We start from the raw sequence: 57,671 nt of genomic DNA, 5'->3' as shown, positions 1-57,671 counted from the left end.
CGGTCAGTTGTTGTATCTCTTCTAGGCTACGTTTTTCGAGAGCGGTTCGCTCTTCGAAGAGCGTGCTTTCCAGTTTACACAACAACTCCACGCCCTCTTCTATGAGGGGGTGGAGTTTGCTGGTATCGGGTGGGTTCGACATTGGAGTGCGTCGCATTTCAACGAAGTATCAACTGAACAGGGCTTCAAAATCGATCATGCCCTTGGCGACGCGATCTGCATCGACTTTGTACTCTCCGCTGTCGATAGCGCTTTTCAGAGCGGCCACACGATCATTGTTGACCTCGGGGTCATTCGCGTGATTATTAATGGCATTCTGAATAGCCATGGCCGTTTCGCTGATATTGACCGTGTCGCTATTGCTCGGGCTGACCGATGGCTGAGCGCTGGCGCCGCTGCCGGTAGCTGCGGTGTTGTTCTGCTCATTGTTGACCCGGTTGTTGCGCGTTAAACCCGTTTGGGTCAAGCCGACGCCGGGAAGATCAATTGCCATCACACATACCTCTTATCTGTTACGGGTAAGGGTATCGGTCGTTGTGCACGAAACTTTAGCGTTTCGTACAATTTTTTTTGCCCCGAGGTGTTTGGGCTACGTCAGTATAATATTTTGTGTGTCGGCTGGCCAAGTTGAGCGTCGTTGGGGTGTGTTTTACCGCACTGTCACCACGCCCGGTGCGGTAACGGTGCCACGTACCTGTCGGCCGGAGCTCTGGTTTTCCACATCAACTTGTTCGTTAAGTCGTGCATCCTGCAGCGCTGTTCCTGTCGTGCGTATCAGGAGCGCTCCCTTGCGCACTTCGAGCGTTACGCGGTCGCCCCTGCGGACCGCCAGAGACGCTTCCAGCATGCGGGCGGTGATGATGTCGCCATTGTCGATGGGTATACGTGCACTTTTTCCTACAATGTCTTGAAGTCGAGTGTAATATCCTCCGCTGAGCCGGGTGATATTCTGCTCACTTAAAGCCAGGGCGTCGCCGCCGATTCGACTGTCTCGGCTGATGGGGCGTCTTGCGATGACCACAGATGCGAATTGCTGGACCCTCGCGGTGACAAACAGGCTCCAGGGACGAGGTGTAGCGCAGCTTACTTTGGCCGTTACCCGCTCGCCGGTACTGAACGGAAGCTCAATTTGCAGTGGTGTGTCGCAGGGTGTTAAAGAAAGGGTGCGGTTTATGGGGTTTACTGTTACGTTAACGCGACTGTCTGGTACTCTAGTCTCGAAATGCCGACGAATAGTCGACTCGACTTGTATCTCTATGTCAGAGTTAAGCCGTTCGTTGGCCTGGAGTGTACGGCCATGAGTAACCAGAAAGGTGGCGAGCAGTACACCCACCGAAATCGATTTGAAAAAGTTCACGCTTGGGTCCTGAAGCAGCAGGGCTTTGCGGTACGACAATACTACTCTGACCTCGGGGTTTGAAGCGATCATGTCAGGTATCTTGGATAGTGTAAACCTACGCACCCAGATGGTGGGGCAGAACCGGCTGGAACTATTGCTGTTCGGGCTGGAAACCTCTCAGCGCTATGGCATCAACGTGTTTAAGGTACGTGAAGTACTGCAGTGTCCGGAGTTGACGGAGGTGCCCAGACTGACCACCTCGGTTAAGGGGATGGCACATATTCGTGGCGAGACTATTCCTGTGCTCGATCTGTCTGAAGCTATCGGCCGGCGTGCTATCCCGGCAGAGGAACAGCGCAAATGCTTCCTGATCGTGGCGGAATATAACCGGCGTACGTTGGCATTCCTGGTGCGCAAGGTCGATCGTATTTTCAACACCCAGTGGGATCAAATCATGCCGCCGCCGGCAGAGATTGGGTCCGAAAACTATCTGACCGCTGTTTTTGAGCTTGACGGGAAACTGGTCGAAATCCTTGATGTCGAGCAGATTCTGGCCGATCTCTACCCCATGGCGACCGATGTCAGCGAGGAAGTGGCTGATAAAACGGTGCGTGCGCAGGCGCATGAGTATCACGTGCTTATCGTGGACGACTCCGCAGTGGCGCGTAATCAGATGCAGCGTTCGCTTGAAAGTCTCGGGGTTAAAGTTACATCTGCAAATAACGGAAAGCAGGCTTGGGATCTGTTGCGGGGTATGGCTGATAAAGGTGTCGACGTTGAGAAATCCTTCTTGATGGTGATATCCGACATCGAGATGCCCGAGATGGATGGCTACACCCTGACCGCAATGATTCGCGAGGATACCCGCATGCAGCGCATGCATGTGGTACTGCATACCTCGCTCAGCGGCGGCTTCAACGTATCAATGGTCAAAAAGGTTGGGGCTGACGGCTTCCTGGCCAAGTTCAATCCAAATGATCTGGCATCGGTGGTCGTTAACCGAATCAGCCAGGTGCGTGAGAGTCAGTGACGGATCGGTCGGTGAATCAGAGATTTCGGATTACAGCTGAAGACTTTCGTCAGTTCAGCGTGTTTCTGGAGCAGAGCTGCGGGATCCTGCTTGCCGAGCATAAGCAGTATCTGGTGCAGAGTCGGCTCGGGAAAATCATGAAGGAGCAGTCGTGCGACTCGCTCAGCGATCTTGTTGACCGATTGAAACGACCCGGAGGCAATGCGCTTAAGGATGCTGTTATCGATGCGATGACAACCAACGAAACCCTGTGGTTTCGCGATATCCATCCCTATGAAATCCTGGCCAAGCGACTGCTCCCTGAATACGCGTCCGAGCGCCGTGGGCAGAAGCTCAGAATATGGTCGTCTGCCTGCTCAAGTGGGCAGGAGCCCTACTCCATCAGCATGGTGATCGACGAGTTCAAGCGGACGACACCGGGCGCCCTGTCCGCTGGGGAGGAGATTTTGGCAACCGATATTTCGACCACCATTTTGCAGCAGGCGCAGAAGGGTGAGTACGAAATGCTGGCGCTGGGGCGAGGTCTGTCGCAGGACCGTCTGAAAAAATACTTTGTCGCCTCTGGTGATGGAAGTTGGCAGATACGTCCGGAAATCAAGGCCCGGGTACGCTTTCAAAACCTCAATTTGCTTGGCCAATATGCATCGCTCGGACAGTTCGACATCATTTTTTGCCGGAATGTGCTGATCTACTTCTCGTCGGATGTGAAAATTGAGATTCTCCGCAAGATGCGCCGGCAATTAAAGCCTGGTGGATACCTATTGCTCGGTGCGTCAGAATCGCTTTCTGGCCTGTCTGACATCTACAAGATGATTCATTGCCGCCCCGGTATTATCTACCAGGCTATCTAGTTTCTCCTAAATTGCCGCTGACCTGGCCGTAGGCGGCAATTCCCCTTCCCGTTGCCGCTTTAGGCGGAACAGGTTTGCCGTTTTGGCTTCCTATTATCTCGATACGTTCCTTTGATCCCGCATAACTCAGGTGTTCTGAGTTGATGGCACAAAGTTTGCTCTGTTTTGGGAGTATATAGGAGGGTGTAAATGGCCATCAGTTTTGATTCAGCTTTAGGAATTCACGAAGACGCTTTGCTTTTGCGGGCTCGTCGCGCTGAAGTGTTGGCCAACAACATAGCGAATGCTGATACACCTGGATTCAAAGCGCGGGATATCGACTTCGATACGATACTTCGTGGGGAGCAGGAGCTGTTTTCCGAAGATATGGCAGTAACTCAGAAAGGACACGATTCTGAGTTTATAGAGCCGGATTTTGCTGCCGATCTGATGTTTCGTACACCGCTGCAGCCTTCTGTAGACGGCAATACGGTAGAAGTTCAGCAAGAGATGGCGCGTTATACGGATAATGCCATTCATTATCAAAGCTCATTCACGATGCTAAGCAGCAAGTTCAAAGGGCTAATGGGCGCAATCAAGGGCGAATAATAATGTCATTGTCTAACGTTTTCGGTATCTCCGGTTCGGCTATGAATGCCCAGAGTATTCGACTGAATACGACCGCCAGTAACTTGGCAAACGCCGACAGTATCAGTTCTAGCGAAGGTGACACTTACCGCGCACGCAAGCCGGTGTTTACCGTTCAGGCTCCGACGGCACAGGACTACGCCGGATTGGATGCAGGGCTTGTGCCCGGCCAGGGTGTTGCGGTAAGCGAGATTGTCGAAAGTCAGGAACCGCTGCGGATGGCGTATGAGCCCAATCATCCGATGGCTGATGAAAACGGATATGTGTACTACCCAAATGTGAATGTGATCGAAGAGATGGCCGATATGATCTCCGCCTCTCGTTCTTTTCAGATCAATGCGGAGATCATGAATACCGCCAAGCAGATGTTGCAGCGTACGCTGACGCTGGGCGAGTAAAGGCTTAGCTGGAGCAGAGAATGTCTACCATCGACACAACTAGTGCCTCGTCAATATACCGAGCGATTAACGAGGCAAATCAGAGTGACTCGTCGTCCTCTACATCCTCTTCGTCAGAGACGAGTGAGATGTTTATGGAGCTGTTGATCGCACAGCTTCAGAACCAGGATCCGACGGACCCGACCGATACTGCAGAATACATGAATCAGATGGCGACGTTGACGCAGGTTGAGTCGACCATGGCCCTGTCTGATTCATTGGAGGAGCTCAGCAGTTCGCTGAGTACCAGTCAAAAGGCGTTGCAGGCCTCTTCGCTGGTGGGTCAGAACATTTTTGTTGAGGCGGAGACGGCTGAACTGGATGACAGTGGCACTATCGACGGGGCTTTTGTGCTCAGTACTAGTGCCAGTGATGTACGTTACACGGTATATGACAGTGAGGGTAACCGGGTAGATCAGATAAGTCTGGGTTCGCAACTGTCTGGTACGCAGAACTTTACGTGGAATGGGGCCGGTAATGAAGCAGGTACCTACACCGTCGTCGTGGAGGCCGATACTGGAGATGGATACGAGGAGATTACTGCGTATTTACCTCAAAACGTCAATAGCGTAACGCTCGGTACTAGTGGTTCCAGCTTGACCATAAACACAGATCTCGGCCAGTTCACAATGGACGATGTACTGCAGATCGGATAAACGGGAGATAAGCTCATGGCAGGATTTAACACAGCGGTAACAGGTCTATCCGCCGCATCGACAAGTCTCGATGTCATTGGCAACAACATTGCTAACGCTAGCACTACCGGTTTCAAATCGTCCCGTACCGAGTTTGCGGACTTATATACCACTGCAGTAGTGGGTGCTGGCTCCAGTAACGTTGCGGGCGCAGGTGTTACCGTTAGTGATATTGCGCAGGACTTCAGTGCGGGCACAATTGAATTCACTAACAACAACCTCGATCTGGCAATCGACGGTAGCGGTTTCTTTCAGCTCGCAGACGAAAACGGCAGTCTCTATTACACGCGTGCCGGTGAGTTTGAGCTGGATGATGAGGGTTATATCGTTTCAAAAGACGGCAAATATGTGCAGGGATACGGCGTGGCTGACCCTACTGCGGATACCGTCTCCCTCACGCCTGTTGGAAACCTTCAGGTAAATGAGACTGAAAGCCCGCCAAAATCCACCACAAGTATTGATCTATCGTTCAATATAGATTCGGCGCTGGACGCACCTGAGAACGAGTATGATCGTAGCGACTCGACCAGCTACAGCTTCAGCACCACAGTGGGTATCTACGATAGCTTAGGCAACCAGCAGACCATCAAATATAACCTGGTAGAGCAAGACTCCACCATCGAAACGCATTTGATTGATGCGGCAGCCATTACAGACTCTACCGATCTTAGTATTTCAGGCTACTCAATTGGCTCTGAAACTCTGGATGCCACCGTTCCTGAAGTATTTGATGCTGCTGATCCGACTAACTACGGAGTATTTGCTCTTAATGCGGAAACCGGTGACATCGAACTCAATAGCACTGAGCTTCAGGCGCTGCAGGAGCAGGATTCGCGTATTGCCCGTGTCGTGTATAACTCGACGACTGGTGATTACACCGTTGAGCTTAAAGCTCAATACACCGACTCAGGTGATCTCTACGTATCGAGTGGTGGCGACGATATTCAAGCTACCGTGTCTGAGCGTTCCAGTGCTGAAGTACAGGCGTGGAATATTGTGGCCACTACTGGTGGCAATGGCACCAGTTTCAGCATTGGCGGGGTGACTATCTCTTTTGAGGATGATGCGTCAGCTGACGAGATTGGTGAGGCGATAGAAGATGCTGCATCGGATATTCTGGAGCAGAACCCGGAGATCGAAAGCGTCGAATACGATGACGTCAATGATCAGTTGATCGTTACCTATAAGCCGGAAGAGGGGGATATTGATGCGGATCTGCTGCAGGTGGCAGTATCCGCAGGATCTGACTCGCCCTTCTCGGGTGCGGTTAACGGTGATGGTATATATGAGCCGGATACCAGCCAGAATGGGGACGACTCCTATGAAGGTGTCTACCGTATGTATGCCTACCTGAACGATGAAGAACTGCTCGATATCGGTAAGGTTCAGGAGCCTGGTAGCGGTGCTGCTGAAGGTGCTACCGAGGAGGGAGCGATCCTCGTTACCTTCGATACTACTTCCGGTAAGCTGGAAACGGTCAATGGCGAGAGCGTCAGCTCGTCAGGACAGGCACCAAGCCTGACGATTAAGGGGGCAGACCCGGCTGACCCTGATACTGAGATCACGCTTGATCTGAGTGATACCTCTCAGTATTCATCAGACTCTATAGTGAAGTCATCTCAACAGGATGGTTATCCCAAAGGGGACCTGGTGGGTGTGACCTTTGCTGAGACCGGTGAAATGATTGCGTCGTTCAGTAATGGCCAGAGCCTTACGCTAGGTGTTATCGCTGTTGCCACCTTTGATAATCAGGCAGGTTTGACGCCTTCGGGTAGTACGCAATGGATCGCGTCGCTGAACTCAGGCGATCCTATTCTGAACCCCCCGGGAACGGGTTTGAACGGTACGTTGAAGTCAGCCGCGTTGGAAGCCTCTAACGTGGACTTGTCAGCAGAGCTGGTTGAGTTGATACAGGCTCAGCGTGATTACCAGGCAAACTCCAAAACGCTTGAAACGATGAACACCGTGACGCAGACCATTCTGCAGATCTAAAGCAAAATCCTTGATAGAACGCGGCGCCTGTTGGGCGCCGCTCTGCTTTATGCGTTTTATTTATCCTATATCTGTTCTCTGGCACGTGGCTTGCTTGTACATGGTATTAACCGTGTAAAGCGGCAAGTGTTTTCCGAAGGGAGCTGTTATGGATAAGTTGTTGTATGTGTCGATGACCGGTGCGCGAGAAAACATGCTCGCCCAGCGTGTGCACGCCAACAACCTCGCGAATGCTACCACTACAGGTTTCAAGGCCGATCTTGAACAAGCCCGCGCCATGCGAGTGTTGGGTGATGGATATGAATCGCGGGTTTATGCCATGAGTGAGCGACCGGCAACCGATACTACGGCCGCAACACTCATTCAGACTGGCCGTGATCTTGATGTTGCTATCAATGGTGAGGGTTGGATTGCGGTGGTTGGGCCGGATGGTCAAGAGGCTTATTCACGCGGAGGAGAACTGCAGATCAATGCCGTCGGACAACTGGTGACAGGCACAGGCTTGCCGGTTATGGGTAATGGCGGTCTGCCAGTGGTGATTCCTCCGGCGGAAAAGATCCAGATTGCCACCGATGGGCGCATTGTCATCCTTCCGCTTGGAGCTGAGAGCTCGGAGCTTGCGCAGATCGATCAGATAAAGACAGTTCGCTCTGACGCGCCCCTGTTCAAAGGAGAGGACGGCCTGATGCATGCAGATAATGGTCAGGTGCTGGAGGCGGACCAGTCTGTGAATGTGCGCTCAGGTTATTTGGAGTCCAGTAACGTGAATGCGGTGGGTGAAATGACGGCGATTATAAGCCTTTCACGCCAGTTTGAGATGCAGGTCAAAATGATGAAGACAGCGGAAGAGAACTCTTCCGCTGCAACAGAAATCCTGAAGCTGAGCTAAGGGGTGGGGGAATTCTAAATGAATGGTGCTTTGCAGGTAGCTAAGACAGGGTTGAGCGCTCAGGATACACAGCTCCAACTGATCTCGAACAATTTGGCCAACGTTAGTACCGTCGGCTACAAGAAAGAGCGCGCAGTCTTTGAAGATCTGCTTTATCAGACGCGTCGCCAGCCTGGTGCTCAGACCGCCGATGATTCGCAGTTGCCGTCCGGGCTACAGGTCGGCAATGGTGTGCGAGTGGTGGGAACCCAGAAGCTGTTTACTGAGGGGCAGCTGGAGGTAACAGATCAAGCATTCGACGTTGGCATCAGCGGCAGTGGCTTTTTTCAGATTCAGCAGCCTAATGGCGATATTGCCTATACACGCAATGGAGAATTTCATCTCGATAGTGAGAGTCGTTTAGTAACAGCCGAGGGGTATCTGGTAGATCCGGGTATTACGCTGCCGGATGATACTCAGTCGTTTGTGGTCGCTAATGATGGCACAGTATCGGTTACGACCCCGAGTAATCCCGAAGGACGGGAGGTAGGGCAGCTGGAGCTGGCAAACTTTGTAAACCCTCAGGGGCTTGAGGCGATTGGGCAGAACCTGTTCCTGGAAACAGCGGCCAGTGGAGCACCACAGGTTGGCACCCCGGGTGAAGATGGCCTTGGTATCCTTCAGCAAGGGATGCTAGAGGGGTCCAATGTCAATGCCACCGAAGAGTTGGTAAACATGATTACGACTCAGCGAGCCTATGAGATTAATTCCAAGGTAATCTCGACCGCGGACGAGATGCTATCGTTTGTTACGCAACAGCTTTAATAGGTATCGGGGGTAAGGGTATGAGGTTACAGAAACTGGCGTGCGGACTTGCGTTAGCGATGGTGCTGACGGGGTGCGTGAACTCGCCTCCCAAACCTGATAACCCTTACTACGCGCCGGTTGAGATGACGCCGGTGCCCAATACCCAGCCATCCACCGGTTCAATATATAACGCTGCAACCGCCATGAATCTGTATGGAGACGGTCGTGCTTACCGGGTTGGCGACATCATTACCGTCGAGCTTGAAGAGAGTACCCAGTCTTCAAAGTCGAATTCTACCTCTGTGGACAAGTCCGGTAGTACGAGTGTTGGTAACGGCAGTATTTTTGGTCAGGATCTTTCAGTCTTGGGCAACCCGCTGTCAGCCTCGCTTAGTAGCAGCAACCAGTTTGATGGCGAGGGTACCTCGGATATGAGTAACAGCCTCAGCGGTAACATCACGGTTACCGTGCATGAGGTACGCCCTAATGGCAATCTGTTGGTGCGGGGCGAGAAGTGGCTGACTCTAAATCAGGGGGATGAGTATATCCGTATCAGCGGTCTGATCCGTCCTCAAGATATTGACGAGGCCAATACTGTTGTGTCCACCAAAATGGCTGATGCTCGCATCACCTACAGCGGCACAGGTGCGGTGAGCGATGCCAACGTGATGGGCTGGTTGGCACGCTTCTTTATTAGCCCGCTGTTCCCATTCTGAGGGAGAGATGGATGAACCAGGTTTTAGCGTTACTCCTGCTCTGCTGTGTGATGGCTGCACCGGTACAGGCCGAGCGACTTAAAGATATAACATCGGTCTCTGGAGTGCGCAGCAACCAGCTGGTTGGTTATGGCCTTGTAGTCGGCCTTGACGGCACAGGGGATGGTACCGACTTTACGTCGCAAACATTTCGCAACATGCTGAATAATTTCGGAGTTGCGATTCCGGCTGATGTCTCTCCTGAATCCGATAACATTGCTGCGGTTGCGATCCATGCCGAACTGCCGCCCTTTGCCAAACCGGGGCAGACGATCGATGTAACCGTCTCAGCCATCGGTGATGCCAAGAGTCTGCGTGGTGGTAGCCTGTTGATGGCGCCATTGAAGGGGGCTGATGGGCAAGTGTATGCCATTGCTCAGGGCAACCTGGTCGTTTCAGGCTTCGGTGCTCAGGGCAATGATGGTTCGCGTCTTTCAGTGAATGTGCCGAGCGTTGGACGTATTCCAAATGGCGCAAGTGTTGAACGCGCGGTGCCCAACGCTTTTTCTCAGGGCGATTCTCTGGTGCTGAACCTGAACAATCCGGATTTTACTACAGCGCGACGTGTGGCTGAGCAGATCAATGGTCTTTTGGGGCCTGATGCGGCGCAGGCCATGGATGCAACCTCCATCCGGGTTCGGGCGCCGAGAGATTCCTCGCAGCGTGTGTCATTCCTGTCGGTGCTCGAAAATTTGAGCGTAAGTCCGGGCAAGGAGGTGGCAAAAGTAATCATCAACTCGCGGACCGGCACGATCATCATTGGCGAAAATGTACGTGTCTCTCCTGTGGCGATCACCCACGGCGGGCTCACCGTCGCCATATCCGAAACACCTGAGGTATCTCAGCCGGACACGCCTTTGGCTGGCGGGCAGACAGTGGTGACTCCGCGTACGGGTATTCAGGTCGACGAGGGGTCGGGCCATATGTTCGAGTTCAATACCGGTACCTCATTGCGTGATTTGGTGGAGGCCGTTAACCAGGTGGGGGTCGCTCCCGGTGACCTGATGGCGATTCTGGAAGCACTCAAACAGGCGGGTGCGCTCAGGGCGGAACTGGTGGTGATCTGATATGGAGAGTAAGTCCCTGGGGGCGGTGGATCCGAGTGTTTATACCGATCTCACTGAACTGAGCAAGCTTAAGGCGTTGGCCGGCAAGGATGAAAAGGCTGCATTGCGCGAAGTGGCTCAGCAGTTTGAGCAGGTGTTCATGAACATGATGCTCAAATCGATGCGACAGGCGAATGAGGCCTTTGCCGAGGATGATCCGCTTTACTCAAGTGAAGTGCAGTTTTATCAGGGGATGCTCGATCAGCAATTGACGCTGGATCTGTCAAAGGCCGGGGGACTGGGGCTGGCCGAGATTATCGTTAAGCAGTTGGGGCAGTCGATCACCAGCGGTACTGGCGAAACCGAGAGTACCGGCGTCAGTGACTTGATGTTTAACATGGCCACGCGACGTGTTGCCAGTCACTCGCTATCGGCCGTTGACGAGATCAGCGACCAGCTGGCCCGTGAGCGGGTTATGTCCACATCCACTCAGGTGAGTGAAAGTGAAGAGACTAGTGCTGATCGGTCCATCGATACACCCCAGGACGTTACGTTCAACTCGCCAGCTGAATTTGTTGAAGTGTTGATGCCGATGGCAGAGAAAGCAGCTCAAGCACTCGGTGTCGATCCGAAGGTTTTGGTCGCGCAGGCTGCACTGGAGACCGGTTGGGGGCGCTCAATCATTCGTGATCAACAGGGTAACAGCAGTAATAACCTGTTCAATATCAAAGCTGATAGCCGTTGGTCGGGCGAGAGTGTTGGGGTGCAGACGTTGGAGTACCGTGATGGCTTACCTCAGCCTGAGCGGGCAGAGTTTAGGGCCTACAAGTCTTTGGAGGCTGGAATGAACGACTACGTCGACTTCATCCAGTCGAATCCCCGCTATGAACAGGCTCGTGAGCTGGTAGAAGACCCGGTTGCCTATCTCCAGGCCCTGCAGCAGGCGGGTTATGCCACTGACCCGGAGTATGCCGCCAAGATCGAGCGGATTCTGGGTGGCACAAGTCTGGCGATGGCGGTGAGCGGCTCTCAAGAAGGGTGAGCCCTGGCCGATAACGAAAAGAGTATGGCGTTGACTGGATCACGACGCCCTCGGAGCATACATCATGTCTACCAGTAATCTACTCAATATCGGTAGTCAGGCGCTGACAGCGAATACTATTGCGCTGAATGTCGTCGGGCAGAATATCGCGAACGTCGATACCGATGGCTATACCCGTCAGGACGTGACCATGGTCAGTCGTGAAGGGGTAAACGGTGTTCTGATAACGGATATAAATCGTATAGCCGATGAGTTCCTGCAGAAGCAGATTTACTCGCAGACCTCCAGTTACTACGGGCTTTCCGCATATGAAGAGCTGGCCAGTCAGCTGGACAACCTGCTTGCATCGGACTCGACCAGTATTTCGTCGGCACTAGATGACTATTTTGCAGCGTTGCAGACAGCGTTGGACGATCCTTCCAGCCTGTCGAACCGCGAGCTGCTGCTGTCGGAAACGCAAGCATTGGTGAACACGTTTACCACTCTGGATACGCAACTGGCGAGCCAGAATGACGCGGTCAATACAGAACTCAGTGAAGGCGTGGCCGCGGTTAACTCGCTTTCATCGAATCTGGCGGCCGTGAATGACTCTATTCGTCTTGCCCAGGCGGCCGGCTCAGTCAGTAATGAGTTGTTGGATCAGCGTGATCAAATACTTGAGCAACTGGCTGGCTATATCAATTTTACGACCGATCTGCAGAGTGATGGTCAGGCCAACGTATTTGTAGGTCAGGGTGAACCGCTCGTGATAGGGCAGACAGCCTACAAGTTGTCAGCAGAAACCAATCCGGATGATGCAACTGAACTGAATATTTACCTCAATATAGGGGGCCAGAAAAGTGATCTCACCACGTTCGTAAGTGGTGGCGTTCTGGGTGGTGTCGTGGATTATCGCGAGACAGTGCTGAACCAGACGCGGGATGAGCTTGGGTTGCTCTCCTTGTCCTTCGCTGATTCCATGAATCAACTGCAATCATTGGGTCTGGATCTGGATGGCGAATTCGGTGGTCTGATGTTCACCGATATCAACTCCAGCAGTGCTGTCAGTAACCGCCTGACCTCGAACTCGGAAAACAGCACGAGAATACTGGATAACTCTGTTTACTTGATGGATATGTCTGCGGTTCAAGGCACTGAATACACGCTTGAATATGACTCGCGTACTCAGGTAACCCTGGAACGGGCGGACGGCGAGAGCTGGACCTATAAAGAAGCCAATAGTCAGGCATCGGCCAGTGACGTAGATGAAGATGGAGAGTTTTACTTCAATTCGGCCGACGGTGTGCTGGTAGTACGACAGGACGGCATGCGCATCGAGATCGAGATATCGACAACCCAGAGTCCAGTCGGTGACCGTTTTACCATTCAGCCGACGCGCTACGGCGTTGATAACATGGATCTGCTGATTACTGATGGCTCCAAACTAGCCTTTGCTGAGCCGATTTCGGTGTCGGCCAGTGCCAATAATCAAAGCGATGCAACCCTGGATATCAGTGTTGAGAGTGACGAGTTTCGTAGCGCAATTTCAGCCCTGACAGGTACGGCTGAAGACGCTGTACTACCCTTGACGGTTTCGTTCACCGATGACGGAAGCGGAAACCTCCTTTATACCATCGAAGATGCGTCCGGCGTGGCGATCAAGTCCGACGAACTCTATGTGGCAGGCGATCCCCTGCTTGGCAGTGCAGACGGGCTGGATCTTGTGATTGAGGCAGATGGCAGCCCCGAAGCGGGCGATAGCTTTACGCTCTCTTTCAATTCGAGCGGGGTATCGGATAACCGCAATGCACTGTCGATGGCAGAGTTGCAGTACTCCAAGCTGGTAGACGGTGCGTCATACCAGGATTACTACGCGGTGATGGTGCAAAGTGTCGGCAGCTTAACGGCGATCGCGCAAACCAATTCGGACGCTGCCAAGTCGCTGTTGGATGCGAACATCAACCAGCGTTCAAGTGTGTCAGGTGTCAGCCTTGACGAGGAAGCGGCCAACCTGGTCAAGTTCCAGCAGGCCTACAGCGCGGCATCCCAACTGATCAGTACTTGGCAGGAGATGTTCGATACGCTCCTTTCAAGCGTACGGACTTAATTGAGGAGTCTCCGATATGAGAGTCTCAACTGAACAGATATACAGATCGAACATCGATCAACTGAATAAACTGAATACGCAGATTGCTAAAACCCAGGAGCAGATATCGTCGGGTGAGCGGTTCAGCCAGCCCTCTGAAGATCCGCTGGCATCAGGTCAGGTGCTCAAGCTCGACAAAGAGCTGGCGCGTACCGAACAGTATCAGAATAACATCGATACTACCGAGCGTCGGCTGGATCTTGAAGAAACCACCCTGGATGCACTGAACAATGCCAACATCCGGTTGCAAGAGATTGCGACTCAGGCCGGTAACGGTACCCTCAGCAGCGATGACATCGCGCTGCTTGCTTCAGAGGTCAAAGAGCTGGTCGGCGAGATTGAGGGCTTGGTCAACACTCGTGATACGCAAGGCGAATACCTCTTCTCTGGCTATCAGGGTCTGACGCGCGCTTACGATTACAATGAAACCACTGGGCAGTATGAGTTTCAGGGTGATGGAGGTCAGCGCTATATCCAGGTTGGGCCAGACTATCAGGTTGCCTCAACTGACTCTGCGCTGGAGATTTTCGAGGGGGCCGAGGGCGCTTTTCAGCCACAGATGACCGATACCACCGACAGTCTCAATCCGGTCTCTATCGACAGTAGCTTTTTTACCCCCTACGTGGATGATTACACCGAATTTGAAGAGTTCATGGCCGACAACAGCGACTTCCAGGTTGATCTGACGGCGGCAAGTGTCGGGGTTGATGCTGCGCTGACAGTCAGCTATACCGATGCGGATGGGGTGTCACAGACGTTCGTTTACACCTTGTCCGAGGTGGATGGTGCGGTGACATTGACACCCGATGCGGCGCAGAGCAATGCTGATGAAGCTGCCGCATTGTTGAACGAAGATGGCACTGGCGTGGTGATTGGTGGACTGGAACTGCTGATGAACGACTCAGCGCTGACAGATCCGGACACCAGCGTATCACTGTCTGGAGCGCACGATAGCGACAATATTCTGAACTACGCGAACGACCTGTATCAGGCGATGAAGAACGCGGATGTCGACAGCTACGAAGGGAAACTCTCGCTGCAGCAGTCCTTAGCCTCGGCACTGACGGCGATCGAAAGCGTTCAGGAGCAGAATATATCGGCACGCGCCTCGATTGGTGCGCGAATCAATGCAATTGATGATCAGCGGACCGTCAATGATGAGTACTCGCTCTACACTGAAACAGCACGATCAAACCTGATCGATACCGACCTCACAGAGGCAGCCAGTCAGTTGGCACTTCAAAAGACGACACTTGAAGCCAGCTACTCCAGCTTTAATATCATTACCGGACTGAGTCTGTTCAACTACTTGAGCTAAGACATTAGTCCGGTGTTTTTGCGGTGTTGGGGGAGGGGGTGCCTCCCCATAGCCTACCTGCCTTTTGAGACCGTCGCATAGGCCTGCAAATTACGTGTGTTCTTGCGCTGCTGTCGGAGCTGAGAAGCGATAAAGTCCCGCACGCGGGAAGCTCCTTCTCCAATCTCCGTGTTCATCTTCAGCAGTGCGGCAATTTTGTTGTGAATTGTACTGGCTTCCGGCCCGAGTGAGGCGGTGTCCATCGATGATGTCAATTGCTTCCAGCGTGTCAGAAGCGCTACGAGATTGGTATCTGGATCGGGTTCATCGGTTGAATCTTCAGGAATCAGCGGTGCTGCACTGAGCAACTGCATGATATCCCCATGCAGTTGCTCAGCCTGATTAAACAGATCCAGCCATTGCGCGATGCGGCCCATCAGTTGGCTTGGTTTTTAGACAGGTTGTGATACTCAGCAGGGATCTTATCCCAGCTTTCCTTAATGGGAATGATCAGTTGAGCGGCTTCATCAAGTTTGTCCTGACTTTGCTCTCGACCGGCCTGTAACAACAGCCTGTTAATGTAGTCGTACAAACCGTCGAGCTGCTGGGACAGCTCATTACCTTCTTTATTGCGCAGAGATGCCTGTAACTCACCGATAATGGCAATCGCCTTTCCTATGGCGGTGGAGCTTGAGGTCTTGTCACCGCGCTCAACCGAACCTTTGGCCTCCATAACGCGCTTCAGAAAACCCTCAAACAGCAGCGATATAAGCTTGTGAGGGGAGGCGTTCAGCACGGCAGAGTTGATGTCGACGCTCTGGTACTGCGCAATCGCGCTTTTCTTGTTCATCGGATAAACCTCGTTTGAGGCCCTGTGTGGGCTTCACGCATATGTGTTAGTTGTCGCTGTTCATCGAGTCAGAGATGGCCTGGAGGGTGCTGATCAGGAAGTCGCCCTGAGAATTGATGGAGGCAACGAGTGTATCCATGGCATTGAACTGACTGTACAACCGCTCTTCGTAACTGTCGAGCCACTCGGCCAGGTCGTCAGCCTGCTTCTCTACGTCATCGATCTGACCGTTCAGACGATCCACGCGGCTGTCGAGCAGGCCGGTATTGTCCTGGGTATAGATGTTGATCTTCGTTTCCAGTGTGGTAGCAAGGCCGTTGTCGCCGCTGAAAAGTGCGGCTACACCATCGAGATTGTTGGCAAGAGCTGAATTCAGATCTGACTCATCAACAATCTCCAGTGAACCATCCGACTGTGTGCGTATACCGAGGGAAGAGAGCGCGTTAATTGCGCCGTCCCCATAGGCGTCGGTCAGTGCGCGGGTTATCTGGTTCTTGATTGTTCGGGTCATGGCGTCGCCGAACAGTGCCCCGGTGGTCTCGGTGTCGGCGTCGTAACTGGTCATGCTGCTCAGCGTCGATTGCATCGAGTTGTAGGCATTGACGAAGCTTGTGATCAGGTTCTTGATTGTATCGGTGTCACGCGTCAGAGACAGGGTTGCTGCGTTCTCTGTTTCGGATAACAGTGTGAAAGTGACGCCATCGATCACGCCCGATATCTCGTTGCTGGCAGAGGTCACGGCCTGACCGTCGATGGTCATGATGGCATCCTGGGCGGCGGATTGCTGCGTATAAGCGCCGTCATCGCCCCCGGCCAACTCGTCGTAGGTGTAATCGAAAAGTGACAGGTCGCCGGTTGTCGTTGTCGATGAAACGCTGGTTATGCGCGTGTCTTCGCCGGTTTCTTGGGCGGTAAGTACAAGCTGCTGACCGGCATCGGTGGTGATGACGGCAGCTGTGATGCCCTCGTTATCCGATGCGTCATTGATGGCCGCGGCGATATCCTCAAGCGATGCGTCTTCGCCCACGTCGATGGAAAAACTGTCACCATTGCCTTGAGTGAACGTGAGTGTACCGGAGGATCCACTGCTATACGCCTGTGAGTTAACCAGCTTATGAGCACTGGCGATCTGCTGAACCTCTATGGCATAAGAGCCTAACTGTGCGTCAGAATCGACGTCGGCGGTGAAGCTTTCTTCGCCGGAATTGCTGGCGGTAACCGCACTGAACGCTGACGCTTCCGTCAGTGCCGACAAGCTGTCCTCGAACTCGGCCATGGCACTTTTCAGCAGACTGACACTGGAGAGCTCAGCCTGAAGATCGGACTCTTTTGTCTGGAGGTTGGTTGTTTTGGCGTCGCCCTGAGCACTGACCAGTCCTTCGACGATCGTCTCTATATCGATGCCCGATCCGAGGCCGGTAGATGTGATTGTGCCGCTCATGTTGCGCCCCTTGAATATTAAATGTTCAGCAATCGAAGGTTAGTGTATATAACCAACCTTTCTCAAGCACTGGCATCGAAGAGGATGTTACGCATCTCGGTGATATGCTGAACCAGTTTCAGTGCATTCTCGGACGGAATCTGGCGGATCAGTTCATCAGTCTCGGTATCGGTTACCCGAATAACCAGCTCCTCTGAGCTGGAATCCACCTCAAAACTCAGTGCTCGATTCATTTTGGTCATCACTTCGTTCAAGGTCTGAACGGCGCTATTGACCTCCTCAACCGTCAGTCCGCTGGCCTTGATCTCGGTTTTGACACCTTGAGTGCCCTGCTGGCTGGTGGTGGGCTTAACGTTGCCGCTGTTATCGACTGAACTACTGGTATTGTGCAGCGTCGTTGATGTACTGGATGAGATTGTCGTATTCATACTGTCCTCACGTCAAAAAGGGGGCTCGAAGCCCCCTTTGTTCCATGCTGTTGGCGCGGCTATACCACCGGGGGCGTACCGCGCCAATCTGAGCGAGTCGCTCTTACTGCAGCAGAGAGAGTACGCTCTGAGGAGCAGAGTTCGCCTGCGCCAGGATTGAAGTTGCTGCCTGCTGCAGAACAGTCGCGCTGCTCAGGTTAGCGGTTTCAGAGGCGAAGTCGGCATCCTGAATACGCGAGCGTGCAGCGGTCACGTTCTCAGTAATGTTGGTCAGGTTGCTGATGGTGCTGTCGAAACGGTTCTGTACGGCACCGAGGTCTGCACGCTGGCTGTCAATGTACGCGATCGCTTCGTCGATGATATCCAATGCATCGCTGGCACCGTCTTGGGTGCTGATATCAACACCGGCAACGGATTTGAAGGTAGTGCCTGAAGCGATTGACATGGAGGTACTGTCAACAGTAACGCTGCTGATATCCTGGTCTAGCTTCGCATTGGTGAAGTCGATGGTGAAGTCTGATTTGTCAGCATCGATACCTGTAGGGGTTTGGGTTGCATTTGCAACAGTAAACGTATCGCCAGCGTTATTAGTGACGGTGAATGCACCATCCAGAGTACCGCTGCTATCGGAGCCAGTAGCGGACACTGAGAAAGTCGCACCATCGTCGCTGGTGATGATGATTTCGTCACCAGCATCATTCAACGCTGCGCTAAATCCGCTGAGGCCATCAATCGCTGTAGCAGCGTCGGCAATAGTGGAAGCGTTAGTTGAGTCCAATACGATAGACTGCGTGCCAAGATTAAGGGTGATAGATTCGGCGTCAGTACCTTCTGCAGAGCTGACTGCAGTGGAAGAGCCTGTAGCAGTGGCGCCAGTTACCGACTGAGTACTATCACCAGTTACGGTCAAAGCCCCTGCATCAGTACCCGAACCATCAGTTACGTCGATGGTTGTATCGAAGTCAGTAGCTGACTCGATAGTAATACCACCGTTACCGGAGTCCAGCGTTGCGTCAAAAGTTACGGTGTAATCTGAACCCAAGGCGGTTTGAATGTCGCTGGCAACTGTCGAGTTCAATGCAGAGTAGCCACTGAGGTCGATCTGAGTTCCGCCTACAGTTATCTGCAGTGCTTCACCGTTACCAGTATCAGGCTGTGTGAGTCCTGTGATGGTCGCAGTGAAGTTCCCCGCACCGCCGCCGGTACTGTCAGCTGTTAGGCCTGTAAAGCTACCCAGAGTTACCTGCTGAACACCACCTGATACTTCTACGTCGCTCAGGCCGTCAATGTTATTGATCTTGTCAGCCACATCGTCAGCAGTCATGTCTGCGTTCAGGGCGATGGTGTAGTCGGTTCCGCCCACGTTCAGAGTGGTTGAACCAGCAGCAGACTCAGTACCCGGGGTCGCAGTAGCTGTCACCGTACCGCTGCTGTCGAAGCTTTTGTAAGTGTAACCGATGGCGTCAGCAGAGATATTGCCCATGGTGACATCAATGGTTTCACCGGCTTCAGCACCCACCTGGAAGCTGGAAGAACCAAAAGAACCGTCCAGCAGGTTACGGCCACCGAAAGAGGTGGTGTTGGCGATACGGCTCAGTTCGTCCTGCAGGGCGGTCACTTCCGCCTGCAGTGCATCGCGGTCAGACGCGCTGTTGGAACCGTTGGCAGACTGCAGGGCCAGCTCACGCATACGCTGCAGGATCTGGGTGGATTCGTCCATCGCGCCTTCAGCGGTCTGGGCCAGGGAGATACCGTCGTTGGCGTTACGGGATGCCACGGTCAGACCGTTCACCTGGCTGGTCAAACGGTTGGAGATAGCGAGGCCAGCAGCGTCATCGGCAGCGCTGTTGATGCGCAGACCGGAGGAGAGGCGCTCGTATGCCTGAGTCAGCTTGCTCTCAGACTTGGACAGGTTGTTTTGAGCGTTCAGAGACGCGATGTTCGTATTGATAACAGCCATTTCGGTTCTCCTTAAACCCACCCCTTGGATTCGCCTGCGCTTGGCTCGGCTGGGTGGATAGAGTGGTATATGGGCTTCCGTAGAAAAACTGTTTCTGCGGGCTGAATAGGTTAACGGCGCGGCTCAGGGAAACTTTAAGAAAAAAGTGCGTTGTTTGTTAAAAAAATGAAGCGGACATTTCGGGGTGCCGTAACAAAAAAGCAACAAACCGTGTCAGGGCTGGATCAAGATAGGCACTGGGCATACCGGCTCACTCACAATCGAGTGGCAAATGCCAGCATAGCTCAACTGAGGTGTCGGCGTTATCACGCGCTTGAGTGGCCAGCTTGCTAACGGCTGGCCACTCAAAACTGCGTGCACGGTCCTTACTGCAGTAACGACAGTACGCTCTGCGGAGCGGAGTTTGCCTGCGCCAGTATTGACGTCGCGGCCTGCTGCAGAACGGTTGCACTGCTCAGGTTGGCGGTTTCCGAGGCGAAGTCCGCATCCTGTATGCGGGAGCGCGCCGAGGTCACGTTTTCGACGATGTTGGTCAGGTTGCTGATGGTGCTGTCGAAACGGTTTTGGACTGCACCGAGGCTTGCACGCTGGCTATCGATAAAGGAGATAGCGCTATCGATGATCGCAAGCGCATCACTTGCACCGGTTTGGGTACCGATATCGATACCTGCGACAGATTTGAAGGTAGTGCCGGAGGCGACGGACATGGCCGTGCCATCGACACTCAGGCTAGATACATTTTCATCCAGTTTTGCACTGCTGAAATCGATCGTGAAGTCGCCCGCAATGTTCTGATTCAACTCGGTAGTGCTATCAACAGTAGCGGATGAAGCACTGGTTGGATTAGTAATGGTCAGCGCTCCAGAAAATCCATCGCTGTCCAGATCAGCGGCGGCTACCGACACATCGAAAGCGGCAGATGTGTCGGTGCTGGAGATTGTGATGGTTCCACCACTTATAGATGCGCTTATACCGGCTATTCCAGAACTGTTGATGAAGGTTTCCAAGGCATTGGCGTCAGTAATGCTGGAGTCTATCGTAAGTTCGGTGCCATCGATTGTCAGGGTCATGGTGTCTGAACCGGTTGGAGCGGTATAGCCAGAGAGTTCAATTTCGTTGGATGCGGGTACATTCCATGAGTCGGCGGTGAAACTATCACCTAAGCTATTGTAGGGCGCAGAAGAACTGCCTCCTATGACCGATATCCAGCCACCTTCCCAGCTACCACCTGTATCCTGAGCTATACCAGAAGCATCAAATGCGGTTGCATCATCTGCAAAGATTCGGACCGCAGAAGTACCGTAGTATGCCTCTGCGACCGCATCTGCGACTGCGGTGTAGCCCGCTACATTGAAGTCGGCAAGGAATGCATCTCTCGATGCGGTATTGACTGCGTTCATCGTAAACGTTGCGGTTGTCGAGCCATTGTCAAGCGTCATCACAACTTCATCGTCCCCTGCCAAGGGAGTAGTTAGCCTTATAAAAAAAGATTCAGTTTCTGGTTGGAGGTCGGACGTAACTGTTTGCGTAGTTGAGGCAACAGTATCAGCCCCTAGGCTGACAGTTACTCCAGATAATCCATCGATATTGTTGATCTTGTCTGCCAGATCCGAAGCGCTCATATCGGCGTTAACGGCGATCGTGTAGTCAGTACCATCCACGTTGATTGTGGTGCTGCCGGCAGCGGCCTCGGTACCTGCAGCGACGGTAGCGGTCGCTGAGCTGTTGAAGCTCTTGTAGGTATAACCGATCGCATCGGCGGAAATATTGCCCATGGTAACGTCGATGGTCTCGCCTGCTTTCGCACCGACCTGAAAACTGGAGGAGCCGAAAGAGCCGTCTAGTAGATTACGGCCACCGAACGAGGTGGTGTTGGCAATACGGCTCAGCTCGTCCTGAAGGGCGGTCACTTCCGCCTGCAGCGCTTCACGATCCGATGAACTGTTGGAGCCGTTGGCCGATTGCAGAGCCAGCTCACGCATACGCTGCAGGATCTGGGTGGATTGGTCCATCGCGCCTTCAGCGGTCTGTGCCAGAGAGATACCGTCGTTGGCGTTACGGGATGCCACGGTCAGGCCGTTAACCTGGCTGGTCAAACGGTTGGAGATGGCGAGCCCCGCCGCGTCATCGGCCGCACTGTTGATACGCAGACCGGAAGAGAGTCGCTCGTAGGCCTGGGTCAACTTGCTCTCGGACTTGGCAAGGTTGTTTTGAGCATTCAGTGACGCGATGTTGGTGTTAATAACGGCCATAGAATATATCCATAAAATCTAGCGCCATGTATGCAGGAGGCGGCCAGGGAGCCTGTGCTGTGGTAAATCCGTTGGGCATGATGCCTTCCGGCTTAATGCGGGTAGCGGCAAGAGAGGTGAAAACTGTAATAAAAAAGTGTCGTTCTTTAGGAAATTGTTTAGGAGTCTCTGGTTGCCATTGAGTTAGGTAGAGCTTTTCTTGAAGGAGCCTCAATCGATGAATTGAAGACGTCAAACTCTTGACATATCTCCGCTATTCAGTACCTTTGTCAGAATAATGACGCATACTGGATATAACCCATGCCTCGGCCCATGCACACAAGCGGACTGCACATACTCATCATCGATGACGACGCCGAGCGCCGAACGGAGCTCCATCGCTGTTGTGAGTTCCTTGAACTGGAGTGTCATGATTTTGACTTCGTGACCTGGCTGCAGCAGGGCAAGAGCGTTGAACTCAGTGGAATCGTTGGTGTGTTGCTGGGCGAAAGCAGCTTGCCGATCTCGTTGAACAAGCTGATAGCGGAACTCGATGCTCATGGTCGTATGCTGCCCAAAGTGCTGGTGTGCGATTGGCACGAGCTCTCGCCTGAGCAGTTTTCCCCTTCCGGTATTCTTGGGCGGCTGGAACCGCCATTCACTTACAGCGCTATGCTGGATCTGTTGCATCGCTGTTATGTGTTCAATGCATCCAACGCAGATGATGCGGTGAGCGGGCTGGATGAGCTGGTTGGTCAGAGCGGGTCTATCCGTGAGGTGAAGCGGCTGATCATTCAGGTTGCGGCACGCGATATCAACGTAATGATCACCGGCGAGTCCGGCACGGGGAAAGAGGTGGTGGCTCGCTGCCTGCATGAACACTCCTCACGCTGTAATGGCCCCTTTGTGCCGGTGAACTGCGGCGCGATCCCAGGGGAGCTGCTGGAGAGCGAACTGTTCGGGCATGAGAAGGGTGCGTTCACCGGGGCGATCTCCAGCCGGGCCGGGCGTTTCGAACTGGCCCAGGGCGGCACACTGTTTCTAGACGAGATCGGCGATATGCCGCTGCCGATGCAGGTGAAGCTGCTGCGCGTGTTGCAGGAGCGGCAATTTGAACGGGTGGGGGGAAACCGCACCATCGATGCTGATGTGAGGGTGGTGGCGGCGACCCACAAGGATCTGGAGTCGATGATTGATGCGGGAGAGTTTCGCGAGGATCTCTACTATCGGCTCAATGTGTTCCCGATCGAAATGCCGCCGTTACGCGAGCGGTTGGATGACCTGCCGCTACTGGTTAATGCGCTGATCGCCCGGCTAAAGGAGCAGGGGATGGGGGGCTACCGTTTCCATCCGTCGGCGATGGAGTCGCTGTTGCGTCACCCCTGGGCCGGTAATGTGCGTGAGTTGGCCAACCTGTTGGAACGGCTGGCGATCATCCACCCCGGTGGAGTGGTCGGCGTATCCGAGTTGCCGCCTAAGTTCCGCCACGTGGATGAACCGGACCCCTCCCGTTACGAGGTGCTTGACCCGGCGGATGCGGGCGAACGAACACCCGGCTCGGCGGCAGACGCTATACCGACACCCGTTGCCAGCGCGAGCGACGATGTGGAGTTGCCCGAGCAGGGGATCGAGCTCAAGGCGTTCCTCGAAAAACTCGAACGCTCCTTGATCTATCAGGCTCTGGAGCGTTGCGGGAATGTGGTGGCAAGGGCTGCCGATGAGCTGGGGGTGCGGCGCACCACGCTCGTTGAAAAGATGCGCAAGTATGGGATCGAGCGGCGATGAACAGTGCTGAGCGTATCGCCGAACTGGAGCACGAAGTTGCGCAGCTACGTGAGGAGCAGCGCGCCGCCCAGCGTCTGCGCAGACTGATCGACCAGATGCCCAGCGGGGTGCTGGTAATCGGCAACAGAGGATTGGTAACCGAGTGTAACCCGGCCGCGCAGGCGTTGCTGGGCGTCGATCTGTTCAATCGCCGTTGGGTAGATGTGATCAATAGCTGCTTTGCCCCCCGTCCTGATGATGGCCACGAGGTTTCGCTGAAAAACGGCCGCCGCGTGAGCCTTGCCACCCGTGCCTTGGAGGGCGAGCCAGGGCAGCTGGTGTTTGTCTCGGACCAGACCGACACCCGTCTTCTGCAGCAGAAGCTCTCTCACTACCAGCGTCTTTCGGAGATGGGGCGGATGATGGCGTCGCTGGCGCATCAGGTGCGCACGCCTTTGAGTGCGGCGCTGCTCTACGCCAGCCACCTGACGGCGCCGACCATCAGTGATGAGCAAAGGATCCGCTTCGCCGGTAAGGTCAAGTCGCGCCTGACCCATCTTGAGCAGCAGGTCCGGGACATGCTGATCTTCGCGCGGGGCGAAACCAGTCTTGATAACCGGGTCAGTGCCGCCGAGCTAGTCGCCCGTATCGACGATCTGTTGGATACGCCGCTGGCGGCTGCTGATGCTGATTGCAGTTTCATCAACGAGGTGCCGGATCTTTGTGTCCAGTGCAATCTGGAGGCGCTACTTGGGGCGGTGTTGAACCTGGTGAACAACGCGCTGCAGGCCTGTGGTCAGGGCGCAGAGCTGCGGATCCGTTTGAGCCGACAGGCGCAGTGGTTGCGTCTGGATGTGGAGGACGATGGGCCGGGTATGACACCGGAACAGCTGAAACACGCGCTGGAACCCTTCTATACCACCAAATCCCACGGTACTGGGCTAGGGCTGGCGGTTGCTCAGGTGATTGCACGCGCGCACCACGGCGAGTTCCATCTGAATTCCACCCCGGGCGAGGGGACTTGTGCCACTTTCCTGCTACCCTCCATTACGCTCGATTAAGAGAGACGGATGACGAATATGAGCCCCTGTGTACTGATAGTGGAAGATGATCTGGAGCTGCGCGAGGCACTGGCGGACACGCTGGAGCTGGCCGATATCGCCTATCTGTTGGCGAGTAACGGAGATGAGGCGCTGGAGCTACTGAAGCGGCAGAGTGCGGATATGGTGGTGTCTGATGTCAACATGCCGGGTATGGATGGTCATGAGCTGCTTAAGCAGCTGCGCCAGACTCACCCCGGTATGCCGGTGGCGCTGATTACCGCCTTCGGTCAGGTGGAGCGTGCAGTGGATGCAATCCGCAATGGCGCTGTCGACTACCTGATGAAGCCCTTTGAACCCGAGCAGCTGATCGAGTTAGTGCGCAGCCACGCTGGAGGCGCACGGGTGGAGGGTCAGAGGGAGGCGCCGGTGGCGGAGTCCCCGGGAAGCCGGCAACTGCTACAGTTGGCGCAACGTGTGGCGCAGACTGATTCGACAGTGTTGATTACCGGCGAGTCGGGTACGGGCAAGGAGGTGCTGGCGCGCTACATCCACGATCATTCAGGCCGTGCGCGTCAACCTTTTGTCGCCATCAACTGTGCAGCAATACCGGAAAACATGCTGGAAGCGACGCTCTTCGGGCACGAAAAGGGCGCATTCACCGGGGCCTATACGAGCGCGCCCGGCAAGTTCGAGCAGGCCGACGGCGGGACACTGCTGCTGGATGAAATCAGTGAGATGGACCTCGGTTTGCAGGCCAAACTTCTACGAGTGCTACAGGAGCAGGAGGTCGAGCGTATCGGGGGGCGCAAGACGATTTCACTGGATGTGCGTGTGCTGGCCACCAGCAACCGCAAGCTGGAAGATTACGTGGCCGAAGGGCGTTTCCGCGAGGATCTCTACTACCGGCTGAATGTGTTTCCCCTTCAGTGGCAGCCGTTGCGAGAGCGGCGTGAGGATATTGTTCCGCTGGCCAAGCGGATTCTGCTGCGTCATTGCAACAAGATGAAGCGTCCGCGCGCGCAGCTGACCGCTTCGGCAGAGGCCGCATTGCGAGACCACGGCTGGCCCGGCAACGTGCGTGAGCTGGACAATGCGATTCAGCGCGCACTGATTCTGCAGCCCGCTAACTTGATCGATACACCAGACCTGCATCTTGCCGGAGGTTCCATACCTTTGGGCTCGGCCGAGCGTGCGAGGCCTGCAGTTACTGCTGAAGAGGTGCTGTCGGAAGAGGCTGGTGGGGTATTGGGGCAGGATTTGCGTCAAAGGGAGTATCAGCTAATTCTGGATGCGCTCAATGCCTGCAACGGCAGCCGAAAGGATGCTGCCGAGAAGCTGGGGATTAGCCCACGCACCCTGCGCTACAAACTGGCGCGGATGCGGGAAGAGGGGATCGAATTCTAGTCAGTCATGAATCGGCAGCGATTATGACTATACTGCGAGGTGCGGTGACGGGAATTTAGAAAGTATGTGAGTGTTTACAAACTCGAAAGCCAGCAGTTCTTTAGTCTAACAATCGATAGACCAATGTCTAATTCAGGGATGAAGTGCCGCTCAAGTATAACGTTAAGCAGGTTGAGTCTACTCACACGGCCGCATTCAAGAGCAACAATAACAGGCCGTTCCGCGAACCGTATAACAACAAATTTCCAAGGCTAGGGGCATCACAATGAGTGAAGAGAAAGTCTACCCGGCAGATCCGGCGTTCGTTGCCAACGCACATGCCGACAGCGAAAAATATGCTGCCATGTACGATCAGTCGATCAACGATCCGGATACCTTCTGGGGCGAGCAGGGTAAGCGACTGGACTGGTTTAAACCGTACGCCAAAGTCAAAAATACCTCCTTCGATCCGCATAACGTATCGATCAAATGGTTTGAGGACGGCACGCTGAATGCCTCCTACAACTGTCTGGACCGTCATCTCGAAACACGGGGCGACCAGGTGGCCATCATCTGGGAAGGCGACGATCCCAGCGAAGATGAAAAAATTACCTACCGCGACCTGCATGAGCGTGTCTGCCGTTTCGCCAATGTGCTCAAGGCACAGGGCATTGAAAAGGGTGACGTGGTCACACTGTATCTGCCGATGATTCCGGAAGCGGCCGTTGCCATGCTGGCGTGCGCACGCATCGGTGCCGTGCACTCCATCGTATTCGGCGGTTTCTCGCCGGAGGCGCTGGCTGCCCGTATCGAGGGTGCCAAATCCAAGTTGGTTATCACTTCCAACTACTCGCTGCGCGGTGGCAAGGTCGTTCCGCTGAAAGAGAACGTTGATAAAGCGTTGAAGCACCCGGGGGCTGCGGCCTGTGCCGAGAAGGTTGTGGTCGTCAAGCGTGTCGATAAAGACGTCGCCTGGGATGACAGTCGTGACCTGTGGTACGAAGAGGCTGTCGCAGCAGCATCGACTGACTGCCCGGCAGAAGAGATGGAAGCGGAAGCGCCGCTGTTCATCCTCTACACTTCCGGTTCTACCGGTGCTCCGAAAGGGCTCAAGCACACCACTGGCGGTTACATGGTCTATGCGTCCATGACCCACCAGTATGTCTTTGACTACCACGAAGGTGACATCTACTGGTGTACCGCTGACGTGGGTTGGGTGACCGGCCACAGCTACATTGTTTACGGACCGCTGGCCAACGGCGCGACCACGGTGATGTTCGAAGGCGTGCCGAGCTATCCGGATAACAGCCGTTTCGGTCGTGTTATCGAGAAGCACAAGGTCAATCAGTTCTACACAGCACCTACGGCTATTCGCGCGCTGATGCAGCAGGGTGAAGACGTATTGGGTGACTCCGATCTGTCGTCTCTGAAACTGCTTGGTTCAGTGGGTGAGCCGATCAACCCGGAAGCCTGGGAGTGGTACAACCGCGTAGTCGGCAAGGGTAAGTGCCCGATCGTCGATACCTGGTGGCAGACGGAAACCGGCGGCATCATGATCGTGCCATTGCCGGGCGCGACGGCTACCAAGCCGGGCTCTGCGACCCGTCCGTTCTTCGGTGTTCAGCCGGCTCTGGTGGATAACGAAGGCAATGAGCTCGAAGGTGCCACCGAGGGTAACCTGGTGATCAAGGACTCCTGGCCGGGTCAGAGCCGCTCCATCTGGGGCGATCATGACCGCTTCGTTCAGACCTACTTCACCAGCTTCAAGGGCTACTACACCACAGGTGACGGTGCCCGTCGCGATGCGGACGGTTACTACTGGATCACCGGTCGTGTGGATGACGTGATCAACGTCTCCGGTCACCGCATGGGTACGGCAGAGGTCGAATCCGCACTGGTTGCGCATCCGGCTGTTGCCGAGGCAGCAGTGGTGGGTTACCCGCACGAACTCAAGGGACAGGGTATCTACGTCTATGTCACCCTGCAGTCGGGCTTCGAGCAGAGTGATGAGTTGATGAAGGAACTGCGCAATTGGGTGCGTTCAGAGATCGGCCCGATCGCTTCGCCGGATCTGATCCAGTTCGCGCCGGGTATGCCGAAAACACGTTCGGGCAAGATTATGCGCCGTATTCTGCGCAAGATCGCCGAGGATGATTTCGGTGCGCTGGGCGATACCTCTACGCTGGCCGATCCGACAGTCGTTGACGATCTGATCGAACATCGCATGAACCGCAAGGGTTAAATACACGGTTCGATCCCCCGTTATTTAGGGGCGATCTTAAAAACGCCCCGGTGCTTCGGCATCGGGGCGTTTTTTCGTTATTTTTCCGTATACTGCAACTCTAGAGTGTCCAGTTTCATTATCAGCAGTGTGGGTTTCCTGATATGATTCCGGACCAGTTATATCTGGAATCAGTTTGAGATCCCGCAGGGGTCGCAGGCAGAGGGGGATTCGCATGCAGCTGGCCCAGAAAATCATAATCGCCGACGATCATCCGCTATTTCGAGCGGCTCTGAAGCAGGCGGTCACTCAGGCCGTGCCCGGTGTCACCATTCTAGAGGCTGACACGCTGGCAGCGGTACAAGAGACGGTGGAGGCTCACGTTGACGCCGATCTCGTACTTCTTGATATCCATATGCCCGGTGCTCAGGGCTTCTCGGGGTTGGTCTTTTTGCGCGGGCAACATCCGGGGATTCCGGTTGTGGTTGTATCCGGCAGCGAAGAACCTCAGGTGATGAAGCGCGCCATCGATTTTGGCGCGTCCGGTTTTATCCCGAAGTCCGCTCCGCTCGAGGTAATATCCGAAGCGATTGCAGCGGTGCTGCAGGGGGATGAGTGGTTACCGCAGGAGATTTCTGACAGTCTGGACGATCTGGTAACCGAAGAGGATCAGAAGTTTGCTGCCGCCCTGGCGTCACTGACGCCACAGCAGTTCAGGGTGCTGACCATGCTGACGGAAGGCTTGTTGAACAAGCAGATTGCCTATGAGCTGAGTGTGTCGGAGGCTACCATCAAGGCTCATGTCACGGCGATTCTTCGCAAACTCGGTGTTCACAGCCGTACGCAAGCGGTTATCGCAGCTCAGCGTCTGGGTGTCGAACTGCCCAAGCCCGCCGTCTGAATTCGACATAATGAAGTGAAAAAGGCGATATTCAGGAGCATCGCCTTTTTTGTCGTGATTACTCAGGTGCGTGCGGTGGCGATCAACTTATTGATCAGCGCGCGCAGTGCTGCGGGTTTTACGGGCTTGTTCAACAGGTGCGCACCGGCGTCGCGAATCTTCTGAGTCACCTCGTCAGTTCTGTCGGCGGTGATGACGATCGCCGGCACTGGTTTGCTCCAGCAGGAAGAGAGTTGTGCCAGTGCCATAAGGCCGGTCTCGGTTTCCCCCAGGTGGTAGTCGGCAAGGATGATATCCGGCACCCAGTCGCTGTTGTCGGTCACATCCAGCGCAGCAATGCCTGATAGTGCAGTACGCACCTCGCAGGACCAGCCCTGAAGCAGGGCGGACATCCCTTCCAGAATCTTCGGCTCGTTGTCGATGACCAGAACCCGTATGCCGTTGAGCCCTTTGCTGCGAATCCAGCCCCGATGTTCTGGTTTTGGCCGCTCAGCTCGGCTGGCATCGCCCAACGGAACAGTAATGCTGAACACGGTGCCCTGGCCCGGCCAGGAGCGCACGCTGATGTGGTGGCCCAGCATGCGGGCGATACGTTCGGTAATCGCCAGTCCCAAGCCAAGCCCCTTGACCTCGCTGTGTTTGGGGTTGTCGATACGACGGAACTCTTCAAACACCTCGCTGAGCTTGCTCTCGGGGATGCCGACGCCTGTATCCCACACTTCGAGTCGCAGCTGATCGCCAACGTGACGGGCACCCAGCAGTACCTTGCCTTTTGCCGTGTAGCGAATGGCATTGGACAGGAAATTTTGCAGCACGCGGCGCAGCAGCGCCTGATCAGAATGCACGACCTGTTTGCAGTTGACGTGGTGGAAGTTCAGTCCCTTCTCCTTGGCTACCGCTGTGAATTCTGTGGTCAGGTTCTGGAACAGGGCATCCAGTGCGAAATGACTAAAGTTAGGTTCCAGCGCACCGGCGTCCAGCTTGGAAATATCGAGCAGGGCGGTGATCAGCTCCTCGGCGGCTCTCAGCGCGTTGTCAAGGTTCTCCACCAGCTGGCTGGTTTCGGGTTGGTGGCTTTGCTGTGCCAGTGCCGAGGTGAACAGGCGCGCCGCATTGAGCGGTTGCAGCAGGTCGTGGCTGGCAGCGGCCAGGAAGCGGGTTTTGCCCAGGTTGGCCGCTTCCGCGTCGGATTTTGCCTGTCTGAGCTCATCCTCCATCAACGCGCGTATGGTGTTTTCCTTGCGTAGCTCTTTGTTTACAACCGATAGCGCATGGGTACGCTCACGGACGCGCTGTTCAAGATTTTCGTTGGTTTCCTGTAGTGCGATCTCGGCGTTACGGCGTTCGGTTATGTCCTGATAGAGCGTGAAGTAGCCTAAAACATCACCATATTCACCGATATGCGGTATGTATGTGACCTCTGCATAACGGGTTGAGCCGTCGCGCGTGGGCATGCGCGTTTCAAAGCGCTGGCGCTCACCCGCGAGCACTTTGCGTATATAGTGCTGACGCTGCTCGTGTTCATCCTTGGGCAGGATCTTGTGTGAGGGGGTGCCGGCAATGGTGTGCCGGTCGATCCCAAACGCGTCGGCATAGGCCTTGTTGACGAACAGAAAGTTGCGGTCGGGGTCCAGATAGGCGATCAGAACCGGCACATTATCGGTGTATATCCGTACGTTTTGCTCACTTTCGCGAAGTGCCTCCTCGGTGCGTTTGTGCTGGGTAATATCCATGTAGGTGTTGACGTAGCCGCCGTTGGGCATCGGGTTGCCGCGCACTTCGAGTACGGTGCCATCCGGGCGGTATCGTTCGAGTCCATGAGGTTGGCCTGAACTGAGCAGAGAGAGGCGTTCGGCTACCTGTTCGTCGATGCTGCCGCTGCTCATGCCGTATTCGCCGCGTACGGCGTTGTAGCGAAAGATCTCCTCGATAGGTCGACCAACGCAGACCAGTCCGTCCGGATAGTTGAACATGTCGATGTAGCGCTGGTTCCAGGCTACCAGTCGCATGCGCTGATCAACCACGCTTATCCCCAGGCTGATGTTCTCGATGGTGGACTGCAGCAGCGAACGGTTAAACCTGAGCGCCTGGGAGGCCTCGTCTACGATGGCGACAACATCGCCGATCTCCATCTCCTTGCCGCGCAACGTTGAGTCCATGACGATGCGGGCTGAGGACGAGCCGATTGCGCCGGCAAGCAGGCGCTCGGTGTACTGAATAAGCTCGGGTGTTGCCTTGCTGCCGGGCAGGGCTGGCTCCTCTCCGCGCTGCAGTGCGAAACCGGTAAATGCATGCTGTGTGCGGCTGATGCCAAGGAAGCGCTCTGTAAGCATCTGGAGATCGCCTACCGTGACCTGGCTGGTCAGGCGGCCGGGCTCTGAGAAGCCTTTGGCGTGTACGTTGGTGAACGCGCTTGCTTGAATACGGTCGACAAGGCGTTGACTGGTCAGCATCGAAATCAGCACGTACAACACGGTGTTAAGGCTAAGGCTCCAGAAGACGCCGTGGCTGAGTGGATCAAGGAAGGAGATACCGAACAGCGATGTTGGCGAGATCCACTCCGGTGTCATCCAGCTGCTTTCGAGTAGGTAGGTCGGTATCAGTTGGGCGGTCTGCATAGACGGCAGTACAAGGGTATACAGCCAGAGCAGGAAGCCTGCACACAGACCTGCCAGGACACCATGCCTATTCCCGCGTTTCCAGTAGATACCACCGAGGATTGCCGGCAGGAACTGGATGGCGGCCACGAATGCGAGCAGGCCGAATGATGCAAGAGAGCCCTGTTCACCGAGTATGCGGTAGTAAAAATAGCCCAGTAGAAGCAGCGTGATAATGGTCACGCGGCGCACCCGTAGCAGTAAGGCGCCCAGATCCGAGGACTCGGACAGTCGCAGCTGGGGAATGCGTAGCAACACCGGAATGACAATGTCGTTGCAAACCATGGTTGCCAGCGTGATGCTCGCGACGATCACCATGCTTGTCGCTGCCGATAGTCCACCGATAAAGGCAAATGTAGCCAAGTATTCCCGGCCTTCGGCCAGCGGCAGCATCAGCACGAAGGTATCGGCATCTACTCCGCTTTGGCCGAAGTAGTTCAAGCCGCCGGTGGCAATCGGCAGGACGAATAAAGAAAGCAGTAAGAGGTAGAGCGGAAAGACCCAGCGGGCGGTGCGCAGATTTTGGCTGCGGGTGTTTTCAACGATAGTGACATGGAACTGGCGGGGCAGGCAGATGGCGGCGCCGCAGGCCAGCAGCACTTCCGTCAAAAAACTGCCACCGAACAAAGAGCTGAAATTGGCGTTGTCGCGCAGCTCCAGTTTGATGTTCTCGACCAGGCCGTCAATGCCACCAAAGAGACCGAAGGTGACGAAGAGACCGATGGAGAAAAATGCCGCAAGTTTGATGATCGACTCGAACGCCACCGCGAGCACCAAGCCCTCATGGTGCTCTGTGGCATCGATGTGGCGTGTCCCGAACAGAATGCCGAAGACCGCCATCGCAAGGGCTACGAACAGAGCGGTATCGCTGCCTTTGCTCAGCGCTTCGGTGGCGCCCGGGGCCAGTGCGTTGTAACTGATCGCGACTGCTTTCAGCTGCAGTGCGATGTAGGGAATCGTGCCCAGTACGGCGATGATGGTGACCAGGACGGCAAGAGACTGGCTCTTGCCGTATCGTGAGGAGATGAAGTCCGATATCGACGTGATGTTCTGCTGTTTGCTGATCAGGATGATCTTTTCGATGATCCGCCAGGCAAACAGAAAGACCAGAGCAGGTCCCAGATAGGTGGCCATGAACTCCCAGCCGGTGGAGGCAGCCCTGCCGACAGCGCCGTAAAACGTCCATGAGGAGCAGTACACGGCTAGCGATAACGAGTATACCCAGGGGTTGCTGGCCCACTGTTTGCCCGCACTGCTTTTGTCGCCGTAATAGGCCAGCGCGAACAGTAGGCAAAGGTAGCCAAGGGAGATCAGAATGATGGTCCAGCCCGATAACATGTCGACACTTTCCGCTCATCAAAGAAAATTCATACTGCCAGTGTAACCTGCCCTGGCTGCTCGAGGGAGTCGAGGGACGCAATGCCCGAGAACTTCGCTAATAAATACCCTAAGACCTTGGTCTAGGTTGTTTTTTCCCCGGTCGCCGCACTATTGTGAGGCTGACGCCACTGGCGTGTGGGGTTGCAGCGCTTAGGGCCGGATTGTAGACAATATGAGTCAGACTAAAGTCGGGGATTTTATCTCGCGGCGCCTTTGTTAGATTCATCGTGTCTGCTTCCATGTCTTGAATAAAAACAATAGAAAGGATGGTGCCATGTCTAGCAACATCAGTAATGCGCAGGCTTATTGGAAAGAGAACCTGCGTATCATCATGACTTACCTTGTGATCTGGTTTGTCGTCTCCTACGGGTGCGGCATCCTGTTCGTTGACGCTCTGGATAAGATTCAGTTCTTCGGCTTCCCGCTGGGGTTCTGGTTCGCTCAACAGGGTTCAATCTACGTCTTCCTCGGGCTGATCTGGGCATACGTGTTCAGCATGAACAAGCTCGACGAGAAGTATGACGTTCACGAATAACAATAAGTACGAAGGACGCTCACTATGAGTCTTGATCTGCTCACATACCTTTTCATCGGGGGGTCGTTCGCACTCTATATCGGGATCGCGATATGGGCGCGTGCGGGTTCAACTAAAGAGTTCTACGTAGCAGGGGGCGGTGTACCGCCGATTGCTAACGGTATGGCGACTGCCGCTGACTGGATGTCGGCTGCATCGTTTATCTCTCTGGCCGGTATCGTTTCATTCATCGGCCGTGACGGTACCGCTTATCTGATGGGCTGGACTGGCGGCTATGTGCTGCTGGCGATGCTGTTGGCGCCTTACCTGCGCAAGTTCGGCAAGTTCACAGTGCCTGACTTCGTCGGTGACCGTTACTACTCCAACACTGCACGTACGATTGCCGTTATCTGCACCATCGTTATCTCCTTCACTTATGTGGCAGGCCAGATGCGCGGTGTTGGTATCGTGTTCTCCCGCTACCTGCACGTGGATATCAATACCGGTGTTATCATCGGTATGGCGATCGTGTTCTTCTACGCCGTACTCGGCGGTATGAAAGGTATCACCTACACCCAGGTGGCTCAGTACTGCGTACTGATCCTGGCATTCATGGTTCCGGCGATCTTCCTGTCCATGCAGGTAACCGGCCACTTCCTGCCACAGACGGGTCTGGGCGCGACTCTGGAAAACGGCAAGTCAGTTCTGACTACGCTGAACGAGCTGTCCGTGGAGCTGGGCTTTGCCGAGTACACCGCAGGCAAGAAAACCACGATCGATATCTTCTTCCTGACCGCTGCGCTGATGTGCGGTACTGCGGGTCTGCCGCACGTAATCGTACGTTTCTTCACTGTGCCGCGTGTTAAAGATGCGCGTCTGTCTGCTGGTTGGGCACTGATCTTCATCGCTATTCTGTACACCACCGTACCTGCGGTAGCCGGTTTCGGTCGTGTAAACCTGATCCAGACCATCAACGGTCAGGACAACGCAGGTGTCGAATACGCTGAAATGCCGTCCTGGTTCAAAAACTGGGAAAACGCCGGCCTGATCGCGTGGACCGACAAAAACGGCGACGGCAAAGTGCACTACTCTGCGGGCGATGCGTTCGCTGGCAAGCCTGCCTTCGGTGAAGGTCGTGGTGCCAGCGGTGAGCGTGTGACCACCAACCCGACTGAAGGTGTAAACGAAGTCTACGTAGACCGCGACATCATGGTGCTGGCAAACCCGGAGATCGCGCAGCTGCCGAACTGGGTAATCGCACTGGTTGCAGCAGGGGCTGTTGCGGCAGCACTGTCGACTGCAGCAGGTCTGTTGCTGGTTATCTCGACCGCTATCTCGCACGACTTGATGAAGAAAACCATCAATCCGAATATCACCGACAAGCAGGAACTGATGTATGCGCGACTCGCTGCAGTCGTTGCAATCCTGATTGCAGGTTACTTCGGTATCAATCCTCCGGGCTTTGTGGCTCAGGTGGTGGCACTGGCCTTCGGTCTGGCAGCCTCCTCTGTGTTCCCGGCGATTATCATGGGTATCTTCAGCACTCGCATGAACACTCAGGGTGCTGTCGCGGGCATGATGGTTGGTCTGGTTAGCACCATGACATACATCATCTACTTCAAGTTTATGGGTGGCAGTGCCGACCAGTGGATCCTGGGCATCTCTCCGGAGGGCTTCGGTACTGTTGGTATGATCCTGAACTTCGTCGTGGCTTATGTTGTGTCTTCCATGACTCCGCCGCCGCCAGCTGAAATCCAGCACATCGTTGAGGATATCCGTATCCCGCGCGGTGCCGGTACAGCTCATGCACACTGATCTCTGAATCAGTTGCTCTAAACTGAAGGGGCGCACCGGCACAGGTTGGTGTGCCCCTTCTGCTTTTTATACTGGTTAGGCCGCGCATTTCCGTTTCGGTGCAGCCTTGGTTGTAGGCTCCGTGGCGGTGTATGCGAGGAGGATCAAATGACTGATTCGTTCAAAATGGATAATGTCCCATTCAGTCTGCTGGATGAAAGTGAGCAGGCACTGGTAAGTGCCAATCTGGATCTGGGTTATTTCCAACAGGGTGAGAAGATCATCGCCGCCGGTGAAGTGCCGGAAGGTGTTCATGTCATCCTGAAGGGCAAGGTGCGTGAAAGTGAGGCGGGCGACGAGCAGCAGCACGTATTCGTGCACTATGAGAACGAGGATTACTTCGGCGGTTGGTCGGCCCTCAGGGGGCGAGCCATTCATGACTTTATCGCTGACGAGGAAACGATCTGCCATATCCTGCCGACGCGCATACTGCTTGAGTTGATGCAGAGCAATGCGTTGTTTGCCGACTACTTTCAGCAGGATTTTACCGTCAAAAGCGAAATTGCCGCGCAGCACGGCAAGGGCCAGGATATGGCCGAATTCATGCTGTCCAAGATCACCAGCGCGACCATTCGAGAGCCTCTGGTTGTCGAGCAGGGTACCTCAATCCGAGAGGCGACCCGTTTGATGCGTGAGAACAAGGCTGACTGTGTTTTAGCTCGAAAGGGCGGCCGGTATGGCATGGTAACCGGAACTGATCTGCTGGATGCGGTCGTGCTCAAAGAGCTGGATTTGGACGGCGATGTTGCAGAGATTGCGTCTTATCGACTGGTGACTGCGGATCCGGACGATTATCTGTTTAACGCGTTGGTCATGATGACACAGCAGCAGATCGAGCGTGTCGTGGTCATGAGCGGCCAATCGATGCTGGGTGTGGTCGAACTCACCGATGTGTTGAGTTATTTCTCCAGTCATTCGCATGTTATCGGCATTCGCATTGAGCGTGCATCATCGATTGCTGATCTGCGCGAAGCCGCTCAAGGGCTAAATGATCTGATCAAGGCGCTGATATCCACAGGCGTCAAGATCCGGTTCACCATGGACCTGCTTGCGGCGATGAACGGCCGTATTATTGCAAAGCTGTTTGATCTGGTTATTCCGGCCGATATGCAGCCCCATGTTTGTCTGATCGTGATGGGGTCGGAAGGGCGTGGCGAGCAGATCATGAAAACTGACCAGGACAATGCGCTGATCTACCGTGATGGACTTTCATGGTCGACCATGCAGAAGACCATGGCCAGTTTCAGTGAGCAGTTGATCTCGTTTGGGTTTCCACCTTGTCCCGGCAATATCATGGTATCGAACCCGGAATGGGTAAATTCGGTAGGCGATTGGACGCAGAAGTTGAGTGACTGGGCTGAGACCTGTGAAGGTGAAGCACAGATGAAACTCGCCATTGCGGTTGATGCCAAACCCGTGGCGGGTAACCAAGCGCTTTTCAAAGTTGCGCGTAACTGGTTCTTGCGTCATTTACGCAATAATGATGTGTTCTTCTCTCACTTTGCACGCGCTGCGATCGAGTTCGATACGCCGTTGACCTTCTTTGGCAATATCAAGGACAAGTCGGAGCTCGATATCAAAAAGGGAGGCATCTTCCCGATTGTTCACGGCGTTCGTACGCTGGCACTTGAACACCGCATATTGTCGACCAACACTTACAAGCGTATAGAGGCGCTTATTGAAGCTGGCCAGATGCATGAAAAAGATGGCAAGGAGATCGCGGAGGCTCTGTCACTGTTCGTGCAGTTGCGGCTGCGGCAGCAGATGAGGCGGGTCGAGGAGAGCGAGGATGGATTCGATCCCACGCCGAACCTGATCGAGTTGGAGCGCCTGAATAAGATGGAGCGGGACCTGTTGCGAGACGCGCTGCAGGTGGTAAAGAGCTTCAAGAAACACCTGACCTTGCGCTATCACCTGGGAGGGTAAGGCATGATCATTCCAAGAACAATAAGGCGCTTTCAGGACCGTCGCACCCATCGGAACGGCCCTTGGGCGGCGCTGTTTGAAGCCTATGGCGGTGATGAGGTGGTTTCGCTGGATTGTGAAACCACCAGTCTTGATGTTAATCGGGCCGAGATCCTCTCCATTGGTGCTGTGCGTATTCAGGGGACCAAGGTGAAGACCAGTGATCGGCTTGATCTTCGCCTGAAACCCCCGCAGAGCTTGTCGGGCGAGTCGATCAAGGTGCACAAAATTCGGGCTAGCGATCTCAGCGATGGTATAGAAATAGAAGAGGCGATGGATCTGTTGCTTAACTTTATTGGCAACCGGCCTATTCTTGGCTACTACGTAAACTACGATATTCGCGTAATCGATAAGTTTCTGCGGCCCGTATATGGTTTTGGGCTACCCAACAAGGCGATTGAGCTCTCACATGTTTATCATGACATCATCAAATGGAAACATGTGGGCGGCGATATCGATCTTCGTTTCGATACCATTGCCAGTAAGCTTGATATCCCCATTATCCAGCGGCACACGGCGCTGGGAGATGCAATAACCGTAGCGCTAATGTACGTACGCCTTAAGCATGGGCAGGCGCCTGTTAGCACTCATTAGGGGGCTTGGGCCGAATTTTAAGTGTGTCAAAAAACAAACGGGCCTATGGCCCGTTTTTTGCTTACTACTTGCGTGTAACGAATGTAAAAACGAAATTCGACGATAAATTGTCGCTTTATCGAGTGTAAAAGGTTGAAGCCAGGCGGTTGAAATCTATAATGTCAAAATATTGCCGCATAGGTTAGAGGTGTTGCATGATCGAACGTGCCGATATCAACGGAGTGCTTGCTCAGATGCGCGAACTGAAAGCGCAGGCTCAGCAGGGTGTTCGCCAGATAGAGATGCCGCAGCCGGTCGTTGCAGGCCAAAAGTCTGAAGAGGTTCAAAAAGGTGGTTTCGGCGATCTGCTGAAGATGGCGATCGATGAAGTAAACTCGCAACAGGCTGAAGCCAAAAAATTGGCGACTGCCTATGAGCTCGGAGATCCCAGTGTCGATCTGCCCCAGGTAATGATTCAGGCGCAGAAAGCATCGGTGTCCTTTCAGGCGATGACGCAGGTTCGTAACCGGCTGGTCAGTGCCTATGAAGATATAATGAATATGTCGATTTGATATCGCTTGAATAACCTTCTTTGAGGCTGCATGGACAACACGGCAGGACAAATCGGAGCGAAAGGCGGCTGGATGTCAGGCTTTAACAGCCTGGGCATTTTGCGTCAGCTCGGTCTGATGGTGGGTTTGGCCGCCAGTGTTGCCATCGGATTTGCCGTGGTGCTCTGGTCCCAGGCGCCCGACTACAGAGTACTCTTTTCCAATCTGAGCTTCGCCGACGCCAACGATGTCATCGCGCAGCTCGATCAGATGCAGATTCCCTACGAGTTCGATACCACAGGCCGCGCTATTCTGGTGCCTCAGGATCGTGTTCATCAGGCGCGGCTGAGGCTTGCCGCTGACGGCTTTACCGACGATAAGACAGTCGGTTTCGAACTGCTCGATCAGGAGCAGGGGCTCGGCACCAGTCAGTTTATGGAAACTGCACGCTATCGCCGCGGGCTTGAAGGCGAATTGGCGCGAACGATCTCCAGCATGCTCGCAGTGCGCAGCGCCCGGGTGCATCTGGCCATTCCCAAGGAGTCGGTCTTTATCCGTGACTCCCGAAAACCGCGCGCGTCGGTTTTTCTTGAACTTTTCTCCGGACGTACCCTTGAGCGCAATCAGGTGGCGGCTATTGCCAATCTGGTTGCGTCGAGTATTCCGGAGCTTGATGTGAACGATGTGACCGTGGTCGACCAAAAGGGCCGGTTGCTGAATACGCGCGATGCTGACGTAGACGTGGTCCTTGCCGCCAAACAGCTTGAATACACTCGAAGCGTTGAAGACACCCTGCTTAATCGCGTGAACAGCATTCTACAGCCGGTGCTGGGCCTGGGTAACTTCCGTGCCGAGGTGTCGGCGGAGGTCGACTTTACTCAGGTCGAGCAGGCTGACGAGATGTACAACCCGGATCTGCCGGCGCTGCGTAGTGAAAAAACCCTTGAAGAAAATCGCGTAGGTGGTGCGGATGTAGGTGGGGTGCCGGGCGCGCTGTCCAATCAGCCACCGGGGCCGAGTAGTGTGCCTGAACAGATTGGGGCTGGGGCCAACGGCGCCGGTACGGCGGCAACCGGAAGTGGAACCAATGGGTCAAGTCGTGAGCAGGCTGTGCGCAATTACGAGCTTGATCGTACGGTCAGTTATACCAAGCATCAGCAGGGACGTGTCCAGCGCTTGAGTGTGGCTGTGGTGGTGGATGATCTTGTCAGTATCAACCCAGCCGATGGTTCCCAGACACGCACCCAGTGGCAGCAAGGGGAGCTGGAGCGACTGCGCCTTCTTGTACAGAACGCAGTAGGCTATTCTGCGGTTCGCGGTGATAGTGTAACGGTTGTGAACTCACCCTTTGTTCCGGCTGAAGAGGTTCAGGAGGAGGCGCTTTCCTTCTGGCAGCAGGATTGGTTTTGGGATCTTGGCAAACAGTTAATGGCGGCGCTGTTTGTGCTGATTCTGGTGCTGGGCGTATTGCGCCCGATTCTCAAGAGTCTTGCCAACTCCAGCTCTGACAAGGATGAGATCAGACTCGGTCCGGCAGGCGACGTATCAGCGGAGCTTGAGGGGCTTGAGGGCGCCGATATCGCCGATGACAAGGTGACCTTTGGCGGTATCGATAAAAGCATGATGACCACGCCCAACGAGAGTTTTGAGTATCAACTTAACGCCATCCGTAGCATGGTCGCCGAAGATCCGGCAAAAGTAGCGCAGGCAGTTCGCCAGTGGGTGGTAGAGCGTGAGTGAGCTTACCGATATTGAAAAAGCCGCGATCCTGCTGATCAGTCTGGGTGAATCCGATGCGGCCGAGGTGCTTAAGCATCTGGGGCCCAAAGAGGTACAGAAGATCGGCGAGGCGATGACTCAACTCGATAATGTGCCTCAATCCCGTGTCGAGTCTGTCGTGACCGATTTTCTGGGTGTCGTCAGCGATCAGACCGGTATCGGCATCAACAACGACCGCTATATCAAGGCGATGCTGAATCAGGCGTTGGGCGAAGAGAAGGCCAAGACGCTGATCGATCGCATCCTGATGACCACTAATACGTCGGGCCTTGATACGCTGCGCTGGATGGATCCGCGTCAGGTCGCCGAGCTGCTGCGTTATGAGCATCCGCAAATCCAGGCGGTTGTAGTGGCCTACCTCGACCCCGATCAGGCGGCCAGTGTGCTCAGCTTCTTTGACGATAAGGTGCGTACCGATATGGTGATGCGCATCGCCGCGCTTGATCGCATCCAGCCACAGGCGCTGCAAGAACTCAATGACATGCTCGAAACGCAGTTCAGTGGCACGCGTACCAGTCAGACCACCACGCTTGGTGGCGTGCGCCATACCGCCGATATCATGAACTACCTCGATTCAACCATCGAGGCGGAACTCATGGATGCGATCAAGGATAGCGATGAAGGGCTGGCGCAGGAGATTCAGGATCTCATGTTCGTCTTCGACAACCTGCTGGATGTGGATGACATGAGTATTCAGGTGATACTGCGCGAGATCTCGACCGATATTCTGGTTGTAGCGCTCAAGGGTGCCGACACCTCGCTGCAGGAAAAGATCTTCAAGAACATGTCCAAACGTGCTGCCGAGCTGCTGCGTGATGACCTCGAGGCGAAGGGGCCTGTGCGTGTCAGCGAGGTCGAGGCGGCACAGAAAGAGATTCTGTCTGTGGCACGCCGTCTGGCCGACGAGGGAGAAATTGTACTCGGCGGTGGCGGTGAAGATATGATCTAAGGATATGAAATCCGAAATCCGAAAGCCGATTCGAATCCGCGCAAGCGAAGTGCGTGACGCCAGCAGCTGGCGTCTGCCGGACATGAGCGAGTCCGAGCACGAGCGTCTGATCGCACTGGCCCAAAAGCGCAAGCCCGAACCTCAACCTGAAGTGCAGGTGGTTGAGGAGGAGGTATACGCCGAAAAATTGACGCTGTCCCAGTGGGAAGAGATCTGTGAAGCCGCCCGTGCCGAAGGGCTGGAGCAGGGACGCAGCGAAGGTTTGGCCGCAGGGCGTGAGGAAGGTTTCCAGCAAGGGTTGAATCAGGGGCTTGAAGAGGGGCGCGCGCGTATCGATGAGCAGGTTGCCCGTCTTGCAGCTGTGGTTGATCAGCTGCAGCGCCCACTCGAGCAACAGCGTTCCGAGCTTGAAAGCTTGCTGGTGACGTTGGTTCGGCAACTCTCCGAAGCGGTTGTACGGGCAGAGTTACGCACTCGCCCGGATCTGTTGCTGGAGACGATCAATGAAGCATTGTCCTGTATTCCCCCTCATGCTGGCGCCCCGGTGCTCAGTCTCCATCCTGATGATTGTCACCTGATCGAGCATGACGCGCAGCAGAGAGGCTGGGAGCTGGTGGCTGATGAGTCGGTATCACCCGGTGGTTGTGTATTGCAGGCGGGCGCCTGTCGGGTGGATTCCAGTGTTGAAACCCGGTTTGAGCAGGTGGCGATGCAGTTGCTTGAGCATCTGCTTCCTGGCGCAACGACCTCATCCGGGCAGGGTGGCGAGGCGTGAGCACGCTGCTTGGGAGAATGTCCCGCTATCAGAATATCCCCTACCAGTCCCCGCGGCCCAGTACTGAAGGGCAAATTACCCGCTTGATCGGTTTGACGCTGGAAGCGGTGGGTTTACGTGTGGCCCTGGGTGACTACTGTCTGGTTGAAATCGCGAATGGGCAGATGGCCGAGGCTGAGGTGGTCGGCTTTTCCGGTGACAGAATCTATCTGATGCCTCTGCACAGTGTCGATGGGCTCAGTCCCGGCGCGCGCGTAACCCCGCGGGTGGGTGCCAGTCTGGTGCCGGTTGGCGTGGGTCTGCTTGGGCGGGTGATCGACGGTATCGGGCGGCCATTGGATGGCAAGGGCGCGCTGGATGCCGAAGATATGGTGCCTATCGCCGGGGAAACCATCAATCCGCTTAAGCGCCACCCTATCGAAACAACGCTGGATGTGGGGGTGCGTGCCATCAATGGACTTCTGACGGTTGGACGAGGCCAGAGGCTGGGGCTGTTCGCTGGCAGTGGTGTTGGTAAGTCGGTCTTGCTGGGTATGATGACGCGTTATACCGAGGCCGAAATTACGGTTGTCGGCTTGATCGGTGAGCGTGGTCGAGAGGTGCGGGAGTTCATCGATCACAGTCTTGGACCGGACGGGATGGCGAGATCTGTCGTCGTAGCATCGCCGGCGGATGATTCGCCGCTGATGCGTCTGAGGGCTGCGCAGTTGGCAACGCGTATCGCCGAGTACTTCCGCGCTCAGGGCAAGAACGTTTTGTTACTGATGGACTCACTGACCCGCTATGCGCAGGCTCAGCGTGAAATAGCGCTTGCTGTCGGCGAGCCGCCCGCGACCAAGGGTTATCCTCCCTCTGTATTTGCCAAATTGCCCAAGCTTGTGGAGCGTGCGGGCAACGGTGAGAGCGGCGGCGGTTCGGTAACCGCGTTTTATACCGTGCTGACAGAGGGCGACGACCAGCAGGATCCGGTTGCGGATTCGGCCCGTGCGATTCTGGATGGTCATGTCGTATTGTCGCGGGACCTGGCGGAGAGGGGGCACTATCCGGCCATTGATATCGAGGCGTCGATCAGTCGTGCGATGCCGCAGATCGTGGATCCGCCGCACTTGCAATTGGCAATGCAGATGAAGCGTATATGGGCGCGTTACCATCAGAATGAAGATCTTATAGCGGTCGGCGCTTACAGTCGGGGCAGTGATGCGGAAACCGATCGGGCTATCGACCTGATGCCTGTGCTGCGTGCATACCTGCAGCAGGGTATGCAGGAGCCCATGCCGATGGTCCGTTCGATTCAGGAGTTGGCGACTATAATGCAAACGCCGCCGCCCCAGCCTGCACCTAATAAGCCTGTGGCCGGTGTCCGGCGGGTCGGCGGCGCGTGAGTTTAGGATGAGGGCATTATGAGTCGCCGAATCGAGCGCTTTAAGTTGTTGTTGAAGTTGGCCGAGCGCAAGCGAAAAGAGGCTGAGCGTTTGCTGGGCGAGTCCCAGCAGCGTGTACAGCAAGCTGAGAAGGGTTTGCAGCAGCTGAAGGCGTATCAGCTTGAGTATCAGCAGCAGTTTACCGCTGCCGGGCGGGGTGGGCTCACCAGTGGCCAGCTCCAGACCTATCAGGCGTTTATTGCTAAGGTGGGTGGTGCCGAGTCTCAGCAACATCAGGCGCTCAAGCAGAGTCGGGTTCAGCTTGAGCAGGTTGAGGCCTATTGGCGTAAAACCCATGCTCATTACCGTGCAATGCAAAGGCTGCTGGAAAAGGCGGTCGATGAAAAACAGCGTCTGGACGAGAAGCGGCTTCAGCAGCAGCTGGATGAGCGCTCACAGCACAGGCCTTCCGCATTCATCTAGGTGAGTCTGTCCGGTGTGTTCTCGCCTCTCTCCCTGCTGCCCCAAAACTCTGGCCTCTTTATTGCTAATACTTCTCGATGGCAACCAATGTAGCAGGTCGAGGAGTGCCCATGCCGGCATCGAGCGTCTCTCTTTCAAATATCAGTGTGGCGACTGTATCCGTAGCGTCGACGCCAGTCGCGACGCGTGATTCGGGCCCCGTCTCACAGGGCTCCGACACCGGGCAGAGCTTCGGTCATTGGATGCAGCAGATGCGCAATGCTGGCAGTGATCATGCCCGGGCGGACGGTGAAAGTTTGCCGGAGGAGGGAAAAACGCTTCCTGCGGAGCGGCAAGCTGCTGCTGACGAGGAGGCAACCCAAGAGGGTGACTCGACTGGCTCTGCTGCCCGAGGTTCTGGGAGTGACGCGCGCTCCGGTGAGGACGAAGTCGAAGGCGATGTTGCTGCGCAGGGTGCTGTCGAGGCTGAGCAGCTGTCGGGCGGTAGTGACCAGGTCGCAGATGAGGCGGCAGGTGAGCAGGTTGTTGATCTGGAAGTCGATCTGGATGTCGAGCAGGTCGGGCAGGCTGATATGGAGGATTCCCCTTCGACTGACGCTGCCGAAGAAAACGTTGCCACTCAGTCCCCTGTTGTGGATACAGAAAGTGAAGGCGAGTCCCAGGAAGCTCAGAGCGGTGCCGATGGGGTAGCGGTTAAAAACAGTGTTCCCGATCTGCCTGAGCAGGCTGCGAGGTCTGATGTCCGAGAGGCGGCATTACAGAATCATGGCCGCGGCCGTTCAGTAGAAGAGGGCGAGGCCAATCATGGCCAGCGCGTATCCTCCATTGCGCGCGCAGATAAAAGTGAGCAGTTGGCCGGGGAATCTGCCAAAGCGGATGTCAGCGCCTCGGAGGGAGTTTCGCCTGAGCAGGGGCGTGTAGCCGTCGGTGAGCGTTCTGGCGAGGCTTCACCGACTGTCGAGCCGGTCGAAGCAGAATCAGCTAATGCCGAGGGTGTTGCCACAGCGTCGGTTGCTCCTGCGGTTGCAAAAGACAACGCGGATTCAAGCGGGCAGGGCGGCGAGGCGCAGTCGCCTGATCCAGCTCAACCGGTCACCCTATCGGCCAGCGCATCTGATCCACAGGGTGAAGTGACGGTGTCCGAGATCGAGGGTGGTGCTCAGGCGGCAGTGGATGTGGCTGTTGTCTCGCGCGCACCGGAATCGTCGGAACGGGCAATCAGTGCGCGTGATTCAGTCGCCCGGGCAGAGGCATCCCAAGCACCGGCTAATGGGCAGGCTTCAATAACCGTTATGGATGGGTCATCAAGTGGTGGTCAGGCGGGTACGGGGCAGTCTGACTCTCGTGGTTCACATCGCACCATGGAGCAGTTGGTCGCCTCAGATACTACCAAAGAGCCATCAAAAGCGGCGGGTGAGAACGGTGACCGCTCTGCCCAGAATGCTGTGCAGCGCTCAGCGCCGTTGAGTGGAGAAGCCAGGGTGGCGGCCGACTCGTCGGGCGTAAATGTCGGAACCCAGGCGCAGTCGGCCACCTCTGCCGCACAGGCCAGTGCGGCTGCTATGCAGCGTTTGCAGGACCCTGCATGGAGTCAGGCTATGGGGCAGCGCGCGATCATGATGGCGCAATACGGCCCGAGGGTTGCGGAGATTAAGCTGGACCCGCCAGAACTCGGCGCTATGCAGATCCGGATACAGGTCAGTGCCAAGGATCAGGTCAGTGTCAGTTTCAGTTCTCCCCATCCGGCAGTCAGGGATGCAATAGAACAGCAGATGCCGCGACTGCGGGAGATGTTTGCTGAGCAGGGACTGGAGCTGGGTCAGTCGTCGGTTTCCGATCAGTCCTCTAACACCGGTGGTGATGGTTCCGCTCAAGCGCGCGCTCAGGGAGGCTCGGGCGGATATGGTGAGGCAGAGGATGTGAGTGATCCAGTGGTTGCGGCACGGACAGTCCCCATCGGCCTCGTCGACTACTACGCTTGATGCTTCAGACCTAAAATCAGTGTGTTATATTAGTTGCCGGATATGAATGGGCATAAGGGTAATATGGCCCTTTCGGCACGGTAACGAGGTGGCAATGGCTGAAGAAGCTCAGGACCAGGTGGACGGTGAGAGCGGTAAAGGGTCCAAGAAAAAGCTGATTATCATCATCGCTTTGGCGGCTGTTTTGCTGCTCGGTGGTGGCGGGGCTGCTGCATATTTTCTGCTTTCTGGAGGCGATGAGGTGCCCGTTGAAGAGGCGGTACCCGTCCGGCAGGAAGCGATTTATACCAAAGTGCGTACCCTTGAGGGTAAGCCGATGTTTGTGGTGACCCTGCAGTCGGATGACGGTGAGCGGCACTATATGCAGGCCTATGTCGAGGCCAAGAGCCGTGATCAGGAAGTGGTCGATGCTCTGGTTCTGCATATGCCTTTGGTAGTGGCGCGTCTGAATACGCTTTTTTCCACTCAGAAATTCGAGACATTAATGACAATCGAAGGTAAGCGTGCCTTGAGAGATCAGGCGCTCGAAACGGTGCAGTCGATCATGCAGAACAAGATCGGGCGACCCGGCGTCGAGGCGATTCTGTTTACTAATCTTGTCATGCAGTAAGCGGGGGCAGCCCAATGTCCGTTAAAGATCTGCTGTCGCAGGATGAGATCGATGCGCTTCTGCATGGTGTCGACGATGGCGATGTAGAAACGGCCGAGGAGGAGCAGCCGGAAGAGGAGGGCGGGGTTCGCAGTTACGACCTTGCCAGTCATGAGCGTATCGTGCGCGGCAGAATGCCGACGCTGGAAATGATCAACGAGCGCTTTGCCCGCCATACCCGTATCAGCCTTTTCAACCTGTTGCGCCGCACCGCTGACGTTACGGTGGGGGGGGTTCAGGTCATGAAGTATGGCGATTACATCCATACCCTTTACGTACCGACTAGCATGAATTTGGTCAAGGTCAGCCCGTTGCGTGGCACTGGCCTGTTCATCATGGATGCCAAGTTGGTGTTCAAGCTGGTGGATCAGTTTTTTGGCGGCGACGGTCGGCATGCCAAGATTGAAGGGCGTGAATTCACGCCCACCGAAACCCGTCTGGTCAACAAGACCCTGCAGCAGCTGTTTGTCGACCTCCAGGAAGCCTGGAGGCCGGTCATGGATATCAAGTTCCAGCATGTAGGCTCCGAGGTCAACCCGGCCATGGCCAACGTGGTTAATCCGACAGAAGTGGTGGTGGTCAGCACCTTTCAGGTCGATCTTGAGGGCGGGACCGGTGAGTTGCACATTACGCTGCCATACTCCATGTTGGAGCCGATTCGCGAGACGCTCGTGTCGGGTTATCAGAATACCGAAGACCAGCAGGATGAGCGTTGGCGTGCTGCGCTGAGTCGGGATGTTCTGTTGGCGCCTCTGGATATCAACCTGGTCGTGGCTGAGCGAGAGATGACCTTGCGGGACGTTATGCAGCTGGAGGCAGGGGATGTTATCCCGGTCGAGATGGAAGAGAAGCTGCCGCTGTTTGCTCATGGTGTTCCGGTCTACAACTGCCAGCTGGGCACGTCTCGTGGTAATCTGGCGATAAAGATTTTGGGCAGCTATAAACAGCAGCCGGAATAGCCGCGGAGATATTGAGCGTGAGTGACGAAAATAACGATCTGGATCAGCAGGCGCTGGCCGACGAATGGGCGGCAGCGCTGGAGGAGCAGACCGGTAGTGCCAGTGGTGGGGTCAGTGATGATGCCGATGCGGGCGCCAAAGCGGTAGACCTCGATGAACTTCGGGATGAGTCGGTCCCCATCGGTGACCCCAAGCTCGATGTGATTCTGGATATTCCGGTTCGCATGACCATGGAAGTGGGTGGTACCGAGATCCCGATTCGTAACCTGCTGCAGCTCAGTCAGGGGTCGGTTATCGAACTCAACCGTGTGGCGGGTGAGCCGCTAGACGTAAAAATAAACGGTACTTTGATTGCGCACGGTGAAGTGGTTGTCGTCAATGACCGTTATGGCATTCGCCTTACGGATGTCATCAGTCCGCAGGAACGTATCCGGCGGCTTAAGTGATGCGTATATCGATCATAGTTTTAGTGCTCTTTGCGGTCAGTCCATTCGCTAGTGCAACTACGGTTTCTTCTGCGAAGCCCGTCAGCTTGGTTGAGCCTGTGGGAAGCGGTGCTGTTTTTGAGCTTGTGTTGGGGCTGTTTGCGGTAATTGCATTAATTCTGGCCTTGGCGTGGCTTGTAAAAAGGGTCAATGTCTTGCCTGGACAGCGGGCGGGTATGCAGGTTGTAGCGGTACTGTCGCTAGGTCAACGGGAAAGGGCCGTGTTGGTGCAAGTTGGTGAGCAGCAGCTTCTGTTGGGCGTGTGTCCATCCCAGGTTTCCCTGATTCATCGCTTTGATACTCCCGTGATTGAGTCGCGCCGAGCGCCTGAAGGATTGTTCTCCAAACGGCTGCATGAAGTCATGAGTCAGCGAGACAGAAAAAAGGTGTCCCAGCACAAGGAGCATGATGCCTGATGCGCTGGTTTTTGATTCCTTTATTGGTGTTCAGTTCTGTAGCTCTGGGTGCAGATCAGGGAATCCCGGCTGTAACGGTCGTGTCGGGAGACGATGGTAGTACCAGTTATAGCGTAACCATTCAGATTCTCGCGTTGATGACGCTGCTGACTTTCCTGCCAGCAGTGTTAATGATGATGACCTCCTTCACTCGCATCATAATCGTTTTATCGATTTTGCGTCAGGCGTTGGGCTTACAGCAAACGCCCTCCAATCAGGTGTTGTTGGGCCTGTCGTTGTTTCTGACTCTTTTTATCATGTCACCGGTGTTGGATAAGGTGAACGCCCAAGCGGTTCAGCCGTACCTGAACGAGGAACTCGGTACATTGGATGCGGTTAAGGCGGCTAGTCTGCCTTTTCATGAGTTTATGCTAAGCAATACGCGCGAAAGTGACTTGGATCTATTCATGCGTATCTCGCAGACGGATGCGGTGTCCTCCGCCAAGGACATTCCGTTGAAGGTGCTGGTTCCTGCATTTGTGACCAGTGAGCTGAAAACGGCTTTCCAAATAGGCTTTATGCTGTTTATCCCCTTCCTGGTGATTGATTTGGTGGTCGCGAGTGTATTGATGGCGATGGGAATGATGATGCTGTCGCCCGTGATTATTTCGCTGCCATTTAAGATTATGCTGTTTGTGCTGGTTGATGGCTGGGCGATGGTAATGGGTACTCTAGCGGCCAGTTTTGGTGTTTAAGGTATAGGAGGTCAGCATGACAACCGGTGTCGTTCTGGATCTGTTCGGGGGGGCGCTTTGGCTGGTGGTGATTATCGTCGCGACGATAGTACTGCCAGGGTTGATTGTTGGGCTGATCGTTTCGATCTTTCAGGCTGCTACGCAGATCAATGAGCAGACCCTGAGTTTCTTGCCGCGCTTGATTGTGACATTACTGGCCGTTATGGCCTTTGGGCCATGGATCGTGACCAAGCTTATGGAGCAGTTCAGCTATCTGTTCATGAATATCCCTCGATTGATTGGGTAATATGGAGGTTGATCTCGCGCAAATTGAACAGATGGTGGCGATGGTCCTCCTGCCTCTGTTTCGTGTGGCGTCGATGCTGATGACCATGCCCATGATTGGCACGCGCCTGGTTCCAGTGAGGGCGCGCCTTGGGCTAGCGTTGGCAATTACGGCTGTGCTTTTGCCAGTATTGCCGCCAGTGCCGGTCTATGAGGGGCTTTCGGGTAAAATGTGGCTGCTTATTGCCGAGCAGGTGCTGATCGGTACTGTGTTGGGCTTTACCCTCAATCTGTTAATGGAAACATTTGTCGTTGGCGGGCAGTTGATTGCTAACCAGATGGGGTTGGGCTTTGCTTCAATGACCGACCCGGCCAACGGTACCTCCGTCGTTGTGCTGGGGCAGTTCTATCTGATGTTGGTCATGCTTATGTTTATGGCGATGGACGGTCATCTTGTAATCATTGAAACACTCAGCACGAGTTTCGAAGTGTTACCTATCGGGTTTGCGCCGCGCCTGTCGAGCCTGTGGAGCATTGTCTTGGCTGGCGGTTGGTTGTTTTCAGCGGGAGTGCTGATGGCGCTGCCGGCAGTCACGGCCTTGTTGGTGGTTAACTTTGCCTTTGGTGTGATGACCAAGGCAGCGCCTCAGCTCAATATTTTCGCTATCGGATTTCCGTTCACCATGGTTCTGGGCATTTTTATTGTTTGGGCCTCTTTGGGCGGGTTTCTCGGGCAATATGAAGCGTTTTCCAGATCTGTGCTTGAGTTGATTACCAGTGTAATTCAAGAGGCTGGCTTGCGTGGCTGAGGAAACAGGTCAGGAGAAGACGGAGGAGCCGACCTCCAAGCGTCTCCGTGAGGCGCGAGAAAAAGGCGATATTCCACGCTCTAAAGAGTTGACGACAACTGTTTTGCTGCTTGCTGCAGGGCTTGCCGCGCTGTTATTTGGGGGGCAAGTGGCTATCCAGATGATGGCGATGATGAAAAGTAATTTCGCCCTCGATCAGGCTGCAATTTCAGATCCTTCGCAGATGGTTGTGCATCTGGTTCAGTCCCTGGTGGATGCGTTTCTGAGTCTGTGGGTGCTATTTGCGCTACTTTTTGTAGCTGCTGTGATAGGGCCGATAGCGCTCGGCGGCTGGAACTTCAGCGCCGAGGCGTTGCAGCCAAAGGGGAGTCGTATCAATCCGCTTGCTGGTATTAAGCGCATGTTTTCTCTTAATGCGGTAATTGAGCTGCTGAAGGGGATGGCAAAGTTCTTTCTCGTCGGGGTCGTCGCCATTGTGGTGTTGCTGATGGACCGCCCCGAGATATCGTCGCTAGCGAAGCAAAATATCAACACTGCGACTGCACATGCGATTGAGATCGTAATCTGGTCTTTTTTGTTGATGAGTGCGGCGATGATCCTGATTACGCTTATCGATGTGCCGTTCCAAGTCTACAGTTACAATAAAAAGCTGAAAATGACGCTCCAGGAAGTCAAGGATGAGATGAAAAATACCGAGGGGAAACCTGAGGTTAAGGGCAGAATTCGGCAGATGCAGCGCGAAATATCTCGGCGCCGAATGATGAAAGAGGTGCCTGAAGCAGATGTCGTCATTACCAACCCGACCCATTACTCCGTTGCTATTCGATATGACGCTGATCGAGGTAATGCGCCATTCGTAGTCGCCAAAGGTGTTGATTTCGTTGCGCTCAAGATTCGAGAGATCGCGCATGAACATGAAGTCCCGATACTTGCCTCTCCGGCGTTGGCGCGCGCGCTTTATCATGCATCGGAAGTGGGAGAAGAGGTGCCGGTCGGGCTGTACAAATCGGTGGCTCAGGTGCTGGCATATGTTTTCCAGCTTAGGCGCTATAAACAGCGTTTGGAGAGCGAAGAGCCCGTCGCGCCGACAGAGGACGAAATCGAGATACCGGGGGCGCTCAGGGTCGATCCTGAATAGTTGGCGAAGATCTTGCTTGTACTATTGTTGATCGATCAAATTGCGTCAAAAAATTGGTGAAATAGCGTGATTTAAAGTTGTCTATCCGGTGACTACGAGGTGCGGACGGCTTTGGATTGGTTATTGTGCCAAATATTTGACGCTATGGGGGGCGTTTGGACCGTACTGCTATCTTCAATAATGCACGTAGCCTGACAGAGGGGAATCTGGGGATTCCTTTGCTGCTGCTTGTCATTTTGGCGATGGTTACCCTGCCCATGCCGCCCTTCCTGCTGGATGTTTTCTTTACCTTCAATATCGCGCTGTCCATTGTGGTTTTGCTGGTGGCCATATACGCCCTCAGACCGCTGGATTTCGGCGTGTTCCCGACTGTTCTGCTCGCCGCTACACTGATGCGCCTGGCGCTTAACGTTGCCTCCACGCGTGTGGTGTTGCTCTACGGGCATGAGGGGACTGGGGCGGCCGGTAAGGTGATTCAGGCGTTTGGCGATGTGGTGGTCGGTGGTAACTACATCGTCGGTGTGATCGTCTTCATGATTCTGGTGATCATCAACTTTGTCGTGGTGACAAAGGGTGCCGGTCGTATATCAGAGGTCAGTGCGCGCTTCACCCTCGATGCGATGCCCGGCAAACAGATGGCGATCGATGCCGATCTCAATGCGGGCCTCATCAGTCAGGATGAGGCGCGGGAGAGGCGAAGCGAAGTTACCCAGGAGGCGGATTTCTACGGTGCGATGGATGGTGCCTCCAAGTTTGTGCGAGGGGATGCGGTTGCCGGGATACTGATTCTTGTCATCAACCTGTTTGGTGGCTTTGGTATCGGCATGCTGCAGCATTCGCTCAGTTTCGATCTCGCACTCCAGTACTACGCTCTTCTGACCATCGGTGATGGTTTGGTTGCCCAGATTCCCTCGCTGTTGTTGTCGACGGCGGCTGCGGTAATGGTAACGCGTGCCAACTCGTCCGAGGCGATGGGGCAGCAAGTGTTTCGTCAGATGTTTGCCTCCCCTCGTGCGCTGTACGTATCGGCCGCAATTCTTGCCATCATGGGCAGTGTGCCGGGTATGCCTCATTTCGCCTTTCTGTCGTTGGCAGCTGTCGCGGGGGGTATTGCCTGGTATATCGGTCGTGAAGAGCAGCGCCGTAAAGATGAGGCCGAGCAGAGTCCGGCGGTGAAGGCGCCTGAGACCGAGTCTCCGGAGGAGAATCGCGAATTGGGCTGGGACGACGTGATGCCTGTCGATATGGTGGGTCTCGAAGTCGGGTACAGGCTTATTCCGATGGTGGATAAGATGCAGGGAGGGCAGTTGCTCAACCGCATAAAGGGTGTGCGTAAAAAATTATCTCAGGAGTTGGGTTTTCTCGTGCCTTCGGTGCATATACGGGATAACCTCGACCTGTTACCCGGCGCTTATCGCATCACAATGATGGGAGTGATTGTCGGAGAAGCGGAGATCTATCCGGATCGGGAGTTGGCGATTAACCCCGGACAGGTTTTCGGCAAGGTTGATGGTATTGCGGTCAAGGATCCGGCATTCGGATTGGATGCGATCTGGGTTGAAAAGCCCCAGAAGGAGCGCGCTCAGACTCTCGGCTACACTGTAGTCGATGCCAGTACGGTTGTCGCAACGCACATCAACAAAGTGTTGCAGAATCATTCACACGAGTTGCTGGGACACGAAGAGGTACAGCAGTTACTGGATATGGCGGCCAAGAAGTCGCCGAAACTGGTTGAGGAGTTGGTACCCAAGAAGCTCTCGATTAGTGTGCTGCTGAAAGTGTTGCAGAATCTGCTGATGGAACAGGTACCACTTAAGGATTTCCGAACCGCCTTGGAGGCGTTGGCCGAGGCGGTTAATCGTACTCAGGATCCTTTGGCGTTAACTGCGGCTGTTCGCATCGCGTTGTCGCGCTTGATTGTGCAGACGATTAACGGGTCTAGCCCGGATCTGCCGGTCATAACGCTGGATCCGCCGTTGGAACAGATTTTGTTGAACTCCATGCAGCAGCGTCAGCAGGGTGAGGAGGGGCTTGTACTGGAGCCGGGTATGGCTGAGCGGTTGCAGAAGTCCCTGGCGCAGGCAGCGCAGAATCAGGAGATCAAGGGACAGCCTTCAGTGCTGCTCGTGTCGGCGCCTATACGACCTCTGCTGGCAAAATTTGTGCGTTATGGTGATCAACAGGTTCATGTGCTCTCTTATCAGGAGATTCCTGAAAACAAGAACGTCACCATCGTGGCGACGGTCGGGGGGCAAAATGGCTAACAGTTTTCCGCGTGTCGGCCGATAAGGGACGAATATGAAAGTAAAGCGCATATTTGCACCGGACATGCGTCAGGCGATGCGAAGAGTCCGAGAGGAGATCGGCCCTGACGCCGTTATCGTATCCAACCACCGTGTGGCAGGTGGGGTGGAGATCGTTGTTGCGCGTGAAGACGAATATGAGTCGGCGCAGCAGGAACTCCAGCGTGAGCGAGAGCGGCGTCGGGAAGAGCAGGTGCGTATTCTGACTGAGCAGCGCGCGCGTGCGGTGCCACGTCAGAGCGGCTTGGACAGTGAGCTGGAAAGAGCAAGACTCGATATTGCCAAAGCCCGTGAGGGAGTCTCTCGGCCTGAGGTGAGTCGAAATGCCAATCGCCAGTTGGCCGAAGATGATGAGCTTCAGTCGATACTCGAATCGCTCAGGGCGCGTCAGCGTGAGAGAGCCGCAGCGGGTCTGGATGAAGAGCCGCCGAGAAAAAAACGTTCTGTTGCAAAGATCAGCACGATGCCTCTGGCTGAGGAGCGTGGCCCCGAAGCTGGCGATACTGAAGATCACCTGCTGATTCGTAACATGCAGGATGAAATTCATCAGTTACGGGCGATGCTTGAGCAGCAGATGCGCTCGAAAGCACCAGAAGTGCCCGTCTCTGCGAGTGCGCAGGCACCTCGTCCGGTATCCCCCGCGACAGAGGCGGCGGCTTCGGGATTGAAAGATCAGCTTGAGCGACGCTTTGATCGGTTGGGGCTCGGTGCTCGTCTCTCTCGTTCCCTTTTGGCTTCCATAGAGCCGGGGCTGGCCATTGATAAGGCTTGGCGTAATGCCCTGGCGCGCCTGGCAGATTCCATCCCGGTTGTTGGTGAAGAGATGATTGAGCGTGGTGGGATGCTTGCATTCGTTGGGCCAACAGGCGTGGGCAAGACGACCACCATCGGTAAGCTGGCGGCGCGCTATGTGTTGCAACACGGGAGTTCCAGTTTGGCGTTGGTGACAACCGATTGCTTCCGAATTGCTGCGCATGAGCAGCTGAAAACCTTCGGTCGTATTCTCGATGTGCCGGTGCGGGTTGTGGATGAAAATCACAGCCTCGAAGAGGTGTTGCAGTCTCTTAAAGGCAAACGTCTGGTGCTGATCGATACTGCAGGTATGAATGCACAGGATCCAGCCGGGCAATTGCAGCTCGAGATGCTTGAGAGCGTGTCGGTGCGGATCAAAAAACTGCTGGTACTGTCTTGCTCCAGTCAGCGCCAGTTGATGGAGAGTGCCTGGCAAACCTATTCCCCCCTCGGGCTCAATGGCTGCGTGCTCAGTAAAATGGATGAGTCTGGCAGCCTGGGTGAGGCGCTGACACTGGCAGTCGAAAAGCAGATGCCGATTGCTTATGTTGCGGATGGTCAGAAAATCCCCGATGACATCGGTCTGGCTCGTCGGCACGATCTGGTCAGTCGCGCAGTCGTAACCGCTCAGCGAGAGGGTGAGCGCAGCAGAGCGGATAAAGACCGTCTGTTTCGGGCGGGCTGATAGCAGAGTATGAATATGAAGCAGTCGCACCCGGTCAAGGTTATTGCTGTCACAGGTGGCAAAGGCGGGGTCGGAAAAACCAATGTGTCGGTCAACCTCTCGGTTGCGTTAGGAGAGATGGGGCGTCGTACTGTATTGATGGATGCCGACCTTGGTTTGGCCAATGTCGATGTGATGCTCGGTTTGCGACCTAAGCGTAACATCGCTGATGTGCTCAATGGCGAGTGTACGTTGAAAGAGGTGATGGTCAGTGCTGGGGAAAACTTCTGGATAGTGCCGGCGTCATCAGGTACTCAGGAGATGACCGCACTCAGTGCACATCAGCATGCCGAGCTGATACATGCTTTCACCGATATTGCGGATGAGCTGGATGTGCTGGTGGTCGATACCGCCGCGGGTATCTCCGAGGCCGTAGTCAGCTTTATTCGTGCTGCGCAGGAAGTATTGGTGGTGGTCTGCGATGAGCCTACGTCAATCACGGATGCTTATGCGCTCATTAAACTGCTCAATCGTGACTATGGCATGACACGCTTCAGAGTGCTGGCTAACATGGTACGTACCGATACGGAGGGGCGTAACATGTTCAGCAAACTTCTAACCGTTACCGACCGCTTCCTTGATGTCACGCTTCAATACCTGGGCTCAATCCCTTATGATGAGTCAGTGCGAAAGGCAGTACAAAGGCAAACGCCTGTTTTAAAAGCGTTTTCAACAAGTAAGTCGGCAATCGCATACAGGCAGCTCGCCAACAAAGTAGATGAATGGCCCGTTTCCAGAACATCTAGAGGGCATCTTGAGTTCTTTGTTGAGCGTCTGGTTCAGGGTGTGTAGGTAAGGGCGTCTTAGTAGCCTTCATGTATAACCAGCTGGATTACAGATCAGGCCAGGAGCTGGTGGAGCAATACGCACCACTGGTTAAACGGATTGCTCGCCACCTAATGGCTCGCTTGCCCTCGAATGTGGTGCTGGACGATTTGGTCCAGGCGGGGATGGTGGGGCTGTTGGAGGCGACGTCGAAGTACGACCCGGGTAAAGGGGCGAGCTTCGAAACCTACGCAGGTATTCGTATCCGGGGGGCCATCATCGACGAAGTGCGTCGTGGGGATTGGACGCCTCGCTCGGTGCACCGCAATGGTCGACGTGTCAGTGAAGCGATCATGCGGGTAGAGGCGCGCACTGGTCGTGATGCCAGCGACTCGGAGGTTGCGGCAGAACTGGGTGTAAGCATTGATGCCTATCATGCTTTGCTTCAGGATTCGGCTGAAAGTCGTCTGTTTAGCTTTGACGAACTGACCGAGTCCGACGAGGATGCGCCTGGAGAGCAATTTGTCGCGGATGATCCGGGGCCTGCTCAGTCGGTACAAGGCGGTGCGTTTCAAAGTGCACTGGCCAAGGCGATAGAGGGGCTGCCGGAGCGGGAAAAACTGGTGTTGGCACTTTATTACGATGAAGAGCTGAACCTCAAAGAGATAGGTCAGGTGCTCGGTGTGACCGAGTCACGTGTCAGTCAGATACACAGTCAGGCAGCCGCTCGACTTCGAACCAGGTTGCGTGACTGGCAGTAAGAAGCCTCTGGCTTCACAGGCGCTAATGAGTAGTGTTAATAACCGGGGGAACCTGTCTTGAAAAAAGACACCAAGATTCTTGTCGTCGATGACTTTTCTACGATGAGACGCATCATCAAAAACCTGTTGCGTGATCTGGGGTTCACTAATGTGGATGAGGCAGATGACGGTAAAACTGCGCTGCCGATCCTGAAACAGGGGCGAATCGATTTCCTGATTACCGACTGGAACATGCCGGGCATGACGGGAATAGATCTCATCCGCGAAGTGCGCGCTGATCCGAATCTGGCACATATTCCGGTGTTGATGGTGACCGCTGAGGCCAAGCGTGAGCAGATTATTGCAGCAGCACAGGCTGGGGTTAACGGATATGTCGTCAAACCCTTCACGGCGGCCGTGCTGAAAGAGAAGATCGACAAGATCTTCGAGCGCCTGCAGGACTGATAAAAACTGAGGAGCGCTCATGGCGGAACAGGAAATCGCGGTCGACCTTGACGGTCTGGAAGAGGTCCTCAAGCAAAAGGCTCAGGACTTGGTCGCAGCCTTGGAGCAGGGGAAATTGCCGCAAGCGATTGAACTGATTAACCAGCTGCAGACAGCGCGTCACGAGGTGTTCTACAACGAGGTGGGACACCTGACTCGCGGCCTGCATGAAGCGATCAAGTCGTTTTCCAGCGATGTGGGTGGAAAGCTTGAGCAAGGCGGTGATGCAATGAGTGATGCATCCGACCGTCTCGCCTACGTCATCGAACTCACCGAAGAAACGGCCCACAAGACGATGGACCGTGTCGATCAGTCGCTGGGGCTGGTCGATCGTCTGGATTCTTACAGCGGCCGCTTTAGGGATCTTTTGATGCTTGTCGGTCAGCTGGAGGGCGAGTTCGAAGCGCTCAACGGCGTATATGATCGTACCTGT

General features: G+C 54.9%; 53 protein-coding genes (2 of these 53 only partly in view). 43 read left to right on the top strand and 10 right to left on the bottom strand.

Features of this window, described 5'->3' with window-relative positions:
- The 3 genes from ADIMK_RS07895 to flgA form a co-directional block, all read right to left on the bottom strand.
- Window positions 1–142: the 5' end (the start) of a flagella synthesis protein FlgN gene (locus ADIMK_RS07895; protein WP_036185930.1), read on the bottom strand. 347 nt of this gene lie to the left of the window's left edge; 142 of the gene's 489 nt are visible here — the first part of the coding sequence; the start codon lies at window positions 140–142; its stop codon lies off the left edge, out of view.
- A 27-nt stretch (window positions 143–169) separates the two neighbouring features.
- Window positions 170–493 carry a flagellar biosynthesis anti-sigma factor FlgM gene (gene flgM / locus ADIMK_RS07890; RefSeq protein WP_051692687.1) on the bottom strand — a complete coding sequence of 108 codons (324 nt, stop codon included), beginning with the start codon at window positions 491–493 and terminating at the stop codon, window positions 170–172.
- 156 nt (window positions 494–649) lie between these two features.
- Window positions 650–1,429: a flagellar basal body P-ring formation chaperone FlgA gene (gene flgA, locus ADIMK_RS07885; RefSeq protein WP_036185928.1), complete on the bottom strand. Its 780-nt coding sequence runs from the start codon at window positions 1,427–1,429 to the stop codon at window positions 650–652.
- Between flgA and ADIMK_RS07880 the strand changes: the two genes are divergently transcribed.
- From ADIMK_RS07880 to flgL, 13 genes are all read left to right on the top strand, one after another.
- On the top strand, window positions 1,428–2,369 hold the full coding sequence (locus ADIMK_RS07880) for a chemotaxis protein CheV (RefSeq protein WP_036185927.1): 942 nt from the start codon (window positions 1,428–1,430) through the stop codon (window positions 2,367–2,369). The genes flgA and ADIMK_RS07880 overlap by 2 nt on opposite strands.
- Before the next feature lie 11 nt (window positions 2,370–2,380).
- Window positions 2,381–3,220, top strand: coding sequence for a CheR family methyltransferase (locus ADIMK_RS07875; RefSeq protein ID WP_081849714.1), 840 nt, complete (start codon window positions 2,381–2,383; stop codon window positions 3,218–3,220).
- Between the two features lie 189 nt (window positions 3,221–3,409).
- On the top strand, window positions 3,410–3,808 hold the full coding sequence (gene flgB, locus ADIMK_RS07870; protein WP_036185926.1) for a flagellar basal body rod protein FlgB: 399 nt from the start codon (window positions 3,410–3,412) through the stop codon (window positions 3,806–3,808).
- Between the two features lie 2 nt (window positions 3,809–3,810).
- Window positions 3,811–4,245, top strand: coding sequence for a flagellar basal body rod protein FlgC (gene flgC, locus ADIMK_RS07865; RefSeq protein ID WP_036185925.1), 435 nt, complete (start codon window positions 3,811–3,813; stop codon window positions 4,243–4,245).
- A 20-nt stretch (window positions 4,246–4,265) separates the two neighbouring features.
- Complete coding sequence (locus ADIMK_RS07860; protein ID WP_036185924.1) at window positions 4,266–4,940, top strand: flagellar hook assembly protein FlgD; 675 nt, start codon at window positions 4,266–4,268, stop codon at window positions 4,938–4,940.
- A 15-nt stretch (window positions 4,941–4,955) separates the two neighbouring features.
- On the top strand, window positions 4,956–6,971 hold the full coding sequence (locus tag ADIMK_RS07855) for a flagellar hook-basal body complex protein (protein ID WP_036185923.1): 2,016 nt from the start codon (window positions 4,956–4,958) through the stop codon (window positions 6,969–6,971).
- A gap of 148 nt (window positions 6,972–7,119) precedes the next feature.
- Window positions 7,120–7,860, top strand: coding sequence for a flagellar basal-body rod protein FlgF (gene flgF / locus ADIMK_RS07850; RefSeq protein ID WP_036185922.1), 741 nt, complete (start codon window positions 7,120–7,122; stop codon window positions 7,858–7,860).
- Window positions 7,861–7,878: 18 nt separating this feature from the next.
- The gene (flgG, locus tag ADIMK_RS07845) at window positions 7,879–8,664 is read left to right on the top strand and encodes a flagellar basal-body rod protein FlgG (RefSeq protein WP_036185921.1); all 786 of its coding nucleotides are present in this window, start codon (window positions 7,879–7,881) and stop codon (window positions 8,662–8,664) included.
- A gap of 20 nt (window positions 8,665–8,684) precedes the next feature.
- Window positions 8,685–9,362, top strand: coding sequence for a flagellar basal body L-ring protein FlgH (flgH, locus tag ADIMK_RS07840; protein ID WP_036185920.1), 678 nt, complete (start codon window positions 8,685–8,687; stop codon window positions 9,360–9,362).
- Window positions 9,363–9,373: 11 nt separating this feature from the next.
- Entirely contained in the window at window positions 9,374–10,468 is a 1,095-nt protein-coding gene (locus ADIMK_RS07835) for a flagellar basal body P-ring protein FlgI (protein ID WP_036185919.1), read from the top strand.
- Window position 10,469: 1 nt separating this feature from the next.
- Entirely contained in the window at window positions 10,470–11,489 is a 1,020-nt protein-coding gene (flgJ, locus tag ADIMK_RS07830; RefSeq protein ID WP_051692684.1) for a flagellar assembly peptidoglycan hydrolase FlgJ, read from the top strand.
- Between the two features lie 64 nt (window positions 11,490–11,553).
- Window positions 11,554–13,575 carry a flagellar hook-associated protein FlgK gene (gene flgK, locus ADIMK_RS07825; RefSeq protein WP_036185917.1) on the top strand — a complete coding sequence of 674 codons (2,022 nt, stop codon included), beginning with the start codon at window positions 11,554–11,556 and terminating at the stop codon, window positions 13,573–13,575.
- Window positions 13,576–13,591: 16 nt separating this feature from the next.
- Window positions 13,592–14,932, top strand: a complete 1,341-nt coding sequence (flgL, locus tag ADIMK_RS21315; RefSeq protein ID WP_051692682.1) for a flagellar hook-associated protein FlgL — start codon at window positions 13,592–13,594, stop codon at window positions 14,930–14,932.
- Between the two features lie 53 nt (window positions 14,933–14,985).
- Here flgL and ADIMK_RS07810 read toward each other — a convergent pair whose 3' ends face one another.
- From ADIMK_RS07810 to ADIMK_RS22345, 6 genes are all read right to left on the bottom strand, one after another.
- A complete protein-coding gene (locus ADIMK_RS07810; protein WP_036185905.1) occupies window positions 14,986–15,348 on the bottom strand; it encodes a hypothetical protein in 363 nt (120 codons plus the stop codon).
- Window positions 15,348–15,761: a flagellar export chaperone FliS gene (gene fliS / locus ADIMK_RS07805; protein WP_036185903.1), complete on the bottom strand. Its 414-nt coding sequence runs from the start codon at window positions 15,759–15,761 to the stop codon at window positions 15,348–15,350. Before fliS ends, ADIMK_RS07810 begins: the two co-directional genes overlap by 1 nt.
- A gap of 46 nt (window positions 15,762–15,807) precedes the next feature.
- Window positions 15,808–17,202, bottom strand: coding sequence for a flagellar filament capping protein FliD (fliD, locus tag ADIMK_RS07800; protein WP_036185901.1), 1,395 nt, complete (start codon window positions 17,200–17,202; stop codon window positions 15,808–15,810).
- Window positions 17,203–17,264: 62 nt separating this feature from the next.
- Window positions 17,265–17,630: a flagellar protein FlaG gene (locus tag ADIMK_RS21310; protein WP_051692679.1), complete on the bottom strand. Its 366-nt coding sequence runs from the start codon at window positions 17,628–17,630 to the stop codon at window positions 17,265–17,267.
- 103 nt (window positions 17,631–17,733) lie between these two features.
- Complete coding sequence (locus ADIMK_RS22350; RefSeq protein WP_036185900.1) at window positions 17,734–19,590, bottom strand: flagellin N-terminal helical domain-containing protein; 1,857 nt, start codon at window positions 19,588–19,590, stop codon at window positions 17,734–17,736.
- Window positions 19,591–19,955: 365 nt separating this feature from the next.
- Window positions 19,956–21,842: a flagellin N-terminal helical domain-containing protein gene (locus ADIMK_RS22345; protein WP_036185897.1), complete on the bottom strand. Its 1,887-nt coding sequence runs from the start codon at window positions 21,840–21,842 to the stop codon at window positions 19,956–19,958.
- Between the two features lie 300 nt (window positions 21,843–22,142).
- Here ADIMK_RS22345 and ADIMK_RS07780 point away from each other — a divergent pair, with 300 nt between their 5' ends.
- The 5 genes from ADIMK_RS07780 (at window position 22,143) to ADIMK_RS07760 (ending at window position 29,133) form a co-directional block, all read left to right on the top strand.
- Window positions 22,143–23,606, top strand: coding sequence for a sigma-54 dependent transcriptional regulator (locus ADIMK_RS07780; protein WP_081849713.1), 1,464 nt, complete (start codon window positions 22,143–22,145; stop codon window positions 23,604–23,606).
- A complete protein-coding gene (locus ADIMK_RS07775; protein ID WP_036185895.1) occupies window positions 23,603–24,646 on the top strand; it encodes a sensor histidine kinase in 1,044 nt (347 codons plus the stop codon). The genes ADIMK_RS07780 and ADIMK_RS07775 overlap by 4 nt, the downstream gene beginning before the upstream one ends.
- Window positions 24,647–24,664: 18 nt before the next feature.
- Window positions 24,665–26,032, top strand: a complete 1,368-nt coding sequence (locus tag ADIMK_RS07770; protein WP_036185893.1) for a sigma-54-dependent transcriptional regulator — start codon at window positions 24,665–24,667, stop codon at window positions 26,030–26,032.
- A gap of 265 nt (window positions 26,033–26,297) precedes the next feature.
- Window positions 26,298–28,253 (top strand): acetate--CoA ligase, encoded by a 1,956-nt coding sequence (acs, locus tag ADIMK_RS07765; protein ID WP_036185892.1) that lies wholly within the window; start codon window positions 26,298–26,300, stop codon window positions 28,251–28,253.
- Window positions 28,254–28,467: 214 nt separating this feature from the next.
- Window positions 28,468–29,133, top strand: coding sequence for a response regulator transcription factor (locus tag ADIMK_RS07760; RefSeq protein WP_036185889.1), 666 nt, complete (start codon window positions 28,468–28,470; stop codon window positions 29,131–29,133).
- Between the two features lie 62 nt (window positions 29,134–29,195).
- On the opposite strand, the gene ADIMK_RS07755 is transcribed toward ADIMK_RS07760, so the two are convergent.
- Entirely contained in the window at window positions 29,196–33,128 is a 3,933-nt protein-coding gene (locus ADIMK_RS07755) for a hybrid sensor histidine kinase/response regulator (protein ID WP_036185887.1), read from the bottom strand.
- A gap of 316 nt (window positions 33,129–33,444) precedes the next feature.
- Here ADIMK_RS07755 and ADIMK_RS07750 point away from each other — a divergent pair, with 316 nt between their 5' ends.
- The 25 genes from ADIMK_RS07750 to ADIMK_RS07630 all read left to right on the top strand — a co-directional run.
- Window positions 33,445–33,705, top strand: a complete 261-nt coding sequence (locus ADIMK_RS07750) for a DUF4212 domain-containing protein (RefSeq protein WP_036185885.1) — start codon at window positions 33,445–33,447, stop codon at window positions 33,703–33,705.
- A gap of 24 nt (window positions 33,706–33,729) precedes the next feature.
- Window positions 33,730–35,499, top strand: a complete 1,770-nt coding sequence (locus ADIMK_RS07745; RefSeq protein WP_036185884.1) for a sodium:solute symporter family protein — start codon at window positions 33,730–33,732, stop codon at window positions 35,497–35,499.
- Window positions 35,500–35,646: 147 nt separating this feature from the next.
- Window positions 35,647–37,464, top strand: coding sequence for a putative nucleotidyltransferase substrate binding domain-containing protein (locus ADIMK_RS07740; RefSeq protein WP_036185882.1), 1,818 nt, complete (start codon window positions 35,647–35,649; stop codon window positions 37,462–37,464).
- A 3-nt stretch (window positions 37,465–37,467) separates the two neighbouring features.
- Window positions 37,468–38,097, top strand: coding sequence for a 3'-5' exonuclease (locus tag ADIMK_RS07735; protein ID WP_036185876.1), 630 nt, complete (start codon window positions 37,468–37,470; stop codon window positions 38,095–38,097).
- Window positions 38,098–38,291: 194 nt separating this feature from the next.
- The gene (gene fliE / locus ADIMK_RS07730) at window positions 38,292–38,648 is read left to right on the top strand and encodes a flagellar hook-basal body complex protein FliE (protein WP_036185874.1); all 357 of its coding nucleotides are present in this window, start codon (window positions 38,292–38,294) and stop codon (window positions 38,646–38,648) included.
- A gap of 30 nt (window positions 38,649–38,678) precedes the next feature.
- The gene (gene fliF / locus ADIMK_RS07725; protein WP_036185872.1) at window positions 38,679–40,367 is read left to right on the top strand and encodes a flagellar basal-body MS-ring/collar protein FliF; all 1,689 of its coding nucleotides are present in this window, start codon (window positions 38,679–38,681) and stop codon (window positions 40,365–40,367) included.
- Window positions 40,360–41,355, top strand: coding sequence for a flagellar motor switch protein FliG (gene fliG, locus ADIMK_RS07720; RefSeq protein ID WP_036185870.1), 996 nt, complete (start codon window positions 40,360–40,362; stop codon window positions 41,353–41,355). Before fliF ends, fliG begins: the two co-directional genes overlap by 8 nt.
- A gap of 4 nt (window positions 41,356–41,359) precedes the next feature.
- On the top strand, window positions 41,360–42,130 hold the full coding sequence (locus ADIMK_RS21305; RefSeq protein ID WP_051692677.1) for a flagellar assembly protein FliH: 771 nt from the start codon (window positions 41,360–41,362) through the stop codon (window positions 42,128–42,130).
- Entirely contained in the window at window positions 42,127–43,512 is a 1,386-nt protein-coding gene (gene fliI / locus ADIMK_RS07710) for a flagellar protein export ATPase FliI (RefSeq protein ID WP_036185867.1), read from the top strand. The genes ADIMK_RS21305 and fliI overlap by 4 nt, the downstream gene beginning before the upstream one ends.
- A gap of 18 nt (window positions 43,513–43,530) precedes the next feature.
- Entirely contained in the window at window positions 43,531–43,974 is a 444-nt protein-coding gene (gene fliJ / locus ADIMK_RS07705) for a flagellar export protein FliJ (protein ID WP_036185866.1), read from the top strand.
- Window positions 43,975–44,084: 110 nt separating this feature from the next.
- Window positions 44,085–45,956: a flagellar hook-length control protein FliK gene (locus ADIMK_RS07700; RefSeq protein WP_036185864.1), complete on the top strand. Its 1,872-nt coding sequence runs from the start codon at window positions 44,085–44,087 to the stop codon at window positions 45,954–45,956.
- 94 nt (window positions 45,957–46,050) lie between these two features.
- The gene (locus ADIMK_RS07695; RefSeq protein WP_036185863.1) at window positions 46,051–46,566 is read left to right on the top strand and encodes a flagellar basal body-associated FliL family protein; all 516 of its coding nucleotides are present in this window, start codon (window positions 46,051–46,053) and stop codon (window positions 46,564–46,566) included.
- 14 nt (window positions 46,567–46,580) lie between these two features.
- Window positions 46,581–47,564, top strand: a complete 984-nt coding sequence (fliM, locus tag ADIMK_RS07690; protein WP_036185862.1) for a flagellar motor switch protein FliM — start codon at window positions 46,581–46,583, stop codon at window positions 47,562–47,564.
- A gap of 17 nt (window positions 47,565–47,581) precedes the next feature.
- Complete coding sequence (gene fliN / locus ADIMK_RS07685) at window positions 47,582–48,010, top strand: flagellar motor switch protein FliN (RefSeq protein ID WP_036185861.1); 429 nt, start codon at window positions 47,582–47,584, stop codon at window positions 48,008–48,010.
- Window positions 48,010–48,465, top strand: a complete 456-nt coding sequence (gene fliO, locus ADIMK_RS07680) for a flagellar biosynthetic protein FliO (protein WP_036185859.1) — start codon at window positions 48,010–48,012, stop codon at window positions 48,463–48,465. The genes fliN and fliO overlap by 1 nt, the downstream gene beginning before the upstream one ends.
- Complete coding sequence (fliP, locus tag ADIMK_RS07675) at window positions 48,465–49,199, top strand: flagellar type III secretion system pore protein FliP (protein WP_036185857.1); 735 nt, start codon at window positions 48,465–48,467, stop codon at window positions 49,197–49,199. The genes fliO and fliP overlap by 1 nt, the downstream gene beginning before the upstream one ends.
- A 16-nt stretch (window positions 49,200–49,215) precedes the next feature.
- Window positions 49,216–49,485 carry a flagellar biosynthesis protein FliQ gene (fliQ, locus tag ADIMK_RS07670; RefSeq protein WP_036185853.1) on the top strand — a complete coding sequence of 90 codons (270 nt, stop codon included), beginning with the start codon at window positions 49,216–49,218 and terminating at the stop codon, window positions 49,483–49,485.
- Between the two features lies 1 nt (window position 49,486).
- On the top strand, window positions 49,487–50,272 hold the full coding sequence (fliR, locus tag ADIMK_RS07665; protein WP_036185839.1) for a flagellar biosynthetic protein FliR: 786 nt from the start codon (window positions 49,487–49,489) through the stop codon (window positions 50,270–50,272).
- Window positions 50,265–51,410 (top strand): flagellar biosynthesis protein FlhB, encoded by a 1,146-nt coding sequence (gene flhB / locus ADIMK_RS07660; RefSeq protein ID WP_036185837.1) that lies wholly within the window; start codon window positions 50,265–50,267, stop codon window positions 51,408–51,410. The genes fliR and flhB overlap by 8 nt, the downstream gene beginning before the upstream one ends.
- A 155-nt stretch (window positions 51,411–51,565) precedes the next feature.
- Window positions 51,566–53,674, top strand: a complete 2,109-nt coding sequence (flhA, locus tag ADIMK_RS07655; RefSeq protein ID WP_036185824.1) for a flagellar biosynthesis protein FlhA — start codon at window positions 51,566–51,568, stop codon at window positions 53,672–53,674.
- Between the two features lie 34 nt (window positions 53,675–53,708).
- On the top strand, window positions 53,709–55,190 hold the full coding sequence (gene flhF, locus ADIMK_RS07650) for a flagellar biosynthesis GTPase FlhF (RefSeq protein WP_036185822.1): 1,482 nt from the start codon (window positions 53,709–53,711) through the stop codon (window positions 55,188–55,190).
- A gap of 15 nt (window positions 55,191–55,205) precedes the next feature.
- Window positions 55,206–56,021, top strand: coding sequence for a MinD/ParA family protein (locus ADIMK_RS07645; RefSeq protein WP_036185819.1), 816 nt, complete (start codon window positions 55,206–55,208; stop codon window positions 56,019–56,021).
- A 23-nt stretch (window positions 56,022–56,044) separates the two neighbouring features.
- Complete coding sequence (locus tag ADIMK_RS07640; RefSeq protein ID WP_036185816.1) at window positions 56,045–56,755, top strand: RNA polymerase sigma factor FliA; 711 nt, start codon at window positions 56,045–56,047, stop codon at window positions 56,753–56,755.
- A 57-nt stretch (window positions 56,756–56,812) separates the two neighbouring features.
- The gene (gene cheY / locus ADIMK_RS07635) at window positions 56,813–57,199 is read left to right on the top strand and encodes a chemotaxis response regulator CheY (RefSeq protein WP_036185813.1); all 387 of its coding nucleotides are present in this window, start codon (window positions 56,813–56,815) and stop codon (window positions 57,197–57,199) included.
- A gap of 19 nt (window positions 57,200–57,218) precedes the next feature.
- Window positions 57,219–57,671 carry the 5' portion of a protein phosphatase CheZ gene (locus ADIMK_RS07630; protein ID WP_051692675.1) on the top strand. The gene runs 366 nt beyond the window's last position, so the window shows 453 of its 819 coding nt (coding positions 1–453); its start codon is at window positions 57,219–57,221; its stop codon lies off the right edge, out of view.

This window comes from Marinobacterium lacunae, assembly GCF_000705555.1.
Lineage (GTDB): Bacteria > Pseudomonadota > Gammaproteobacteria > Pseudomonadales > Balneatricaceae > Marinobacterium_D > Marinobacterium_D lacunae.
This window is presented reverse-complemented; position numbering and strand designations above follow the sequence as displayed.

Coding starts and splice junctions, on each gene's coding strand:
- flgM (WP_051692687.1), bottom strand. CDS start 493: ATGGCAATTGATCTTCCCGGCGTCGGCTTGACCCAAACGGGTTTAACG.
- ADIMK_RS07880 (WP_036185927.1), top strand. CDS start 1,428: ATGTCAGGTATCTTGGATAGTGTAAACCTACGCACCCAGATGGTGGGG.
- flgA (WP_036185928.1), bottom strand. CDS start 1,429: ATGATCGCTTCAAACCCCGAGGTCAGAGTAGTATTGTCGTACCGCAAA.
- flgB (WP_036185926.1), top strand. CDS start 3,410: ATGGCCATCAGTTTTGATTCAGCTTTAGGAATTCACGAAGACGCTTTG.
- flgC (WP_036185925.1), top strand. CDS start 3,811: ATGTCATTGTCTAACGTTTTCGGTATCTCCGGTTCGGCTATGAATGCC.
- ADIMK_RS07860 (WP_036185924.1), top strand. CDS start 4,266: ATGTCTACCATCGACACAACTAGTGCCTCGTCAATATACCGAGCGATT.
- ADIMK_RS07855 (WP_036185923.1), top strand. CDS start 4,956: ATGGCAGGATTTAACACAGCGGTAACAGGTCTATCCGCCGCATCGACA.
- flgF (WP_036185922.1), top strand. CDS start 7,120: ATGGATAAGTTGTTGTATGTGTCGATGACCGGTGCGCGAGAAAACATG.
- flgG (WP_036185921.1), top strand. CDS start 7,879: ATGAATGGTGCTTTGCAGGTAGCTAAGACAGGGTTGAGCGCTCAGGAT.
- flgH (WP_036185920.1), top strand. CDS start 8,685: ATGAGGTTACAGAAACTGGCGTGCGGACTTGCGTTAGCGATGGTGCTG.
- ADIMK_RS07835 (WP_036185919.1), top strand. CDS start 9,374: ATGAACCAGGTTTTAGCGTTACTCCTGCTCTGCTGTGTGATGGCTGCA.
- flgJ (WP_051692684.1), top strand. CDS start 10,470: ATGGAGAGTAAGTCCCTGGGGGCGGTGGATCCGAGTGTTTATACCGAT.
- flgK (WP_036185917.1), top strand. CDS start 11,554: ATGTCTACCAGTAATCTACTCAATATCGGTAGTCAGGCGCTGACAGCG.
- flgL (WP_051692682.1), top strand. CDS start 13,592: ATGAGAGTCTCAACTGAACAGATATACAGATCGAACATCGATCAACTG.
- ADIMK_RS07810 (WP_036185905.1), bottom strand. CDS start 15,348: ATGGGCCGCATCGCGCAATGGCTGGATCTGTTTAATCAGGCTGAGCAA.
- fliS (WP_036185903.1), bottom strand. CDS start 15,761: ATGAACAAGAAAAGCGCGATTGCGCAGTACCAGAGCGTCGACATCAAC.
- fliD (WP_036185901.1), bottom strand. CDS start 17,202: ATGAGCGGCACAATCACATCTACCGGCCTCGGATCGGGCATCGATATA.
- ADIMK_RS21310 (WP_051692679.1), bottom strand. CDS start 17,630: ATGAATACGACAATCTCATCCAGTACATCAACGACGCTGCACAATACC.
- ADIMK_RS22350 (WP_036185900.1), bottom strand. CDS start 19,590: ATGGCTGTTATCAATACGAACATCGCGTCTCTGAACGCTCAAAACAAC.
- ADIMK_RS22345 (WP_036185897.1), bottom strand. CDS start 21,842: ATGGCCGTTATTAACACCAACATCGCGTCACTGAATGCTCAAAACAAC.
- ADIMK_RS07780 (WP_081849713.1), top strand. CDS start 22,143: ATGCCTCGGCCCATGCACACAAGCGGACTGCACATACTCATCATCGAT.
- ADIMK_RS07775 (WP_036185895.1), top strand. CDS start 23,603: ATGAACAGTGCTGAGCGTATCGCCGAACTGGAGCACGAAGTTGCGCAG.
- ADIMK_RS07770 (WP_036185893.1), top strand. CDS start 24,665: ATGAGCCCCTGTGTACTGATAGTGGAAGATGATCTGGAGCTGCGCGAG.
- acs (WP_036185892.1), top strand. CDS start 26,298: ATGAGTGAAGAGAAAGTCTACCCGGCAGATCCGGCGTTCGTTGCCAAC.
- ADIMK_RS07760 (WP_036185889.1), top strand. CDS start 28,468: ATGCAGCTGGCCCAGAAAATCATAATCGCCGACGATCATCCGCTATTT.
- ADIMK_RS07755 (WP_036185887.1), bottom strand. CDS start 33,128: ATGTTATCGGGCTGGACCATCATTCTGATCTCCCTTGGCTACCTTTGC.
- ADIMK_RS07750 (WP_036185885.1), top strand. CDS start 33,445: ATGTCTAGCAACATCAGTAATGCGCAGGCTTATTGGAAAGAGAACCTG.
- ADIMK_RS07745 (WP_036185884.1), top strand. CDS start 33,730: ATGAGTCTTGATCTGCTCACATACCTTTTCATCGGGGGGTCGTTCGCA.
- ADIMK_RS07740 (WP_036185882.1), top strand. CDS start 35,647: ATGACTGATTCGTTCAAAATGGATAATGTCCCATTCAGTCTGCTGGAT.
- ADIMK_RS07735 (WP_036185876.1), top strand. CDS start 37,468: ATGATCATTCCAAGAACAATAAGGCGCTTTCAGGACCGTCGCACCCAT.
- fliE (WP_036185874.1), top strand. CDS start 38,292: ATGATCGAACGTGCCGATATCAACGGAGTGCTTGCTCAGATGCGCGAA.
- fliF (WP_036185872.1), top strand. CDS start 38,679: ATGGACAACACGGCAGGACAAATCGGAGCGAAAGGCGGCTGGATGTCA.
- ADIMK_RS21305 (WP_051692677.1), top strand. CDS start 41,360: ATGAAATCCGAAATCCGAAAGCCGATTCGAATCCGCGCAAGCGAAGTG.
- fliJ (WP_036185866.1), top strand. CDS start 43,531: ATGAGTCGCCGAATCGAGCGCTTTAAGTTGTTGTTGAAGTTGGCCGAG.
- ADIMK_RS07700 (WP_036185864.1), top strand. CDS start 44,085: ATGCCGGCATCGAGCGTCTCTCTTTCAAATATCAGTGTGGCGACTGTA.
- ADIMK_RS07695 (WP_036185863.1), top strand. CDS start 46,051: ATGGCTGAAGAAGCTCAGGACCAGGTGGACGGTGAGAGCGGTAAAGGG.
- fliM (WP_036185862.1), top strand. CDS start 46,581: ATGTCCGTTAAAGATCTGCTGTCGCAGGATGAGATCGATGCGCTTCTG.
- fliO (WP_036185859.1), top strand. CDS start 48,010: ATGCGTATATCGATCATAGTTTTAGTGCTCTTTGCGGTCAGTCCATTC.
- fliP (WP_036185857.1), top strand. CDS start 48,465: ATGCGCTGGTTTTTGATTCCTTTATTGGTGTTCAGTTCTGTAGCTCTG.
- fliQ (WP_036185853.1), top strand. CDS start 49,216: ATGACAACCGGTGTCGTTCTGGATCTGTTCGGGGGGGCGCTTTGGCTG.
- fliR (WP_036185839.1), top strand. CDS start 49,487: ATGGAGGTTGATCTCGCGCAAATTGAACAGATGGTGGCGATGGTCCTC.
- flhF (WP_036185822.1), top strand. CDS start 53,709: ATGAAAGTAAAGCGCATATTTGCACCGGACATGCGTCAGGCGATGCGA.
- ADIMK_RS07645 (WP_036185819.1), top strand. CDS start 55,206: ATGAAGCAGTCGCACCCGGTCAAGGTTATTGCTGTCACAGGTGGCAAA.
- ADIMK_RS07640 (WP_036185816.1), top strand. CDS start 56,045: ATGTATAACCAGCTGGATTACAGATCAGGCCAGGAGCTGGTGGAGCAA.